This window comes from Limimaricola cinnabarinus LL-001 (assembly GCF_000466965.1).
Classification (GTDB): Bacteria; Pseudomonadota; Alphaproteobacteria; order Rhodobacterales; family Rhodobacteraceae; genus Limimaricola; species Limimaricola cinnabarinus.
Genome location: NZ_BATB01000010.1, coordinates 1 through 56,280 on the forward strand (window position 1 = coordinate 1; position 56,280 = coordinate 56,280).

Here is a 56,280-nt window from a genome sequence, read left to right on the forward strand (position 1 = left end):
TAGCGGGTCGGGGAAGGCTTCGGTATGTCCCCGAGCTAACCCTCAGCGCGCGCCCAGTGAATCCCCATCACCGATATGTGCAACAGCGCCGTCCTGACCCTAAAAAAAAACGGTGTGAGCTTCAAAACCTCGCAAGGTTTCAATGCTCACACCGCGAAGTCCGGCTTTGACCCTGCCAAGGGTAAATAACTTCACTCCTTGGACGACCACTCACCTCCGTCCTCGGTAAAACAGTAACGCTCGTCACCTGAGACTTGAGCCCATGAGACGATAAATATCTCGCTTCAATACAAGCTTTATCGGAAATTTCTTGTTCTTGCGCCATACCTCGTTAGCAGTAGTTTCGACATTTAGCTTCATGTGCCCGCTGTAAGCCACATGACGATGACGTTGCCGCATCTTCAATCGCGCCTTGTTCCGATCTAGAACCGAAGCGGGGCGAGAGGTGGCATTGGACGATGACAGACAGCTCAAATCGGTCCGAAGGACGCCTGCGCGCCTCGGTCGGACGCGTCAGCGCAAGCTGGAGGGAGGTCTGGTCGCTCATCCGCAGCCACGGGCCGAGCCAAGTTCAGTTCTGGTTCATCGCCTTGATTCTGGGCAGCGCCGCGGGCATTGCCGCGATCGGATTCCGCGCCGGTGTCGAAACCTTGCAGGCCGCGCTCTACGGCACCGATGACGTCGCGATGTTGCATAGTTTCGCGGCCTCGCTGCCATGGTACTGGCTCCTGTGTTTGCCGGTGATAGGCGGTCTGACCGTCGGGCTGCTGCTCGACCGGTTCACCGAGGATGCGCGCGTGCGCTCCGTGGCCGAGGTGATCGAGGGCGCGGCGTTGCGCGAGGGCCGGGTGGAGCGCAAGCGGGGGCTGATCTCGGCTCTGGCCTCGATGATCACCCTCTCTACCGGGGGCTCCACGGGGCGCGAGGGGCCGGTGGTACATCTCGCTTCGGTGCTTGCGACCTATGTGTCGAGCTGGATCCGCGCCGATGGCATCACAGGGCGCGATCTTCTGGGCTGCGCCGTCGCCGCCGCGGTCTCGGCGAGCTTCAACGCGCCCATCGCGGGCGCTCTCTTCGCGCTCGAGGTGGTGCTGCGGCACTTCGCGGTGCATGCCTTCGCGCCCATCGCCATCGCCAGCGTCGCGGGCACGGTTCTGGGCCGGCTCGTCTGGGGCGACGTGACCGAGTTCACGCTTCCCGACAAGAACGCGCTGGCCTTCTATGTCGAGCTGCCCGCTTTCGTGCTTCTGGGACTGTTATGCGGTCTTGTCGCGGTGGCGTTGATGCGGTCGATCTTCTGGGCCGACGATCTGGCCAATGCGGTGCAGGCCCGATTGTCGCTGCCGCGCTGGCTGCGTCCGATGGCAACGGGACTGATCCTCGGGATGATCGCGATCTTCTTTCCGCACATTATCGGCGTCGGTTATGAGACGACCTCCGCCGCCTTGCAGGGCAGCCTCGCCTTCGATCTCGCGGTGATCTTCGTGGTGATCAAGGTGGCGGCGGTGGCGATCACCATGGCCGGACGCATGGGGGGCGGGATCTTTTCGCCCTCGCTGATGATCGGGGCGCTGACGGGTTTGGCTTTCGGCACCGTTGCAACCGCCATCGCGCCCGAATTCTCGGGCGAGGGCACGCTCTATGCGCTGGCGGGGATGGCGCGGTTGCCGCCGCCGTGCTCGGCGCGCCGATCTCGACCACGCTGATCGTTTTCGAACTGACGGGCGACTGGCAGACCGGGCTCGCGGTGATGGTTGCGGTTTCACTGGCCTCGGCGGTGGCCTCGCGGCTGGTGCAGCGCTCGTTTTTCCTGACACAGCTGGCGCGGCGCGGCGTGCATCTGGCGGCAGGGCCGCAGGCATGGCTTCTGGGCACGATCCGGGTCGAGACGGTGATGCGGGCCACCGGCGCGCCGCGCGCGGCCCCCGAAGACGCCTGCCGGGAAATGATCGCCGAAGGGGTCTTCGTGCAGTCGGGGGCGACGCTGGAACAGGCGATGCCGTTGTTCGAGACGGTGCAGCGCCCCTTCGTGCCGGTGGTCCGCTTCGGCCCCGAAGACGAGGCGCCGGAACTGTGGGGGGCGCTGTTTCAGGTCGATGCGCTGCGGGCCGTGAACCGGGCGCTGACGCGCATGGCGGCCGAGGAACATTCCTGACGGCCGCCATACGAGGGACGGGTCAGACCTGCTCGACCGCGACCTTGTTCTTGTAAAAGGCGAGACAGTCCTTGATCTGCTCCATGCCTGCTTTGGGATCCTCGTAGGACCAGACCGCATCTTCGATCGCGCCGCTCTTGGCGATGATGTTGTAGTATCGCGCGTCGCCTTTCCAGGGGCAGTGCGAGCGGGTCTTGGAGGGCTCGAGGAAGGCCATGGCGATGTCCTCGCGCGGGAAGTAGATGACCGCCGGGTAGTCGCCCTCGACCAGTTCCAGCGCGCGGCTGCTTTCGCCCAGCACCGCGCCACCCGCGCGCACCACCCAAGTGCCCTCGGCGGGACGGATCGTGATGTGATCGCTCATGTATTCGTGCTCCCTGTGGGTTGAGCCCTGCCGTCAGAGCGGCGCGCAGGCGGCCTTGAGCCAGTCCAACGCCGCGCCGTCGAGGCGCGGGGCGATCTTGTCGAGTGTAGTCGCGTGATAGGCGTCGATCCAGTCCCGCTCGGCAGGCGAAAGCATCTCCGCGACGATCAGCCGCCGTTCCAGCGGCACAAAGGTCAGGGTCTCGAAGTCGTACATCTCGCGGTCGTCGGCGCCAAACAGGGCCGGGGCCTCGCGGGTGACGATCAGGTTCTCGATGCGGATGCCGAAATGCCCCTCGCGGTAATAGCCCGGCTCGTTCGACAGGATCATGCCCGGCTCGATCTTGCTCTCCGAACCCTTGGAAATCCGTTGCGGTCCCTCATGCACCGAGAGATAGGCGCCGACCCCGTGGCCGGTGCCGTGATCATAGTCGAGACCGGCAGTCCACAGCGGGAAGCGCGCCAGCGCGTCGAGGTCGCGTCCCGCGAGCCCCTTGGGAAACCGTGCCCGGCTGAGCGCGATCATGCCCTGCAGCACGCGGGTGTAGCAGTCGGCGGCATCCGCAGGCGGCGCACCGATGGCGATGGTGCGGGTGATGTCAGTGGTCCCGTCGAGATACTGCCCGCCCGAATCCACCAACAGGAGCTCGCCCATCCGCACGTCGCGGTCGGTGTCTTCGGTCACGCGGTAATGCGTGATCGCGCCGTGCTCGCCCGCGCCTGAGATGGTTTCGAAGCTGATGCCACGCAGCTCGTTCGTCTCGTGGCGAAAGCCTTCGAGGGCGGTGACGACGCCGATCTCGGTGAGCTTGTGGCTCGGCTCGTCCGCCAGCCGCGACGCCTCGGCGTCGAGCCAGTGCAGGAAACGGCAGACAGCGGCGCCGTCGCGCAGATGCGCTTGCCTCGCGCCCTCGATCTCGGCGGCGTTCTTGCGGGCCTTGGGCAGGATGCAGGGGTCCTCGGCCTCGGCGATCTCGGTCTCCCAGCCCTTGAGGGTGGTCTCGATGATCGACGGCGCGGATTTGGGATCGACGCGCACCGGGCCGACAAGCTGGCCCAGCGCTCCAAGAAAGGCGTCGATGTCGAGCACATCGACATCCGGCCCCAGATGGTCGCGCAGGCCGTCGGCCTTGCCCCTGGGGCAGAACAGTTCGCAGCGTCCGGTCTCATCGAGGATCGCGAAGCTCAGGGGCACCGGAGTGCAGGGCACGTCGTCGCCACGAATGTTCAAAAGCCACGCGATCGAGTCGGGCAGGGTGAGCACGGCACAGCGCTGCCCCTCGCGCTTCAGCATGGCGGCGATCTCGGCGCGCTTCTCGGCATGGCTCTTGCCCGCGAACTCCTTGGGCCATGCGATGAAGGGCGCGGGCGGCGGGGCCGGGCGGTCCTCCCAGATCGCGTCCACGAGGTTGTCGCAGGGTTTCAGGCCGATCCCCTTGGGGTGCAGCCTGTCATGCAGCTCGCGGATCTCCTCGGGCGTGTGCAGCCACGCGTCATAGCCCACGGTGCCGCCCTCGGGCAGCTCCGAGATCAGCCAATCGGCGAGCTTGGTGGCGGGCCAGTCCACGGGGGTGAATTCGGGTGCCACTTGGCTCTTGATCTGGATCTTGTAGCGCCCGTCGATGAAGACGCCCGCTTTATCGGCGAGGATCGCCGCGAACCCGGCCGATCCGGTAAAGCCGGTGAGCCAAGCGAGCCGCTCGTCTCGCGCGCGCACGTTCTCGCCGCGCCAGGTGTCGCCGCGCGGCACGATCCAGCCGTTTAGGCCTTCGGCAGCCATGCGTTCGCGCAGCTTGGCGAGACGCGGCGGGCCCTGTTCGGGGCGGGCGGTGGTGGCGAAGTTCTGGTACATCAGGCGACCCTGTTCATTCCGAGGACGCGGGCCCGCTTGCGCGGATCGTTGTCGAAGAGCGAGGCGAGCTGCTCGGTCATGGCCCCCGCGAGCTGGTCCACGTCGGTGATCGTCACCGCGCGGTCATAATAGCGCGTCACGTCATGGCCGATGCCGATGGCGGTCAGCTCCACCGCCTTGCGCTTCTCGACCATGGCGATCACGTCGCGCAGGTGCTTTTCGAGGTAGTTGGCCGGGTTCACCGACAGCGTGCTGTCATCGACTGGTGCGCCGTCCGAGATCACCATCAGCACCTTGCGAGCCTCGCGCCGCGCCAGCAGCCGCCGATGCGCCCATTCGAGCGCCTCGCCGTCGATGTTCTCCTTCAGCAGGCCTTCCTTCATCATCAGCCCGAGATTGTCGCGGGTGCGCCGCCACGGCGCATCGGCGCGTTTGTAGACGATGTGGCGCAGATCGTTGAGACGGCCGGGTCCGGCGGGACGACCGGCGGCGAGCCATGCCTCGCGCGCCTGACCGCCCTTCCATGCGCGGGTGGTGAAGCCCAAGATCTCGACCTTGACCTGACAGCGCTCGAGCGTACGGGCCAGCACGTCGGCGCAGATCGCGGCGATCGAGATCGGCCGTCCGCGCATCGAGCCCGAATTGTCGATCAGCAGCGTCACCACGGTATCGCGGAACTCGGTGTCCTTCTCGACCTTGAACGACAGGGGCGTCGTGGGGTTGGCGATGACCCGGGCAAGGCGGCCCGCATCGAGGATGCCTTCCTCGCGATCGAACTCCCAAGACCGGTTCTGCTGCGCTTGAAGCCTGCGCTGCAGCTTGTTGGCGAGGCGGCTGACCGCGCCCTTGAGGGGGTCGAGCTGCTGGTCGAGATAGGCGCGCAGCCGCTCCAGCTCGGCGGCTTCGGCCAGATCCTCGGCGCGATCTCCTCATCGTGCTTCGTCTCGAAGACGAGGTAGTTGGGATCGGCATCCGAAGCGGCCGGGGGCGAAGGGTCCTGAGGGGCTTCGCCCTCGGGCATCTCCTGCTCCTCGGCATCCTCGGCCTCGGCCTGATCATCCATCGAGACCTGCGCCTGGCTCTGGTCCTGCTGCTGGTCCTGACTCTGCTCGGGGGACGCCTCGTCCTCCTGATCGTCCTCGTCGTCCTCGCCGGTGGAATCGGGGTCCTGGTCGTCCTCCTCCTCGGAGGCTTCGTCCTCCTGATCGGGGTCTTCCATGTCCGGATCGTCACCGAGCTGGTCGCCATAGCCGAGATCGCGGATCAGCTCGCGTGCGAAGCGGGCAAAGCTCTTCTGGTCGTGCAGCGCCTCGGCGAGATCCTCGAGCCGCGCGCCACCCTGATCCTCGATGAAGCCGCGCCATAACTCCATCACGTTGTCCGCGCCGCCGGGCAGGTCGCGGCCCGTGGCAAGGTGGCGGATCAGGTATCCGGCCGCGACGGCGAGCGGCGCGTCGGCCTTGTCGCGGATCTGGTCATAACCTTTGCGGCGGGCATCCGATCCGATCTTGGCGTCGATGTTTCCGGCGGTGCCAGGCATGTATCTGGCGCCCACCGCCTCGACGCGCGCGCCCTCCATCGCGTCGTAAAGATCGCGCGCGATTCCCGACTGCGGCTGGTAGCGGGCGTTGACGGCAGCGTCGTGATAGCGGTGGCGAAGCGCCAGCGCATCGGCGGTGCCGCGCGCCAGCAGCACCTCGTCGCGGGTCATGCGGCGGCTGACCTGCGGCAGGCGCACGCTGTCATGCGTGAGGCCGGGCGGGTCGACCGAGAAGCTCACGGTCAGCTCGCGGTCGTCGGCCATGACCTTGGTGGCTTCGGTCAGGGCCTTCTTGAACGGATCGGCGGGGTTGTCGGACGGGGGGCTCATGGCAAATGTATCCCACTGGCGGCAGGGGGCGGCAAGGCGGCACGCTCCCATGATAACGAAAGGCCCGGCTCTTTCGATCCGGGCCTCTGCACAGCGTCGAAAGGGCTCAGCGCCCGGCGGTGCTCACCGCGCTCTCGGGAAGCTCCTCGTCGAAGCAGCGCTGGTAGAACTCGGCTACAGTCTGGCGCTCCAGCTCGTCGCACTTGTTGAGGAACGACAGCCGGAAGGAATAGCCCACGTCGCGGAAGATCTCGGCGTTCTGGGCCCAGTTGATCACTGTGCGCGGGCTCATCACGGTCGAAAGGTCGCCATTCATGAAGGCGGTGCGGGTGAGATCGGCCACCGTGACCATCTGGGAGATGATCTGGCGTCCCTCGGCGGTGTTGTAATGCGGCGCCTTCGACAACACGATCGCGGCCTCGGCGTCGTGGCTGAGATAATTCAGCGTCGCGACGAGGGACCAGCGGTCCATTTGCGCCTGGTTGATCTGCTGGGTGCCGTGATAGAGGCCGGTGGTGTCGCCCAAGCCCACGGTGTTGGCCGTAGCGAAGAGCCGGAAGTAAGGGTTCGGCGTCAGAACCTGGTTCTGGTCCATCAGCGTCAGCTTGCCGTCGGTCTCGAGCACCCGCTGTATCACGAACATCACGTCGGCGCGGCCGGCGTCGTATTCGTCGAACACGATGGCACAGGGGTGGCGCAGCGCCCAAGGGAGAATTCCTTCGGCGAATTCGGTCACCTGCTTGCCGTCGCGCAGCTTGATCGCGTCCTTGCCGATCAGGTCGATACGGGAGATGTGGCTGTCGAGGTTGACGCGCACGCAGGGCCAGTTGAGCCGGGCCGCGACCTGCTCGATATGGGTCGACTTGCCGGTGCCGTGATAGCCCTGCACCATGACGCGGCGGTTGTTGCCGAAGCCCGCGAGGATGGCCCGGGTGGTGTCGGGATCGAACTTGTAGGTCGGGTCGATGTCGGGCACCCGGTCCGAGCGCTCGGCGAAGCCCTTGACCTTCATGGCGCTGTCGAAGCCGAAGGTCTCGCGGATGTCGATCTCCTCGGTCGGGCGGGCATTGGGGTCGGTCTGGGCGTCGGCCATGATGATCCTTTCGCGTGCGGGCAGGGGCCCTCATTTGCGGTCGCGCAAGTGATGTAGCATCGCGCGTTGGGGTTCAAGGCCCCCGGGAGCACGGGCCCGGCCGCTTGCCTTTTCGGCGGGACACGCCATTGTCTGGCTTCGCAGGAAGAGTCCGAGGACCCGCATCATCATGTCGCGCCTGACCGAGATCGAAGCGATGATCGCCCGCATCGCGCTGGGCGATCGCGACGCGTTCGGGGCCCTCTACGACGCCACCAGCGCGAAACTCTTCGGGATTTGCCTGCGTGTGTTGAGCAACAGGGCCGAGGCCGAGGACGCTCTACAGGAGATCTACGTGAAGGTGTGGCACAACGCGGGGCGCTATCAGGTAAACGGGCTGAGCCCGATGACCTGGCTCATCACCATCGCGCGCAACCACGCCATCGATCGGCTGCGGATGCGCCGCAAGGCCGAGAGCCGAGGTGGCGACATGGACGCGGTGACCGCGATGGCCGATACCGCGCCGGGGCCGGAGGCGCTCGCGGTCGCGGCCTCGGACAGCGCGCAGATCGAGCGCTGTCTGACCGAGCTTGAGCCCGACCGGGCCGGTGCGGTGCGCGGGGCCTATCTCGCGGGCGATAGTTATGCCGATCTGGCCGCGCGCTACGACGTGCCGCTCAATACGATGCGAACCTGGCTGCGTCGCAGTCTCATGCGGCTCAAGGAGTGCCTGACGCGATGACCGGGGCCGGGGATCATCATGAGGACGACACCGTTCTGGCCGCCGAACACGTGCTGGGACTGCTGGAGGGCGAGGATCTCGCGCGCGCCGAGAGGCGGCTCGAGAGCAACGCGGAGTACCGCGCGCTCCATGCGCTCTGGACCGAGGATTTTACCTCGCTCACCGACGAAATCGCGCCCGTGACGCCGCCGTTGCGGGTCAGGCGCGCCATCGACGAGCGGCTTTTCGGGGCACGCCGCGAGGGCCTGTTGCGGCGGTTGGGGCTGTGGCCCGCGCTGTCGGCGGCGGCCTTGGCGGCGGGCACATATCTGGTGGTGACCAACCTCGACCTGATGCGCTCCGAACCCGTAGGCCCGGGTCTGCGCGCGGAAATCGCGGCGGAGGATGGGAGCCTCGTGGTACAGGTGGCCTACGACCCCGCCGATCCGGACGCGCTGCAGATCTCGCGCCCAAGCGGTGCGGCCGCGCCCGGTCGGGCGCTGGAGCTTTGGTTGATCGCGGGCGAAGCGGCCCCGGTCTCGCTCGGCGTGCTGCCCGAGGACCGCGATGGCCGGGTGGCGGTTCCCGAGGCGTTGCGTCCGCTGCTGGCTCAGGCCGTGCTCGCCGTTTCGGACGAGCCCGAGGGCGGATCGCCCACCGGGGCGCCCACGGGCGCGGTGTTGGGCGCGGGGCCGGTCACGACGCTCTGATCGCCTGACCGTCGGAGTGCGACCCGCACCCCGAGGCAAGTCAGCTTCCCCGGCACTGCCCGATGCATGCCGGGGGACTATCCGATCAATCCTTGTCGCGGAACGACTTGCTTTCCTTGATCTGGTCCCAAGCCCATACGACTTCGCCGAGCTGCTCTTCCTGGCTGCGGTCACCGCCGTTCATGTCGGGGTGCAGCACCTTGATCAGCGCTTTGTAGGATTTGCGGATCTCGGCCTTGGACCAACTGTCCTTGGCATCGAGCACCTCCAGCGCGCGGCGTTCGGTCGCGGGCAGGCGGCGGGTATGTCCGCCCTGCTGGGCCGCGTTCTTGCCGGGATTGCGGGTGGCGTTCTCGCCCAGCACCTGATGCGGGTCGTCGACGCCCAGCCGCGCCCAGGCGCGCTGCTCCTCGCTGCGCTTGCCGAAGGGCTTGGTCGAGCGGCCCCAGACGCGGTCGTTCTCGACCTGCTCGGAGAACTCGGCCTCGGTGGTGCCGTCGAAGAAATTCCATTTGAGATTGTATTCGCGCACGTGGTCTTTGCAGAACCAGAAGTAATCGTCGAGAATATCAGGAGATTTCGGGGCGCGGTACTTGCCCGCCTCTTCGCAACCCGGATGGTCGCAGACCCGTGTCGAGGTCTCGAAGGCGCCGGACATCCCACGTCTGCCGCGCGGGTTTTTCTTCTTCGATGCCGATACCGACATATCGAAACCGAAGGGGTCGTTCTTAGCCATGCTCTGCCTCATCCTTTCGAGTCGGACGCGGCAGTTTAGTCCAAAGAGCCGGAGATTGAAGGGGCGGAGGGCATTTTCCGCCCCTTCGGCACCGGAGTGCCGGTTCAGTCGTCGCGCGAGGCGGTGACCGCCGGAGCGGGACGATCCGGAATCTCCTGCGCCTCGCGCGCACCGGGCACGGCGCGGGTGGGGGCCGGGGCCGGGGTCTCGGCCCGGCTCGCGCTCAGCCCTTGGGGCTGGGGCTGCGCTGCGATCGGATCGGCGGCGACGGGCGTGACCTGCGCCGTGGCACGGCGGAACACCAGCACCGAATGATAGACCGTGCTGCGGCCCCGAAACCCTTGCCGCTCCTCGCAGGGCAGGGTCTCGGCGCGCTGATACTCCCAACCCTTGGCGGCCATCTCGTTGATCGTGGACTGCAACGCATGCGCATAGCGGTCCTCGGAGGTCTTCAGCCCGCGTTCCTTGACGCCGCGCTTGGGCGCGGGAACGACGCGGTAGTCATAGGCGGTCATGGCGCTCTCCTTGCGCGGGCTCAAAGCCCGAGCTTTTGCGTGACGATCTGGTTGACGGCAGCGGGGTTGGCCTTACCGCCGGTGGACTTCATCACCTGGCCCACGAACCAGCCCGCGAGCTTGGGGTTCTGCTTGGCCTTTTCTACCTGCGCGGGATTGGCGGCGATGATCTCGTCGACCGCCGCCTCGATGGCACCGGTGTCCGTGACCTGCTTCATGCCGCGATCCTCGACGATCTGCGCCGGGTCGCCGCCCTCGGTGTAGACGATTTCGAACAGGTCCTTGGCTATCTTGCCCGAGATGTCCCCCTTGGCGATCAGCGCCACGATATCACCGAGCTGCGCAGGGCTGACCGGGCTCTGCTCGATGCCCAGATCGTCCTTCTTTAGGCGACCGAACAGCTCGTTGATGACCCAATTCGCGGCAAGCTTGCCGTCCTTGGCGCTGTCGATGTGGTTCACCACCGCCTCGAAATACACGGCGTTGGCCAACTCCGCGGTCAGCACGCCCGCGTCATACTCCGACAGCCCCATGTCGCCCATGAAGCGCGCCTTCTTGGCATCGGGCAGCTCGGGCAGATGCGCCGCGATGTCGTCGACCCAGGCCTGCTCGATCTCGAGTGGCAGCAGGTCGGGGTCGGGGAAGTAGCGGTAGTCATGCGCCTCTTCCTTGGAGCGCATCGAGCGGGTCTCGTTCTTGTCGGGATCGTAGAGGCGCGTCTCCTGCACGACGCTGCCGCCATCTTCGAGAATGGCGATCTGACGCCGCGCCTCGAAGTCGATCGCGGCTTGGATGAAGCGCATCGAGTTCATGTTCTTGATCTCGCAGCGGGTGCCCAGATGCGAGAAGTCCTGCGTTTCCTGATAGTGCTCGTAATCGCCGGGACGGCAGACCGAGACGTTCACGTCGGCGCGCAGGTTGCCGTTTTGCATGTTGCCGTCGCAGGTCCCGAGATAGCGCAGGATCTGGCGCAGCTTGCCGACATAGGCCGCCGCTTCCTCGGGGCCGCGAATGTCGGGACGGCTGACGATCTCCATCAGCGCCACCCCGGTGCGGTTGAGGTCGACGAAGGACATGTTGGGGTCCATGTCGTGGATCGACTTGCCCGCGTCCTGTTCGAGATGGATGCGCTCAATCCGCACCAGCCGCGCCTGACCGTTGCCCATTTCGACCAGCACTTCGCCTTCGCCGACGATCGGGTGGTAGAGCTGGCTGATCTGGTAGCCCTGCGGCAGGTCCGGATAGAAGTAGTTCTTGCGATCGAAGGCCGAGCGCAGGTTGATCTCGGCCTTGAGGCCGAGGCCGGTGCGCACCGCCTGCGCCACGCAGCCCTCGTTGATGACGGGCAGCATGCCGGGCATGCCCGCGTCGATGAACGAGACGTTGGAGTTGGGTTCCGCGCCGAAGGCCGTCGACGCGCCCGAGAACAGCTTGGCGCGGGTGGCGACCTGCGCATGCACCTCAAGGCCGATCACCAGCTCCCAATCCCCGGTCGCGCCCGCGATCACCTTGGGGGCGGGGGCCTCGTATGTCAGGTCCAGCATGGGAGCCTCTCCTTGCACCGTTGTCGCGGGTCTGATTAGGCGCGAACGCCCCGCGCTTCAAGGGTAGGGAGAGGATGTCGGGGATCGGCGGACCGGCGCGACGATTGGGCGGTATCTCGCCGAAAATATGGTAGGATTGCCTGCGCGCTCGACTCAAGGCGACGGTCTGGGACAGATCGCTCTCAGTTGCTGCCACAACGGACAAGATCAGAAAATGTTCCCGACGAGTGTCTCTGCGCGTCTGCGCCGCCTCATGCCGATCGCTCTTCTCAGTCTCGGCGCCGCCTGCGCTCAGATCCCTGAGCCGGAGGCACCTGTCGCTCCCGCCCCCACACCCGCCGCCATGCCGGTGATGGCATGGGATCATCGCCCCGAAAGTGCGCAGTGGACCGACGCCACGCTGGCGGCCCTCAAGGCGCATGGTGCGCCGCTTTTGAGCCAAGTGCCCGGCGATATCGCGACATGGTGCCCCGGCTATGCCGAGGCCTCACGGGATGAGCGCGCGGCCTTCTGGGCGGGGATGCTCTCGGCCCTGGCCAAGCATGAAAGCACCTGGAATCCCGGCGCCGTCGGCGGAGGCGGCAAATGGTTCGGGCTCGTGCAGATCGCCCCGGCCACCGCGCGCAGCTATGGCTGCGCGGCGGGCAGCGGCTCGGCGCTCAAGGACGGCGTGTCCAACCTCTCCTGCGCCGTGCGCATCGCTGCGCGCACGGTGCGGCGCGATGGCGTGGTCTCAGCGGGAATGCGCGGCCTCGCCGCCGACTGGGGCCCGTTCCATTCGTCTCGCAAGCGCAGCGATATGGCCAACTGGACCCGCAACCAGAGCTACTGTCAGCCACGCCAAGCCGCTGTCGCCGACAAGACTGGCAAGGCCGGCTGAGCGTGAGGGCTGTCGCCTCCGCGACACAGGCCTCGCGCCGTCGCGGAGCCGCGCGCGTCCTGAGATCACTTTCGCGTTGCATCGTGTCGCGGCGACAGTGCAGTTATCCCCACATGCTCGTGGCACTGACGATCCTGGGGGGATCGACGGCCGTGTCGTCGGGTTCGACGGTCCATGCCGAGCCGTCGGACCCGGCGGAATTACATATACCCATCAGACGCTTGCAGGTTGACGTTCAGGCAACGCCTGCGCCGCCTACACCCGGTCCCACTGCACCGCGCCTCGACCCACCCGTCCTTGATGCCTCCGATCTTCGGATCGACCAAGCACCCCCTGCCACCTTGCGTCCGATGCTGCGCCCCGCCTCGTTGGCCGCAAGCTCGATCCTGCCCGTGCCGGGACTGCGCCCGCAAGCTCGCGATCCGTTCCTGCCCGAGGCTCGCTGGGACGGCAAGCCGGGTACCGGGCTATGGACGCGGGGGCTCATGGCGGCGCTGCGCGGCCCGGCGTCGGACCTCGCCGACGTCGTGCCTAACGATATCGCGACATGGTGTCCGGCCTATGCCGACAATCCGCCCCGGCTGCGCCGGGCCTTCTGGGTTGGTGTCATGTCCGCGCTGGCCCGGTTCGAAAGCAGGCACCGCGCCGATGCGGTGGGCGGCGGCGGGCTTTATCACGGGTTATTGCAGATCCTGCCCGGCACGGCGCGCGGCTATGGCTGCGTGGCGCGCGACGGGGCAATGTTGCGCGATCCGGTGCGCAATCTCAGCTGCGCAGCACGGATTATGGCGCGCACCGTCACTCGTGACCGGGCCGTGGCGCTCAAGGATGGCAGGCGAGCCGGGATCGCCGCCGACTGGGGGCCGATGACCAAGCCGTCCATGCGCGCCGAAATGGCGGCGTGGACCCGAGAGCAGAGCTATTGCAAGCGCAAGGCGCTTCTCAGTGTGCCACGTCCCCAAGCGCGGCCCGAAACCTGACCCGGGCTCAGGGGCTCAGGCCCGAGTGCGAAGGATCGGACGGGTCGAACGCACGAGGCTTACCGTCGGCGCATCGCGCCCGCCCAGACCCAGTGTTGCCCGCCGCAGCATCTCGATGCCGCCTTCGGCCTTGATGGGCAGTGAGGCGGGCGAGATTTCCTCACCCACGGTGATGACATAGGGCTGGCGATCCTTGTTCAGCATCTCGTGGAACAGGGTGATGTCGCGTAGCGTCGGGTGGACCATGTCGAAAAGATAAAACAGCGCCGAATTGCGGGCGCGGATGTTCACCGGGATCACCGGCAGATCGAATTTGCGCGCAAGCATCGCCGCCGATGGCATCCATGGCCGCTCGTGCAGTCGCAGACCCCGCCGCTTGGCAAGGCGACCCGACGGGAAGATCACGCCAAGCCGCCCCTCCGCGACCGCCTGCCGGGTCAGGTCCATGGTGACCTTGGTCTTGGCGTGGCTGCGTTTGTCCTTGCGCCATTCGACCGGAAGGATGAGGTCCTGCATCTGCGGCAGCACCCTCAGGATGTCGCCATTGGCATAGATGAACAGGTCGGGCCGGATCGTCTTGAGCGCGTGGTAAAGCATGATCCCGTCGGCGATGCCGGTGGGATGATTGGCCACGATAAGCGCCGGGCCGTGGCGCGGCACGTTGTCGAGGCCAGTCACCGTAAGGTGCTTGGCGAGCATGTCGCCCATGTCACCCATGATCCGCGCCGTCGGCTCGTCGCGAAGCTTTGTACCGATCGAGACGGTGCGGTCGTAAGACAGAGCAAGGTGCAAAAGACCGCGCAACGGCTTCACCAAGGGTGATTGCCGGAACATCCACGGGGCACGCTCGGCAATCAGCGGGTCAATGCGGTCTTTCATGAAGCTTTAATAACCATCAGCACAAGGCAGTTCCGTGACATTTGCGGGATTGTCGTGCTTTTGGCAATGGAGTTGCCCGAGGCAGGGGCAGAGCGGCAAGCGAGCGCCGCTTTGAGATACGGGGCGGCGACCGGTCACCGCCCCGCAAAAGATGCGTCAGGCCGCGTCACGTTCGTGACGGCCTTCGCGCACTTCCTCGATGATCTTTGCTACGAAAGCGTCGAGATCGTCGGGGTTGCGGCTGGTGATGATGCCCTGATCGGTGACGACCTCGCGGTCGACCACTTTGGCGCCCGCATTTCTGAGATCCGTGCGAAGCGAGGGATAGGAGGTCATTTCGCGCCCCCCGACCACCTCGGCTTCGATGAGCACCCACGGCCCGTGGCAGATCGCCGCGACGATTTTGCCCGCTGTGGTGAAGTCCTTCACGAGCTGTACCGCCTCGAGCTTGGTGCGCAGCACATCGGGGTTGATCTGGCCGCCGGGCAGCACGATGGCGTGGTAATCATCCATCTTCGCATCCGAGATGGCGAGGTCGACATCGGCCTTCGGGCCCCAGTCGGTCTCGTCCCAGCTCTTGATCGCCTCGCCGTCCGGGCTGGCCACGTGAACGGTCGCACCCGCGGCACGCAGTTTGTCTCGCGGCACTTCCAGTTCGACCTTCTCGAAGCCGTCGGTGGCGATGATGAGGATCTTGGCGTCGGTAATGTCGGTCATGTCCGTCTCCTTGCGGTTCGGGGGTATCGGGGTCCAAACGGCAAGGGGTGAGGGGGCGTTCCATGCGCCCCCTCACGCTTGGGTCAATCGGCGAGCATTCGCCCGATCATCTCGGAAGTATCGCGGCTGAGGCCCTCTGTGCTTGCGATCCGCTCCAGCTCGGCCCGGATCAGCGTCTTGCGATCCGCATCATAGCGCTTCCAGGTCGAGAAGGCCTGCGTCATCCGCGCCGTGGTCTGCGGATTCAGCGGGTCGAGCTTAAGCAGCCAGTCGGCGAGCAGCCGGTAGCTCGCACCAGAGGGGGCATGAAAGCCCGCCGCGTTGCCCGAGAGCGCGCCGAACACGGCCCGGAAGCGGTTGGGGTTCTTCCAGTCGAAGGCCGGATGCGCGGTGAGCGCCTCAGCCGTGGCGGCGGCGTCCCGCGGTGCGGAGGCCGCAACCTGCAAGCCGAACCACTTGTTCATCACCAACCGCTCGTGGCTCCATTGATCCTCGAACGCCTTCAGTTCGGCCTCGCCTTCACCAATCCTGAGCAGCCCGCCCAGCGCCGCGATCTGCTGGGTCATGTTGTCGGCGGCACGGTACTGCGCCCGCGCCCGGTCGCCGCCCTGCGTGAGCGACAGCAGCGACAGCGCCGCGTTGGTGAGCGACCGGCGGCCCGCGTCGGCGGCTTCGGGGCTGTAGGGGCCGGTGATCTGATGCGTGTCGTAAAGCCGGGACAGCACGTCGCCCAGCCTGTCGGCGATCCCATGGCGCAGCGCCTCGCGGGCCTCATGGATCGCGGTCGGGTCGGGGGCGTGGCCCGTCTCGAAGATCGCCTGCGCCAGCTCGTCCTCGCCCGGCAGGGCCAGAAGCTGTGCGCGAAACGCCGGATCGAGGGTTTCGTCGGCGATGCCGCGGCCCAGCGCGTCGATATAGCCCGCATCGGGGCCCGTGCCGTCTTGGATCATCGCCATGAGGTTGGTACGCGCCAGATCGCGCCCCGCTTCCCATTTGTTGAACGGGTCGGTGTCATGCGCGAGCAGGAAGGCGCGAGTCTCGTCGGATTGCTCCTGCCGCAGGATCACCGGCGCCGAAAAGCCGCGCAGGATCGACGGGACGGGCCGGGCCGACAGACCGTCGAAGGCAAAGCTCTGCTCGGCCTCGTTCAGTTCAAGCACCTGCGTCGGCACCACCTCGTCGCCATTCGGATTCAGCAGGCCCACCGCGACAGGGATCACCACCGGCTGCTTGTCGGGCTGGCCGGGGGTCGGGGGGGTCTCCTGCCTGAGCGTCAGCGTATAACGCCCCTCCGACCAGTCCTCGGCCACATGGACGCGCGGTGTGCCGGCCTGGGAATACCAGCGGGCGAACTGCGACAGGTCGCGGCCCGTGGCATCCTCGAAGGCGCGGAGCCAGTCCTCGATGGTCACCGCCTGACCGTCATGGCGCTCGAAATAGAGGTCGAGCGCCTTGCCGTAGCCTTCATCTCCCACCAGCCGCCGGAGCATGCCAACGATCTCGGCGCCCTTCTCATAAACGGTAACGGTGTAGAAATTGTTGATCTCGACGAAGCTCTCGGGCCGCACCGGGTGGGCGAGCGGGCCATTGTCCTCGCGGAACTGCGCCGCGCGCAAGAGCATCGCATCGTCGATCCGCTTGACCGCATGGGAGCGCATGTCGCCGGTGAACTGCTGGTCGCGGAACACCGTGAGACCTTCCTTGAGGCACAGCTGGAACCAGTCGCGGCAGGTGACGCGGTTGCCGGTCCAGTTGTGGAAGTATTCATGCGCGATGATCGCCTCGATCCGTTCGAAATCGGCGTCGGTCGCGGTGGCGGGAGAGGCGAGTACGGCGGAGGAGTTGAAGATGTTCAGCCCCTTGTTTTCCATCGCGCCCATGTTGAAGTCATCGACCGCGACGATGTTGAACACGTCGAGGTCGTATTCGCGCCCGTAAACCTCTTCGTCCCATGTCATCGACTTCTTCAGCGCCTCCATCCCGAAGGCGCATTTGTCGATATCGGCCTCGCGGACCCAGAGGTTCAGCGCGACATCGCGGCCCGACATGGTGGTGAAGCTGCCCGAATGCGCGACGAGATCGCCTGCGACCAGCGCGAAGAGATAAGCGGGCTTGGGCCAGGGGTCGGACCATTCGGCAAAGCCTTCGCCCGAAGCGCCGGGATTGCCGTTCGACAGCAACACCGGCAGATCGCTTTCGATGCGCACATGAAACGGGGCCATCACGTCGGGGCGGTCGGGATAGAAGGTGATCTTGCGAAAGCCCTCGGCCTCGCATTGCGTGCAATACATGCCGTTCGAGCGGTAGAGCCCTTCGAGCGCGGTGTTGTTCTCGGGGTCGATCTCGACCTCGGCCTCGAAGGTGAAGGACGCATCGGGCGCATCGAGCGTCAGCCCGCCCTCGATCAGTTCGGGCGTGACCTGCGCCCCGTTGATATGCGCGGAAATCAGCTTGAGCCCCTCGCCATGCAGGAAGAAGTCGCGCCCGGTGGCATCGGGGTTGGGGCGGAACCGGATTTCGGAGAGCACGCGCGTCGCATGCGGCGCGAGCCGGAAGGTCAGGCGCACCTCGTCCACGAGATAGGCGGGGGGCGTGTAATCCCTCAGATAGACGGTGCGGGGATCGTGCTGTGTCATGTCCGGGAACCTTTCGCTGAACCTTCGAGCTTGCGGGACGTTAGGGCTGAGACAGGTGGGCTTCAAGCGCGCCCCCGACCGCGACCGTGATTGGCGGCGCGGCAACCTTTCGAGGAGAATACCCATGTCCGCCCCCCATACTGATGTCGAAAAACAGGAAAAGCGCCATAAGGGCCCGCTTACCGGCATGGCGATCGTCGCCATCTTCGGTGTGCTGCTGATCCTGTTTCTCGTGTTCATGGGCTTTGGCCAGGGCAATGAGCCCGAGGCCGAGGCCACCGTCGAGGCCGTGGGCAGCGGCGAGGTCGAGACCGCCGACGATGCCGATATCGTCGGCGCGCCCGAGCAGCTTGCCGACGAGACACCGGCGCAGCCGCAGCAGTGAAGCCCCCGAAGGGGAAAACGAAAAGGCGCGGGCCATGGGGCTCGCGCCTTTTCGCGTGACGGCGGCATCTAGTTGCCGGTCCCCTCGGGATGGATTAGCCAATGCACAACCGTATGCGAGGAGGAGAGGCAGATGGCCGAGAGGATCGACAAGCACGGATTGATGGTGGCCCCCGAATTGGCGGCCTTCATCAAGGATGAGGCGCTTCCGGGGACGGGGATCGACGCCGACGAGTTCTGGAAAGGGTTTGCAGCACTCGCGCAGGAGTTCGGCCCGCGCATCCGCGATGCGCTTTCGGATCGCAGCAAGCTACAGGCCGAGATCGACGCTTGGCACCTGTCGCGCAAGGGTCAGCAGATCGACGCGGAGGAGTATCGCCGGATGCTGGAGGGCATCGGCTATCTGGTGCCGGAGGGCGGCGACTTCGAGATTGGCACCAAGGGGACCGACCCCGAGATCGCACATACTCCGGGCCCGCAGCTCGTGGTGCCGATCACCAATGCGCGCTTCGCGCTCAACGCCGCCAATGCGCGCTGGGGCAGCCTTTACGACGCGCTCTACGGCACCGACGCGCTGGGCAGCCTGCCGCAGGGCAAGGGCTATGACGAGGAGCGTGGCGCGCAGGTCATCGCATGGGGCCGCCGTCACCTCGACGAGGTCGCCCCGCTCGACGGCACGTCCTGGGCCGAGATCGACCAGCTCGAAATCAAGGGCGGCACGCTCGTCGCCTCCAAGGGCGATGCCGAACACGGTCTGAAGGAGCCCGAGCAGTTCGCGGGCTCTGCCACGGATGGCAAGGCCGACCTGCAGGTGCTCTTGGAAAAGAACGGCCTGCTGATCGAGATCGTCGTCGATCCGTCGAGCCAGATCGGCGGCTCCGACCGGGCCGGGATCTCCGACATCCGGCTCGAAAGTGCCGTCTCGACCATCATGGATTGCGAGGATTCGGTCGCGGCGGTCGATGCCGAGGACAAGGTCCTGGCCTATCGCAACTGGCTCGGGCTGATGCAGGGCACGCTGCAGGCCAGCTTCATGAAGGGCGGCGAGGAGATGACCCGCCGCATGGAGGGCGACCGGGAATTCACCGCGCCCGACGGCTCGACCCGCACGGTCAAGGGCCGCTCCTTGATGCTGATCCGCAATGTCGGTCACCTGATGACCAACCCCGCGATCATCGGCAAGGATGACGAGCGCGAGATCTCCGAAGGGCTGATGGACGCGGTGATCACCGTTCTCATCGCCATGCACGACCTCAGGAAAGAGGACGGCCCGCGCAACTCGACCCATGGTTCGGTCTATGTCGTGAAGCCCAAGATGCACGGGCCGCAGGAGGTCGCGCTCTCGAACGACATGTTCTCGGCCGTCGAGAAGATGCTCGGCCTGCCGCAAGACACCGTCAAGCTCGGCATCATGGACGAGGAGCGCCGCACTTCGGCCAACCTCAAGGAATGCATCCGCGCCGCCAGGAACCGCGTGGCCTTCATCAACACCGGCTTCCTCGATCGCACCGGCGACGAGATCCACACCTCGATGGAAGCGGCCCGATGATCCCCAAGGGCGAGATGAAATCCTCGGCCTGGATCCAGTCCTACGAGGACCGCAACGTCGATATCGGCCTTGCCTGCGGCCTCAAGGGGAAGGCCCAGATCGGCAAGGGCATGTGGGCCATGCCCGACCGAATGGCCGACATGCTCGACCAGAAGATCGGCCACCCCAAGGCGGGTGCCACCTGCGCCTGGGTGCCGTCGCCCACCGCTGCGACGCTGCACGCGGCGCATTACCACCATGTCGACGTTATGGCCCGTCAGGACGAGATTGCCCAAGGCGGCGCGCGCGGCACGCTCGCGGACCTGCTGACGATCCCGCTGGCGACGGGCCGCAACTTCGATGACGCCGAGGTCACGCGCGAAATCGAGAACAACGCGCAGGGCATCCTTGGCTACGTGGTGCGCTGGATCGATCAGGGGGTGGGCTGCTCCAAGGTGCCCGACATCAACGATGTCGGCCTGATGGAGGACCGCGCGACCTGCCGGATTTCGTCCCAGGCGCTGGCCAACTGGCTGCATCATGGCGTCGTCTCCGAGGACCAGGTGATGAAGGCCATGAAGAAGATGGCCGAAGTGGTGGACCGCCAGAACGAGGGTGACGCCTCCTACAAGCCGATGGCGCCGCATTTCGACAGCCTCGCCTTTCAGGCGGCCTGCGACCTCGTCTTCGAGGGACGCAAACAGCCCTCGGGCTACACCGAGCCGGTGCTGCACCGCCGTCGCCTCGAACTGAAGAATCTGGAGACCCGCTGATGACCAAGCTGACCATCGACGCCGCCCGCACCATCATCCGCGAGGCTCTCGCCAAGTCGCACGAGATGGGTCTCAAGCCCATGTCGGTGATCGTGCTCGACGCGGGCGGCACCCGCTCGCCTTCGAACGCGAGGACGGCGCGGCACCGGGCCGCTATGCCATTGCCGAGGGCAAGGCTTACGGCGCCGTGATGCTGGGCATGCCCGGCTCGGCGCAGATGGCCCGTGCCGAGGCGCAGCACTACTTCATGACCGCGGCCAACGGTGCCTTCGGCGGCAAGGTCGTGCCGGTCCCCGGCGGCGTCATCGTGCGCGGCGAGGACGGCTCCGTGCTCGGAGCCGTCGGTGTCACGGGCGACACCTCCGACAACGATGCTACGGCGGCCCTTGCCGGGATCGAGGCGGCGGGGTTGAAGGGCGACGCCTGACGCCTTTCATGTGCCTTTATTGACGGCAGATGTGCGCGCGGTCCGGATCTCTCGGGCCGCGCGATGCTTTTCAGGGGGCGTCGGGCTGTATATCTGTAAGGGGAAGCAACCGGAGCGATCATGACCCGTCCTGTCATTGGCATCATCGGCAACAACCACGTCATCGACGGCCATTACGTCACTCATGGGGGCGGCGCGATGAACTCTTCGGCCGTGGCGCAGGTGGCAAAGGGCCTGCCGCTGGTGATCCCCGCCGACCCCAAGCTCGTCTCGGTCGAGGACCTTCTGGAGACCTGCGACGGCTTCCTGCTCACCGGCGGGCGGCCTAATGTGCATCCGGATGAATATGGCGAGGAAGAGACGCCCGCGCACGGGGCCTTCGACCGTTCGCGCGATGCGATCACGCTGCCGCTCGTGCGGGCCTGCGTCGAGCGGGGGCAGCCGTTCATGGGCATCTGCCGCGGCTTTCAAGAGGTCAACGTGGCGATGGGTGGCTCTCTGCATCCCGAGATCCGCGACCTGCCGGGGCGGACCAATCACCGCATGCCCCCCGACGGCACGCTCGAGGAAAAATTCGCGCTGCGCCACGTGGTGACGTTGAGCGAAGACGGCCCGTTCCATCGGCTGTTCGGCGCGCGCGAGGTGATGACCAACACGCTGCACGGGCAGGGGGTGAACAAGCCCGGCCGCCGCATCGTCATCGACGGTCATGCGCCGGACGGCACGCCGGAGGCGCTTTATGTCGAGGGCGCGCCGGGCTTCACGCTTTCGGTGCAGTGGCACCCCGAATGGAACGCCGGGGCCGATCCGGTCTCTAGGCCGCTGTTCGAGGCTTTTGGCGCAGCGGCACGTGACTGGGCGGCGAAAAAGCAGCCCATGGAAGCGGCACGGCGCAGCGCCTGAGCGGTTCGGGGGGCTGCCCTGCCTCTCACCCATTCCCGACTACGCAAATCCCGCCGCGACCCGCGCGCCCTCTTAATGAAAATCCCGGCTCTTCGGGACGATTCGCGCATTGCGCGGATGCCCGTTGTCGGGCGCGCCGGTGCCGCGGGCCGAGCCCTGCACCGGGTTCTTCACCGCGTCGGCGTGGCTCAGCGGCGGCACGAAGCTCCCCGGCGCGAGACGCGTGAGCGCGTCCGAGCGGTCTTCCAGCCGCTGCGCCACGAAATGCACGATCTCCACGTCGCGCTGCACATAGCCTTCGGCCACCAGAAGCCCCGCCTGCATCACCACGCGGCGAAACTGCGCCATGACCTTGGGCCAGACCACGAGGTTGGCGGCCCCGGTCTCGTCCTCCAGCGTGATGAAGCACACCCCCTTGGCGCTGCCCGGCTTCTGGCGGATCAGCACCAGCCCGGCGAGTTTCAGGCGACGGCCCTGAGGCGCCCGGCTCAGATCGGCGGCGCTGGCATAACCCTGCGCGGTCAGGCTGCGGCGCAAAAACGCCATCGGATGCGCCTTCAACGACAGGCGCAGTGTCTGGTAGTCGGCCACCACCTGCTCGCAGACCGGCATGGCCGGAAGCGGCACCGGCACCTCCGCGCCCTCGTCGCGCGCCTCGCGAAACAGCGGCAGGTCTGGCGCGTCCCGGAGCCCGCGCGCTTCCCAGAGCGCCTGCCGCCGATCAAGGAACATCGAGCGCATCGCATCCGCCGCCGCCAGCCGCCGGATCGCCGCCGCGCTCACCCCGGCGCGGGACTGGAGATCCTCGGGCGTCTGATAGGGGGCGTCGCGCGCGGCCACGATGCGCGCCGCCATCTCGGCGGCCAGCCCGCCGATCATCCGCAGCCCCAACCGCATCGCGAAGCCACCCGAGGAGATCGGCTCGAGCGTGCAGTCCCATTCGGACATGTTCACATCGACAGGCCTGACCTCGACCCCGTGTTCGCGCATGTCGCGCACGATCTGCGCGGGCGCATAGAAGCCCATGGGCTGCGAGTTCAGCAGCGCCGCGCCGAAGGCGCCGGGAAAATGGCATTTCAGCCATGACGAGACATAGACCAGATGCGCAAAGCTCGCCGCGTGGCTTTCGGGAAACCCGTATTCGCCAAAGCCCTTGATCTGCTCGAAGCAGCGCGCCGCGAAGTCCTCGCCATAGCCGCGCGCCACCATTCGTCCGACCATCTTTTCCTGCAAGAGCGCGATGGTCCCGCGCGAACGGAAGGTGGCCATGGCCTTGCGCAGCTCGTTTGCCTCGGCAGGCGAAAACCGCGCCGCGTCGATGGCGATCTTCATCGCCTGTTCCTGAAAGATCGGCACGCCAAGCGTCCGGCCAAGGATCGACTTCAGCTCCGAAGGGTCGTGCGGATGGCCGGGCGAGGGGTATTCCACCGCCTCCTCGCCCGCGCGGCGGCGCAGATAGGGGTGCACCATGTCGCCCTGGATCGGGCCGGGGCGGACGATGGCGACCTGGATCACGAGGTCGTAGAACGAACGCGGGCGCAGCCGGGGCAACATGTTCATCTGCGCCCGGCTCTCGACCTGGAACACGCCGAGGCTGTCGGCGCGGCACAGCATGTCGAAGACGCGCGGGTCCTCGCGCGGGATCGAGGCGAGATCCTCGCGCCGCCCCCAATGCGCGGCGATCAGGTCAAGGCCCTTGCGGATGCAGGTCAGCATGCCAAGTGCCAGGATATCGACCTTGAGGATGCCCAGCGCGTCGATGTCGTCCTTGTCCCACTCGATGAAGCTGCGATCGGCCATGGCGCCGTTGCCGATCGGCACGGTCTCGGTCAGTAGGCGTTCGGTCAGGATGAAGCCGCCGACATGCTGGCTCAGGTGACGCGGCATCCCGACCATCTGTCCCGCGATCAGCAGCGCCTTGCGCAACAGCGGATCATGCGGGTCGAGTCCGGCCTCGCGCACGTTCTCCTCTTCGATGCCGCTGCCCCAATGGCCCCAGACCGTCTTGGCCAGCGCGCCGGTCACGTCTTCGGACAGGCCCATCACCTTGCCCACCTCGCGGATCGCGCTTCGCGGGCGGTAATGGATCACCGTGGCGCAGAGGCCGGCGCGCTCGCGGCCATACTTGGCATAGATGTGCTGGATCACCTCCTCGCGGCGCTCGTGTTCGAAATCCACGTCGATGTCGGGCGGCTCCTTTCGCTTCTCGGAGATGAAGCGCTCGAACAAAAGCTGGTGCTGCGCCGGGTCGACCGCCGTAATGCCCAGCACGAAGCACACCGCCGAGTTCGCCGCCGAACCGCGCCCCTGGCACAGGATCGGCGGGCTTGCCGTTTCGCGCGCGAAACGGATGATGTCGTGAATGGTGAGGAAATACCGCGCGATGTCGAGCCGCCCGATCATCGCCAGTTCCTTGTCGAGCACGGCGCGGGTCGCGGACGGAATGCCCTCGGGCCAGCGCGCCTGCGCTCCCTCCCATGTCAGCCGCTCCAGATAGTCCTGCGGGCTGCGTCCTTCGGGAACCACCTCGCGCGGGTACTCATAGGCCAGTTCCTCAAGGTCGAAACGGCAGGCATCGGCGATCTCACGCGTGGCGCGGATCGCGTGTGGCCATTCGGCAAAGAGCCTCTGCATGGTCTCGGGCGACTTCAGGTGCCGTTCGGCATTGGGCAATAGGCGCGGCCCGGCCTCTGCCAGCGCCACGCCCTCGCGGATGCAGGTCATCACGTCCTGCAGCGGGCGACGTTCTGGCGCGTGGTAGAGCACGTCGTTCGTGGCCATCAGCGACAGCCCGACGGCGCGGGCATGGCGGTCGAGCGCATTGATCCGGGCGCGGTCGTCGCCGCGGTAGAGATATGCGGCCGCGATATGGGTGAGGCCGGGCAGGCGCCGCAACAGGCGGGGTAGGGCAGCCTCAAGCGCGCTTGGGTCCTCGGGCGGCACGAGGGTCAGGCGCAACCCCTCGGCATGATCCGCGAGATCGTTCAGGGTGATGTCGCAGATGCCCTTCTTCTGCCAGCGCCCCTCGGGATCGCGCATCTTGCCCTTGGACAGCAGCATCGAAAGTCGCCCATAGGCGGCGCGATCGGTCGGGTAGGCGAGGAAGACCTCGCCCGAGACCAGCGCGAGCCGCGCGCCGATCACCGGCCTCACATTGACGCGCTTGGCCGCGACATGCATCCGCACCACCCCGGCCAGCGTGTTGAGATCGGCGATGCCCAGCGCGTCGTAGCCTTGGCTCCAGCCCTGCACCGCGAGGTCCACCGCGTCGGAGGCCCCGCGCAGGAAGGAAAAGCACGAGGCGAGGCCCAGTTCGACATAGGCCGATGCCGTGTTGGGCGGAAACTCCGCCTCGGGGGCGACGTTGCGGCGGGGATGTTTCTCGATCTCGGGCATGGCGTCACGCAAAGGCGCCGTGGACGAACCAGCGCGGCTCGGCCCCGCGCCCGTCGCCCAAGAGCCCTTCGCGGTAGAGCCAGAACCGCCGCCCGGTGTGATCCTCGATGCGGAAGTAGTCGCGTAGCCGCGTGCCGGGCCTGTCGCGCCACCATTCGGGCGCGATCCGCTCGGGTCCGGCAAAGCGCGCGACGCGCAACCGCTGGCGGCGCCAGACGAATTGCGCGGGCGGGCCTTCGGGCACGGCATAGAGCACGCGCACCTCCTCTGGCGGCTCGAACAGCCGCAGGGGGCGATCGGGACGCGGCACGAAGCGGTGCGGCGTCACATGCAGCGCCGGAAGCCAGAGCACCTGACGCTCGGGGATATGGCTCGGCGCGGGCAGGGGGCGGGTCAGGGCGCGCACCCCGAAACGGGCCGAGAGCCGGTCGATCAGCCGCGCGAGATCGTCGGCGTCGTCGGCGGCGCCATCGAGGCGGCGCTGCCGGGTGGGCAGGGCCTCGGCCACCAAGGCAGCCAGTGTGATCAGGTCGAAACCGAAGCCCGGATCGAGCCCGTCGAGGCGCCCCTCGAAGAGCCGCACCATGTGCGCGGGATCGTGGGTCGGCTGCGATGTCGCGGCCTGCGCCTGCGCCACCTCTCCATCGATGCGGTAGAGCGCCAGCGCGAGGCGGCGCGCGCCGAAGCCCGCCGCCACCAACCCGGCACAAAGCTCCTCGGCCAAGGCCGGCAGATGCGGCACCGGGTCGATTACGGGTTCGGGCAGGCGGGCCTGCACGGCAAAGCGCGGCGGATCGTCGGGGCTGTCGATCGGTTCGGGTGTGCGGCCCGAAAGTTGATCGAGCCGCAAGAGAGGGTCGGCCTCGGGCAACCCCGCGCGAAACCGCCGCGCAAGCGAAAGGCGCGGCACGGCGCGCAGCGCGCCGATGGTCGAGAGGCCCAGCCTGTCGAGCGTCTGCACCGTCGCCGCGCCGAGCCGCAGGGCCGCGGCGGGCAGGGGATCGGTGTGCGCCGTCAACTCCTCGGGGCCACAGATCGCGGGCGCGAAGCGCGCCAGAGCCCAAGCCGCGCCGCGCGTCGGCGCGATGGCCATGCGGGTGGTGAGGCCAAGGCCTGCGAGCCGGGCTTCGATCTCCGCCCGCATCGCCGCTTCGCCGCCCCAAAGGTGGTCCGAGCCGGTGACATCCATGACCAGCGCGTCCGCCCCGTCCACCGCCGTCCACGGACACCAGCGCCGCGCCCAGAGCATCAGCCGGGCGAGCGCCGCCGCATCGGCGCGCGGATCGGCGAAACGGGTTTGCAGTTCGGGGCAGATCGCGCGCATGTCGACGACCCGAGCGCCGGGGGCGAGCCCCAGTGCCTGGGCGACGTCATTCACCGCGTGGATCACCGGGCCATGCGGCCCTTCGAGGGCCAGAGCCAGCGGCGTGCCCTCGGGCAGGACCTCGCCGCGATGCGCGGCCTGTGCCTGCCAGCGTTCGATGGCAAAGCGCGGCAGGTGCAGCGACAGGATGCGCCGGGCCACTGCCGCGTCGCCCGTCGCGTCGATGCCGCCGCCGGGCAACGCCGTCACCGCCGCACCGCGTACCTGCTCGTGCGGCGCACGAGACCCGGCCCGCCGGCTCGGGATGCCGACGGGGGTGAAGATCTCCTCGTGCACCGGTTGGTCGCTCGCGGACTTGTCGGGCGCGGGCGGTGCCGTGTCGATCCGCCCGGCTGCCGGGCCGCCCTGCACGGCCTGCCGCAAGGCCTCGGTCGCCTGTGCGAGCTGGCGCGGGTCGGCGGCGCGGGGCCGGGGCAGGGATGCCGAAGGCGCGGGAAAGGCGAGGACGGGCAGCTTGTCCCCGCCGCTCATCGTCGTCCGCCCGGGGCGAAAGGGCCGAGGCCCCCTTGGGGGCATGGCGGTGCCTCCGGCCGTTCCCCCCAAGGGACCCCTAGGGCCATATCCATGCGCTTGGTCTCACCGATCCTCGAAGACGCATGATGCGGCGCTGGCGACCGGGTACCCGGCTCAGGCCATGGCGCGCGCTGCCTCTGCCGCTTCCATGCCGACGGCGTGGCCGAAGACCAGATCCTTGCCCTGCGGGTCATGGCCGGCCACCCAACGCCCCGGCGCGCGCCAGCGCGCGCGAAACAGCTCGGCGCTCCATAGCGGGGCACCCGGCGCGCGGGTGTCGTCCGGCATGGGGCGCGCAGGCAGCGCCCCCAGACGCCATCTTTCGCGCGCGGCGCTCAGCTCGGGCAATGCGCCGCGACGAATGAGCCATGCGGGCACAGCATGCGCCTCCGAGCGTAGCGCCAGACGCTTGGTCGCGGTGAAATCGACCGCCGGTGCCGTGCCCCAAACCTCGCCGATCACCCCGCCAAGGCCCGGACACCCCAAGCCCTGTTCCATGGCCCAGAGCACGTCGATGGCGCGCGAGACCTGAAGATGCAGGACCTCGCAGGTCCCGAGACCGGGCGGAAAGGGCCGCCCCGCCTCGCGCAGCGACAGCCGATCCTGTATCCACAACACCGGCCCCTTGGCGGCCTCGAGATGCGCCAGCGCGAAGGCGGGAGCTGCGGCATCGACCGCCGTCTCTGGAAATATCTCCGACAGGGTGGGCTGGCGCAGCGTTGCGGGGCGGCGCGACAGTGTTTCCACAGATGTGGCAGGAACGGCAGGGCATGAAGCGGGGGGCGACCACGTCACGGGTTCTCTCTACAAATCAATGTTCTTACTTTGTTCTAGTGCGCGTTCCTGCCTGCGTCAAATGCTGTCTGCGTCATTGCGCCGCGTCCGCGCTTTGTGATGCCTCTGCGCCGCCTGAAACGTGGGGACGCCATTGCGCGGCCTGCGGCGCTGCGGCAACTTCGCCCGCGGGAGAGGGAGACTTCATGAGACAGATGACAACGCGTCTTGCTGCGCTGACGGCCTTGTTCTGGACCGGCGCGGCCCTCGCGCAGGAGCTGCCCGCGCCGCTCGACGACGCCGCATGGCCCGCAGTGAACCAGGATGAGGCGGCGCTGGGGCGGTTGCTCTTCTACGACCCGATCCTGTCAGGCAACCGCGAGGTGTCCTGCGCCACCTGTCATCACCCGGCCTTCGGCACCTCGGACGGGCTGTCGCTGCCCTTGGGCGACGGCGGGCACGGCATCGGGCCCGCCCGCGCGATCGACCTCGAAAACCCGCCAGAGCAGCGGGTGCCGCGCAACAGTCAGGCGCTGTGGAATGTCGGTGCGCGGGACTACGTCTCGATGTTTCACGATGGCCGGGTCGAACTGGACCCTTCGGCCCCGGGCGGCATGCGCACGCCGCTCGATGCGGACATGGTCGAGGGATTCGCCTCGATGCTGTCGGCGCAGACTATGTTTCCAGTGCTGAGCCCCGACGAGATGGCCGGGCATTACAGCGAGAACGAGGTGGCGCAGGCGGTGCGGCAGGGACGGCTCACCGGGAAGGGCGGAGCGTGGGATCTGATCGCGCGGCGCGTGGCGGCACATCCGGATTATGCCAGGCGCTTCGACGCGGTCTACGGCCTTGCGCCCGACGAGATCGGCTTCACGGACATCTCCGACGCCATTGCCGCCTTCATCACCTTCGAGTTCCGCTCCGACACCAGCCCCTTCGACGCACGGCTGCGCGAGGGGGTGCCGCTGCCGCCCGAGGCCGAGGCGGGGCTCGCGCTGTTCTACGGCCCGGCAGGCTGCGCCGAGTGTCATGCGGGTCCGTTCCAGACCGATCACGGCTTTCACGCGATGGGCGCGCCGCAGGTCGGTCCGGGCAAGGGCGCGCGGTTCGAGACCCATGCGCGCGACGAGGGGCGGTTCCGGGTGACGGGCCGGGCCGGGGATCTCTACGCCTTTCGCACGCCGAGCTTGCGCAACGTGGCCCTGACGGCCCCTTACGGCCATGCCGGGAGCCACGCGACGCTGCGCGGTTTCGTGGCCGATCATGCCGATCCGGTGACCGCGCTGGGCCGCTATGACCGGGCGCAGGCGGTGCTGCTGCGCATGGAGGTGACAGATTGGCGCATCCTTGACGACAAGGCGGAACGCGAGGCGATCGCGGCAGCGGTGACGCGCCCTGCGGTGACGCTTGATGCAGGCGAGATCGACGCGCTGGTGGCATTTCTGGGCGCGCTGACCGATCCGGTGGCCACCGAGGGTCGGCTGGGCGTGCCAAAGGAGCTGCCCAGCGGCCTGCCGGTCGCGATGCCCTGATCCATCGCCGCTGCGATGCCGAACTCTCCGCCGGGGAGTATGCGCCTTCGCGGAGGGATGACCTCAGGTCATGGCGGCGCGGGCGTGGAATTCGGGGCGGTCCCAGGACCCGTTGCGCAGGATCGCGGCCAGCACCTCGACCGCCCGGTCGATGTCGTTCTCGTCGAGATAAAGCGGCGTGATGCCGAAACGCAGGATGTCGGGCGCGCGGAAATCGCCGATCACGTCTTGGGCGATCAGAGCCTGCATTACCGCATAGCCCTGTGGGTGGCGAAACGAGACCTGGCTGCCGCGCGCGGCATGATCGCGCGGGGTGGCGAGGGCGAGGTCGGGGCAGGCGGCCTCGACGCCCGCGATGAAACGGTCCGAGAGCGCCAGCGAGGCGGAGCGCAGATCGGCCATCTCGACCCCGTCCCAGATGTCGAGCGCCGCCTCCAGCGCCGCCATGGCCAGCACGGGGGGCGTGCCGACGCGCATCCGCGCGATCGCCGCGCCGGGACGGTAGCCCGGCTCGAAGGCGAAGGGATCGGCATGGCCGAGCCAGCCCGAGAGCGCCGGTTGCACCTGATTGATCAGGCGTGGGGCGACATGGATGAAGGCGGGCGCGCCGGGACCGCCATTGAGGAACTTGTAGGTGCAGCCCACTGCGAAATCAGTGTCGGCCGCGGCCACGTCGACATCGACCGCCCCCGCCGAATGGGCGAGATCCCAGATCGCCAGCGCGCCTACCTCGTGCGCTCGGGCGATGAGCGCGGGCATGTCGTGACGCCGTCCGGTGCGGTAGTCGACCTCGGTGATCATCATCACCGCGACATCCTCGTCGATCGCGGCCTCGACTTCTTCGGGGGCCACGGCGCGCAGCTCATGGCCGCGCCCGAGCTGCTCGATCAGTCCTTGGGCCATGTAGAGGTCCGACGGGAAGTTGCCGCTGTCGGTGAGGATCACGCGGCGGTCGGGGCGCAGCGCAAGCGAGGCGGCAAGCGCCTGATGCACCTTGATCGACAGCGTGTCGCCGAGCACGGTGCTGCCCTCGGGCGCGCCGATCAACCGGCCGATCCGGTCGCCGAGCTTGGCTGGCTGGTCCATCCATCCCGCCTTGTTCCAGCCGGTGATCAGCATCTCGCCCCATTCGCCGGTCATCGCGCGCGCCATGCGCGCAGGCGCGGCGGCGGGCAGGGGGCCAAGCGAGTTGCCGTCGAGATAGGTGACGTCCGGAGGCAGGTCGAACAGCGCCTTGGTGGCTTGGAAGTCGGTCATCTCGGCGCTCCTCCTCTTGTCGGCCCGAGAAGTTGTGGCAGCACGGCTGCACTGGTGCAACAGCGCGTGACAGCGCCCCGACGGCAGGGCAGAAGAGGCGGCATGTACTGGATCGATTTTCCCCCCGCCTGGACCGCTTACGGAGTGCTCTCCGCGTGGGGCCTGTCGCGGGTGGAGCCGGGCTGGCTCGGCTTCGGGCCGTATCACGTGGCGCTGGGCGCGGTCGTCATCGCGACGGGGCTCGGTCTGATGCTCTGGGCGAGCGTCACGATGCTGCGCCACCGTACGCAACTCATGCCGCGCCGCGACGCGGCGGCGCTGGTCACGACCGGGCCGTTCCGCATCTCGCGCAACCCGATCTATCTCGGCGACCTGTTGCTGCTGGCAGGCGGTGCGATGATCTTCGACGCGCCCTTGGCGCTCGTGCTGGTGCCGGTACTGGCCGCGATCCTGCAAAGCCGTTTCATCGAGCCTGAGGAAGCGATGCTGCGCAGGACTTTCGGTGCGGACTTCGAAAGCTGGGCCACGCGCACTCGCCGTTGGCTGTAGCCGAGGCATGACGCGGCGGCAGCAAAGTCTGCCGCTGCCCTTGTGCAACATTCTTTCCCCCGCTACTCCTCTCGCAACCGCAGAATGACCGGAGGGGACGGGGCGTGAGGATCGGGGCACCGAGGGAAATCCATGACGGCGAGGCACGGGTCGCGATGACCCCGGCTTCGGCGAAAGATCTGCAGAAACTGGGGCATGAGTGCCTGATCGAGGCCGGGGCCGGCGTGGCCGCGGGCTTTACCGACGCGGCCTATGAGGCGGCGGGGGTCACCGTCGTCGCGGATGCCGAGGCGCTGTGGCGCGAGGCCGAGATCGTCACCAAGGTGCGGCCGCCGCTCGACGAGGAAATGGCAAGACTGCGCGAGGGGCAGACGCTGATCTCGTTCTTCTATCCGGCCAGAACGCCGAAAGTTTGGGCCGTGCCAAGGATGCGGGCGCCACCGTCGTCGCGATGGACATGGTGCCGCGCATCTCCCGCGCGCAGAAGATGGACGCGCTGTCATCGATGGCCAATATCGCAGGCTACCGCGCGGTGATCGAGGCGGGCTCCAACTTTGGCCGCTTCTTCACCGGCCAGGTAACCGCCGCCGGCAAGGTACCGCCCGCCCGCGTGCTGGTGATCGGCGCGGGCGTCGCCGGCCTCGCCGCGATCGGCACCGCGACCTCGCTGGGCGCGGTGACGCTGGCTTTCGACGTGCGCCCCGAAGTGGCCGAACAGATCGAGAGCATGGGCGCCGAGTTCGTCTATCTTGATTTCGAGGACACGCAGGACAGCTCCGCGACGGGGGGCTACGCCGCCCCCTCCAGCCCCGAATTCCGTGAAAAGCAGCTTGCCAAGTTCCGCGAGCTCGCCCCGAATGTCGACATCGTCATCTCGACCGCGCTGATCCCGGGCCGCGACGCGCCGGTCTTGTGGACGGCTGACATGGTCGAGGCGATGAAGCCCGGCTCGGTGATCGTGGACCTCGCCGCCGAGCGCGGCGGCAACTGCGAGCTCACCGTGCCCGAGGAGAAGTTCGTCACCGACAATGGCGTGACCATCGTCGGCTACACCGACTTCCCCAGCCGCATGGCGGCGCAGGCTTCGACGCTCTATGCCACCAACATCCGCCACATGCTGTCGGACCTGACCCCGGCCAAGGACGGCGTCGTCAACCACAACATGGAAGACGACGTGATCCGCGGCGCGACCGCGACGCATGGCGGCGAGATCACCTTCCCGCCGCCCAAGCCCAAGACCGCCGCCATCGCAGCCGCCCCCAAGAAGGACAAGCCGCGCGAGTTGACGGTCGAGGAAAAGCGCGCCAACGAGGTTACGGCCTTCAAGAAGCAGACCAAGGACCAGATCGGCCTGCTCGCGGGCGGGGCGCTTGTCATGCTGCTGATCGGTGCTGTCGCGCCCGAAAGCTTCATGAGCCACTTCATCGTCTTCGCGCTGGCCTGCTTCGTCGGCTTCCAGGTGATCTGGGGCGTGGCGCATTCGCTGCACACGCCGCTGATGGCTGTGACCAACGCGATCTCGGGGATCGTCATCCTCGGCGCGCTGCTTCAGATCGGCTCGGGCAACTGGCTGGTGGTGTTTTTGTCGTTCATCGCGGTGCTGATCGCCTCGATCAACATCGTCGGCGGTTTTCTGGTCACGCGCCGGATGCTCGCCATGTTCCGCAAGTCGTAAGGGGGCCGGATCATGAGCATCGGCATCGTCTCGGCCGCCTATATCGTCGCGGCCATTCTCTTCATTCTCTCGCTCGGGGGGCTGTCGAACCAGGAAAGCGCCAAGCGTGCGGTCTGGTACGGCATCGCGGGCATGGCGGTGGCGGTCTTCGTCACCGTGTTCGGCCCCGGCGTCCACAACCTCTTTCTGATCCTGATCGCCATCGCGGCGGGCGGCTTTGCGGGCTGGATGGTCGCGGGCCGGGTGCAGATGACGGAAATGCCGCAGCTTGTCGCGGCACTCCACAGCTTCGTCGGTCTGGCCGCGGTTTTCATCGGCCTCAACGCCGACATCATGCTGCACGATATCAACACGCTTCTGGCGATCAACGGCCTCGATCGCGCGGCGCTGGCGCTGCTCGATCCGAACGAGCTTCTGGAAGCGGGGGGCGGCTTCTTCGGCGACCTCACCGGCTTCGGCAAAAAGCTGGCGCTGAAGGATGCGACCGAGATCGGCATCCTCAAGGTCGAGGTGTTCTTGGGCATCTTCATCGGTGCCGTGACCTTCACCGGTTCGGTCGTGGCTTTCGGCAAGCTCGCCGGCAAGGTCGACGGCAAGCCCAAGAAACTGCCGGGCGGCCACATGCTCAACGCCGCGGCGCTGGCGCTGTGCCTCGCCCTGGGGCTTCTCTACCTCACGGGCGCGGGCATCTGGACCATGGTGCTGGTGACGCTCATCGCGGGCTTCATCGGCTGGCACCTGATCATGGGCATCGGCGGCGCCGACATGCCGGTGGTGGTGTCGATGCTCAACTCCTATTCGGGCTGGGCCGCGGCGGCGATCGGCTTTACGCTGGGCAACGACCTGTTGATCGTCACCGGCGCGCTGGTCGGTTCCTCGGGCGCGATCCTCAGCTACATCATGTGCAAGGCCATGAACCGCCGGTTCGTCTCCGTGATCCTGGGCGGCTTCGGCGGCACGTCGGGCCCGGCAATGGAGGTCGAGGGCGAACAGATCGCGATCGATTCCGACGGCGTGGCCCAAGCGCTCGAAGATGCCGACAGCGTGGTGATCATCCCCGGCTATGGCATGGCGGTGGCGCAGGCGCAGCAGTCGGTCTCGGAACTGACCCGCCGCCTGCGTGCGCAGGGCAAGACCGTGCGTTTCGCGATCCACCCGGTCGCGGGGCGTCTGCCCGGCCACATGAACGTGCTGCTGGCCGAGGCCCGCGTGCCCTACGACATCGTCATGGAGATGGACGAGATCAACGACGACTTCCCGCAGACGGACGTCGCCATCGTCATCGGCTCGAACGACATCGTGAACCCGGCGGCGCAGGACGACCCCAACTCGCCCATCGCCGGGATGCCGGTTCTGGAAGTCTGGAAGGCCAAGCAGGTCTTCGTGTCCAAGCGCGGCCAGGGCACCGGATATTCCGGCATCGAGAACCCGCTCTTCTTCAAGGACAACACCCGCATGTTCTATGGCGACGCCAAGAAGTCGCTCGACGAGCTGCTCACCAAGATCGCCTGATCCAGGTCACATCGAAGAAAGGCCCCGCCCTGTGCGGGGCCTTTCGCGTTGTAGCGGGTCCCCATCCGGGGAATGATCGCGTCATGGCTGAACATTCCCCCCTGAACGGCATCGGCCTGCGCCTGCTGGCCGCGTTTCTCGTCACCGCGATGTCGGCAATGGTGGCGGTAGCGACGCGCGAGGTGGGGCTGGGGCAGATCGTGTTCTGGCGCTCCGCCGTCGCCCTGATCCCGATCTGCGCCTACATGGCGCTCTGCCGCGAGTTTCCATCCGCCATCGCCACGCGCCGCCCCGGCCTGCACCTGACGCGCAGCCTGTTCGGGGCGCTGTCGATGGCGCTGTCCTTCGTCTCGCTCGCCTACCTGCCGGTCGCCAACGCGCAGGCGTTGGGCTATCTCGCGCCGGTCCTGACGCTGCCTCTGGCGGCACTTGTGCTGGGCGAGAGGATCGGGCCGGGCGTCTGGGTCGCGGCTGCTCTGGGCTTTGGGGGTGTTCTGGCGATGCTGGGATCGGCGCTTGAGGCACCGGGGCAGGGCGCGCTGATCGGGGTCGCGGCGGGCTTGGGCTATGCGGTGACGATGGCTTTCGTGCGGGTGCATATCAAGTCGATGACCGCGAGCGAGCGGCCTTCGACCATCGCCTTCTGGTTCGCGGCCGTCTCGGCGCTGGCCGGGCTGGCGACATGGCCCTTTGGCTGGGAGATGCCTTCGGCACAGATGCTGGGATGGCTGATCGGTGCGGGGCTGACCGGCGGGCTGGCGCATGTCGCGGCGACCGAGGCGGTGGCGCGCGCGCCTGTCGGCGTACTGGCACCGTTCGACTTTACCGGGCTGGTCTGGGCGTTGATGTTCGACGCGGTGCTGTTCGGCGTGATGCCCGACGGGCTGGGCATGCTGGGCGTGGCCGCGATCACCGGCGCGGCGGTGATGGTGACCTTGGCCACTTGGCGGCCAGGGGCCGGTTCGGCGCGCCGCGCAAAGTGAGCTAGGCTCCGATCTCGCGCCATTCCCCCGGCGCCAGCCCATCAAGCGCCCAGCCGCCGATGCGCCATCGCACCAGCCGCAGCGTCGGGAACCCGGCGGCGGCGGTCATGCGGCGGACCTGCCGGTTGCGCCCTTCGCGGATCGCAATCTCGATCCACCTGTCGGGAATCGACTTGCGCATCCGCACCGGCGGGTCGCGTTCCCATAATTCCGGCGTCTCGATCAGGCGCGCGCGGGCGGGTAGCGTCGGCCCGTCCTTGAGCGGCAGCCCCCGGCGCAGCGGTTCCAGATCGGCCTCGGTTGGTGCGCCCTCGACCTGCACGAGATAGGTCTTTTCCATCTTGTGTTTCGGGTCCGAGATCAGCGCCTGCAGCCGCCCGTCATCGGTGAGCAGCAACAGCCCCTCGCTGTCGCGGTCGAGACGCCCCGCGGGATAGACGCCGGGGCGGTCGATGAACCGAGACAGCGTCGCACGCGGCGAGGGGCTCTTGGCATCGGTGAACTGCGACAGCACGTTCATCGGCTTGTTGAACAAAACGAGACGCGGCATGGGGGTCCTTGGGCTAGTGCCAAAGCCCTATAGAACAAGGGGAAGGCGCATGCAAAACCGATCGCGAAAAAATCGGGCGCTATGCAAGATTACCCCTTGATCCGACTCGGGCTTTGCCCCAAATGCCCCCTCAAGACGCCAACGCACGCGCCTCTGGCCACGCCTGGACGCAAGTCTCCGATCCGGAGGCCTACGCACAGACCAGCACGCGTTTATGCAGCGACGGTAACGTCTCCCTTGGAACCGCCGGCCTCACGGGGCCCCCGTCTGTCTATCGGAGATGCACATGACTGCATATTACGCGGGCGCCAGCGCCCCCTCTTTCGCCGTCGCCAACCGCCTGGAGGCCTATGCCGCCACCGCCGAGTTCGACCGGCCGACTCTGGTCATCGACGTGGACCGCGTGGAAACCCAGTTCGAGGCGCTCAAGGCCGGTCTCGGTCGCGCCGACATCCATTATGCCGTGAAGGCAACCCGCATCCCGCGATCATCGAGCGCCTCGTGCGGCTCGGCTCGCATTTCGATGCGGCCTCGCGCGGTGAGATCGAGCTGTGCCTGTCCCAAGCGCGCGCCCTGAGCATGTCTCCTTCGGCAACACCATCAAGCGCGTCTCCGACATCGCCTTCGCCTACAATGCGGGCATCCGCATGTTCGCGGTCGATGCCGAGGAAGAGCTGGAGAAGATCGCCGAGCATGCTCCAGGCGCGCAGGTCTATGTCCGCCTGATCGTCGAGACCTCCTCGGCTGACTGGCCGCTGACCCGCAAGTTCGGCTGCGACCGCGACACCGCTCTGAAGCTGCTCGACCGCGCGACCGAACTGGGCCTCGAGCCGCTGGGCTTCTCGTTCCATGTCGGGTCGCAGACCCGTCACGCCGAAATGTGGGTCCCGGTGCTCGACGAGCTGTCGCGCATCTGGACCGCCGCGCAGGAGGCGGGCCACCGGCTGCAGCTTCTCAACATCGGCGGCGGTTTCCCGGCCTTCTACGGCGAGGAGATCCAGGCCCCGACCGATTACGCCGCCGCCGTGATGGAGCTGGTCGAGGCCCGTTTTCCGGGCGCCGAGCGGGTGATGGCCGAGCCGGGCCGCGGCATGGTCGCCGAAGCCGGCGTCATCGCCTGTGAAGTGATGCTCACCTCGCGCAAGTCGGACCGCGACATGCACCGCTGGGTCTATCTCTCGATCGGCCGCTTCTCGGGGCTGGCCGAAACCGAGGGCGAGGCGATCCGCTACCAGTTCGTGACCCCGCATGACGGCGAAGCCACCAGCCCGTGTATCCTTGCCGGTCCGTCCTGCGACAGTGCCGATGTGCTCTATGAAAAGCGGCCGATGAACCTGCCGCTCAACCTCAAATCCGGCGACCGGGTGCTGATCCGCAACACCGGGGCCTACACCTCGACCTATTCCTCGGTCTGCTTCAACGGCTTCCCGCCGCTGGATGTCGTGATCCTCTGAAGGATACCGGGCGGCCTCGCGCCGCCCGGCTGACGACCCCCGGGGCTGCATTCCCACACGAGGTCACCGCCCGTCATGGCTTCAGGTCATGGTGGGCGTTTTCATGTCCGACAGGATCTGCGCACCGATCTCGAAGCTGCGCTTGCGGGCCCCGGGCTCAAACATCATGCCGGTGAGCATCAGCTCGTCGGGCTGGTAGCGGTCGATCATCTCGCGCAACTGGCGGCGCACCGTGTCGGGGCTGCCGGTGGCCGAAACCGACAGCGCGGCTTCGGCGCCCGCGATGGCGGAGGCGGGCACGTGATCGGCGACATTCTCGACTGGGCGGGACAGGCGGCCCGGCGTGCCGGTGCGCAGACGTGCGAATGACAGGATCTGCGAAGAACGATGATACCGCGCCTCTTCGTCCGTGTCGGCGGCATGCAGCCCGGCCGCCATCATGAAATGGGGCTTGTCCAGCCGCTCCGAAGGGCGGAACCCCTCGCGATAGGCCTCGATGGCGGGCTCCAGCATCTGCGGCGCGAAATGCGAGGCGAAGGCATAGGGAAGGCCGAGATAGGCCGCAAGCTGCGCGCCGAAGGTCGAGGAGCCCAGAATCCAGACCGGCAGGTGCGATCCCATGCCGGGCACAGCTCGGACCGGGCCGCGCCCTTCGTCGTCATCGAGATAGCCCATCAGCTCCACCACATCCTGCGGGAAGGCGTCGGCCGACTGGTGGTAGCGCCTGAGCGCCTGCGCCGTCGCCCCGTCGGTGCCCGGCGCGCGCCCAAGCCCGAGATCGATCCGGCCGGGATGCAGCGCGTCGAGCGTGCCGAACTGTTCGGCCACGACCAGCGGCGCGTGATTGGGCAGCATGATGCCGCCCGCGCCCACGCGAATGGTCGAGGTGGCCTGTGCCACGTGCCCGATCACCACCGCGGTGGCGGCCGAAGCGATGCCGGGCATGTTGTGATGCTCGGCCAGCCAGTAGCGGTGATAGCCCAAGGCTTCGGCATGACGGGCAAGGTCGGCAGCATGGGCAAGCGCCTGTGCCGGGGTCTCGTCCTCGGTCACCGGGGCGAGATCGAGTAGGGAAAAGTTCTGCATGTCGTGCTCCTGCGTCGGCAACCGATATGGGGCGCAGGGATGCGAGCGAAAAGCACCCCTGCTGCACAACTTGGGCGCGGTATGCGAACGCATGCCCTAAAGCCCTGTGACTGCGACCTTTTCAGCGGTTTACAGGGGGGGCGCCGCCGGTCATCCTCCCGCGACGTCAGCCACCGGAGCCGCCATGACCCTTGCCGATCACCCGCTGCGCCAGGAACTAGCCAACGAGCTGCATGCACGGCCTTTCCCGAGCCTCGTGGCGCCGGGGCAGGCGGCGTTTTTGGCCATCGGTCCGACCGAGGGCGCGCCGCGTGATCTCGAGGCCGAGCGCGCGCATCTGCTGGCGCTGCTCGATTGGTTCGGCGCGGCGCATCCGCAACCCGGCGCGACGCATTGGTCGGGCCAGATCGGGCGGCACCGGCTGAAATGGGAGAGCCACACCGAGTTCTCCACCTACATGATCCTGAGCGACGGCCCCTCCGAGCCGCCCTTCCGCGAGGGGCTCGCCGGGTTTCCGGCCGACTGGCTCGCCGCCGCGCCGGGCCAGCGGCTGACCTCGGCGCTGATCCGGGTAGAGCTGGCGGCAGGCGAGGACGAGATCGCGCGGCGCGCGGAATCGTGGTTCGTGGCCGAAAGCATGGCCCTGAGCCGGGTGCTCGACGACCAGCTCATCGTCGCGGGCGATTTTCGCATCGATGCGGCGGGGCACATGCGCTTTGCCGTCTTTGCCCGTCCCGGCACCGGTGAGCGGCGGATCGGCCGGGTGGTGCAACGCCTGTGCGAGATCGAGACCTACAAGACCATGGCGATGCTGGGCCTCGCGCAGGCCCGCGCCATGGGGCCGCGCATCGGCGCGCTTGAATCCCGCCTATCGGATCTCGTCACCGAAATGGCCGCCGGGCCGGGCGATCCGGCTGCGACCCTCGCCGTGCTTCTGGAGGTGTCGGCGGAACTGGAGAAGCTGCGCGCTCAATCCGGCTTTCGCTCCGGCGCGACGCGGGCCTACGAGACGCTGGTGAACCAGCGCATCGGCGTGTTGCGCGAGGCGCGGTTCGGCGGACGGCAGACCTTCACGGAATTCATGATGCGACGCTTCGATCCGGCGATGCGGACGGTCGAATCGACCGACCGCCGGCTTGCCGCCATGTCCGAGCGCGCGGCGCGGGCGGGCGACCTGCTGCGCACCCGGGTTGATGTGGAGCGGTCGGCCCAGAATCAGGATCTGCTGTCATCGATGGATCGCCGCGCAGACGCGCAGCTTCGGCTGCAGCATACGGTCGAGGGGCTCAGCGTCGTGGCGATCAGCTATTATGCAGTGAGCCTTGCCACGTATCTGCTCGCGCCACTGGCCTATCCGATGGGCATCGACAAGACAGCCCTGACGGCGGCGCTGGTGCTGCCGGTGGTGGCGCTGGTCTGGCTGATGCTGCAACGCATTCGAAAGCGGCTGCACTAGGCCGCGCCGCCGGCGGCTGGTCGCCCGCCGCGCCACGCGCTAGACAGGCCGCGGATGCGAAAGGAACGGGCGATGATCAAGCAGGTGATCTGCATCAACTGGGGCACGAAATACGGCGCGCCCTTCATCAACCGGCTCTACGGCATGGTGGCGCGCAATATCACGCCGCCTTTCAGCTTCACCTGCTTCACCGACAACCGCGACGGCATCCGCCCTGAGGTGGATTGTCAGGACCTGCCGCCGATCGATGTGGAGATGCCGAAGAACTCCAAGGGCATCTGGCCCAAGTCGCGGCTCTGGGGGCCGAGGTTGGGAGATCTGACTGGGCCGGTGCTGTTCATGGATCTCGATCTGGTCGTCACCGGATCGCTCGACGACTTCTTCAGCCATGGCGATGCGGATGACGTGATCCTGTCGCGCAACCCCAACACGCCGCTTGAAAAGCTGGGCCAGACTTCGGTGTTCCGCTTCCCGGTGGGCAAGCTGGTGCCGCTGCAGGAGCGGTTCCGCGCCGATCCGCAGGGCATCGCCGACGAGTTCCGCTTCGAGCAGCGTTTCGTGACCCGCAACGCGCCGGGCGGAGCGAAGCTCTTTCCCAAGGCATGGGTCCGGCATTTCCGCATGCATTGCCGCAGGCCGTTTCCGCTCAACTACCTTGCCGCGCCAAAGCTGCCCGATGACGCCCGCATCGTGATCTTTCCGGGTGGGCTGCATCCGACCCATGCGATCGAGGGTCATTATCCGCCCTATGCACCCGAAAGCGCGGGCGCGCATCTGCGCGGGCTGTTCACAAACAACCGGCCGGACAAGCCGTTGCGCTATCTGCGCCATTACATCCGTCCCACGCCATGGGTGGAGGAGCACTGGCGTCCCTGACGGCGCGGCAGGCGGGCACCATCTTGCGCCCGGCCACGCATGGGCGCAGTCTCGCATCGCTGCCGAGATTCCGCTCCGAAGGACGCCCCATGCCGATCAAGAACCGTTTCGCCGAACTCCTCCCCGAGATCACCGAGTGGCGGCGCGACCTGCACGAGAATCCCGAGATCCTCTACGACACGCACCGTACCTCCGGTGTCGTGGCCGAAAAGCTGCGCGCCTTCGGTTGCGACGATGTGGTCGAGGGGCTGGGCCGCACCGGCGTGGTTGGCGTGATCCGTGGCAAACAGACCGCCTCGGGCAAGGTGATCGGCCTGCGCGCGGATATGGACGCGCTGCCGATCCATGAACAGACCGGCAAGCCCTATGCCTCCAAGACCTCCGGCGCGATGCATGCCTGCGGCCATGACGGCCACACCGCGATGCTGCTAGGGGCGGTGAAATATCTTTCCGAGACGCGTAATTTCGATGGCACGGTCGTCGTGATCTTCCAGCCCGCCGAGGAGGGCGGCGGAGGTGGCCGCGAGATGTGCGAAGACGGGCTGATGGAGCGCTTCGGCATCCAGGAGGTCTATGGCATGCACAACTGGCCCGGCATTCCGTTGGGGCAGTTCGCGATCCGGCCCGGCGCGTTCTTCGCCTCGACCGACCAGTTCGAGATCACCGTCGAAGGCCGTGGCGGCCACGCGGCCAAACCGCATGAGACGGTGGATTCCACGCTGGTCGCGTCGCATGTCGTTCTCGCCCTGCAGTCGATCGCCAGTCGCAACGCCGACCCGACCGAGCAGATCGTGGTCTCCGTCACCTCCTTCGAGACCTCGTCCAAAGCCTTCAACGTGATCGCCCAGCGGGTGCAGATGAAGGGCACCGTGCGCACCATGTCGCCGGAACTGCGCAAGCTCGGGCAGGAGCGGCTGACCGCCATCGCCGAGACCACGGCGCGGGCCTACGGCGCCGAGGCCAAGGTTAACTACATCAAGGGCTACCCGGTGATGATCAACCATGAGGCTGAGACAGATTTCGCGATACAAGTGGCGCGCGAGGTTTCGGGCGACTGCGCCGAGGCGCCGCTTGTCATGGGGGGAGAGGATTTCGCCTACATGCTCGAAGAACGCCCCGGTGCCTATATCCTCGTCGGCAACGGCGACACGGCTTCGGTGCACCATCCCGAGTACGACTTCTCCGACGACGCGATCCCGGCGGGCTGTTCGTGGTGGTCGGGCATCGTCGAGCGCCGGATGCCGGCGGCCTGACCTCAGGCCAGTGAAAAGCGCGGGTCGGTGGCCATAAGTCCTGCGACCCGGTCGTGCTCTGCTGCAAAGTCATGCGGCACATCAGTGGCGGCGCGACCACCCGACAGCGATTTCGACGCAAAGAAATCGAATCCGTAGAGCCTTGCCGAAGCGAGATCCGAGCGCGTGAGCAGATCGATAGCGAGCATGCCCGTGGTGGGGCGTGCCCCCAGTTCTCGACGCAGGATTGCCGCACGGGCCGCAGGTAGCAGCGCGAAGCCCGGGATGCAGGCCACCCGCCATGGCAGGCGCTTTCGCTTGGGTGTCATCCACAAGAGCAGTTCGGGCGCCAGAGCCGAAATCACGGGGGCGGGAACCGCGATCGACATGGCAAGCCAATCGGTGCGGCGTCCGTGCGAGACCGGGCTCGGCATTGGTGCGGCGTTGAGCCTTATGACGATCTCGGCGGCGTCGATCTCTGCGCCCTGCGTCTTGTCTGTCAGCGAGCGCGCATTGCCGACCAAAGCCACATGGCGTCCCGCGAGCCGCGACAAGAGGTCCGGTTCAGGCAGACCAAGCTGTGACAATCGAGCTTCGTCGCCGCGCCGCTTAGCGATCTCGAAGGCGATCCTGTTCATGGCTCCCTCCGGGCAAGTGCCGCGATATCTGCGAACAGCGCCTCGGCTTGGCGCTGAGCCCGCTCTCGGAAGCTTCGGATCGCATCCAGTTCTCCGGTACTGAACGGGGCCGCTTCGGGAGGGTGGGCCAGTGCCTCGGCTCCGAGCAGCCGCGCCTGACCAAGCCCGGCATCCGCCAGCAGCCGTTCGATCTTCGACGCGTTGGAGCCCAGCGCCAGAAACGGCGTCTCGGTCAGCATCGACAGGCACACCGCATGGAACCGTCCCGTGAGATGCAGGTCGGCGCGAGCGATCCGGTCGAGATAGGCGGCCTCGTCGCCGGGCATGTCCAGTGGCGGCAGTCCAAGCCCGCCGAACCAAGCCGCCGCCAGCGCGGCACGGGTCGGGGCGAACCGCCAGAGCCGACTGCTCAGCGTCTTGGTCGGCACCAGCCTTGCGTCGCGATACCGTCGCGCGGCGCGGCCCAGCACCCGGCGCGGGCCGGGCTTCACGCTGTCGCCGATGATGACGCCCCGGCGCGGACCGGGCGTGATCTCGGCAGGGGCGGAGAGCGACAGGTCGGGTAGCCAGCGTACCTCAGCCCTCGTGGCATGAGCCATGTCCTCGGCGCTGACGCTGTCTCGTGCGGCGATCAGGTCGAATCTGGCCAGAGGCTTCGACCAGTCTTCCGGGTTGTCCTGCCAGAGCGCGTTGACGAGCGCGAGCGGTGTGTCTGCGCGCGCCGCATGCTGCGCCACGGCAAGGAGCCGCGCCCCCGCCGGGCGGCCATGATGCAGCGTGCCTTCGCCATTGACGACAATGACGTCCGCGGCGCGCATAGCGCTCAGGAGCCCGTCATCCCCGGCCCAGTCGTGCCGCGCCGGGCTGCGGGCGGTGATGGTGAGCCCGTGACGTTCCAATCCCGCCACCAGCAGCCGCATCACCCGCGAACAGCCATGATGGTAACGCGAAGAGGTGTCGTTGAGGATCACGGCGCGCAGGGTCATGGCGCTATCTCGGGTATCGCGCGTTCAGGCGCAAGCCTCGCTCCGATCAGCCCGCGCAACGCGGCCAGCGTGCGGGGTCGGGCCTGTCCGCGATCCGCCATGACCTGCGCCGCCGCCGCACCCATCAGCGCAAGTTCTTCCGAGTCGATCAGGTCGCCCACCGCCGCGCCGAGCGACGATGCCTCCGGCACCGCGCGCGCGGCCCCTGCCGCGTCGAGCGTGGCGTGGGCCTGCGCGGCGTTGGACACGCGCGGGCCGTGCAACAGTGCCACGCCCAGCACGGCTGCCTCCCAAGGGTTGTGACCGCCCTGCGGACCAAGGGAGCCCCCCAAGAACACCAGCGGCACCAGACGATAGACCAGCCCGGTTTCGCCAAGTCGGTCGACGAGCCAGACCTCGGCCTGACCGGGCGTGCCGCCTCGGGCGAATGTCAGCCCCGCCTCTGCCAAGGACTTCGCCACCGCCTCGGCCCGATCGGGGTGGCGCGGCGCGAGGATCAGCCGCAGCCCGGGATGCCGCACCCTCGCCGCCAGGTGCGCCGCGATTACCGCGGCCTCGTCCTCGGCATGGGTCGATACGGCGGCCCAGAGCGGCGCGCCCTCGAACTCGGAGCGCAGATCCGCAAGGCGCTGCGGGTCGGCGGGGAGGGGGGCTGCGGCGGATTTCAGATCGCCGGGGACGAGCACGCGGTCGGCGAGCACGCCGAGGCTCGTGATCTCGGACCGCACCGCGTCGGTCTGCGCCGTCACAAGGTCGAAGCGCGACAACAGCGCCGCGCTGAGCCTGGGGGCACGGCTGCGCGAGCGCGAGGGGCGGGCGTTGAGCAATGCGAGCGGGACATGGCGCCTTGAGGCTTCGGCCAGAAGGCGGGGCCAGAGATCACCCTCGACGAAACAGGCCAGATCGGGACGCCAGTGATCGAGGAAGCGCCGCACCGCGCGGGCCGTATCGAGCGGCTGGTATTGATGGAGCGCCCCCTCGATCTGTCGCGCCCGCGATCCGCCCGTGGTCGTGGTGGTGGTGACAAGAACGCGATGCCCTTCGGTCATCAGGTCACGCGCCAGATCCGCGATCGAGGCCACTTCGCCGACCGACGCCGCGTTGATCCAGACAAGAGTGCCTTCGGGCCGCTCGATCATGGCGCGACCCAAACGTTCGCCAAGGCGGGCGGGGACAGAGTTCTGAGCGCGATGCACACGGCGTGCGAGGGTGATTTCGGCGATGCGGGGCAGCGCCCGAGATCCGCAGAGCCAGAGCCGGAGCGCCCAAGGGGCGTCGCTCATCCCCCGGTGTGGCTCATGTGACGGCTGACCCGGCCCGAGACCTCCTGCCGGTCATAATCGAAATCATGCCCCTTGGGCTTGAGCGCGATCGCGGCGCGGATTGCGCGCTCCAGCCCCGCGTCGCCTTCGCTGGCGCGCAGTGGCCCACGCAGGTCCGAATGACCCTCCTGCCCGAGACAGGTGTAGATCTCGCCGGTGCAGGTGACACGCACCCGGTTACAGCTTTCGCAGAAATTATGGCTCATCGGGGTGATGAAGCCCACGCGCTGGCGTGTCTCGCCAAGCATGACATAGCGCGCGGGGCCACCGGTGCGGTCTGGCAGATCGTGCAGTGAATAGCGCTCGCCCAGCACGTCGCGCAACTCGCGCAGGTTCCAGTACTGGCCGATTCGGTCCTCGTTGCCGATGTCGCCCATCGGCATGACCTCGATGAACGTCAGGTCCATGTCGCGCGCGGCGCAGAACTCGGTCAGGGTAAACAGCTCGTCCTCGTTGAAGCCCTTGAGCGCCACCGTGTTGATCTTGACCTTGAGCCCGGCGGCCAGCGCCGCGTCGATGCCATCAAGCACCTGCGGCAGGCGGCCCCAGCGGGTGACGCGGGCGAACTTGTCCTCGTCGAGCGTGTCGAGCGAGACGTTGATCCGACGCACTCCTGCCGCGAAAAGCTCCTCGGCATACTTGCCGAGTTGGCTGCCATTGGTGGTCAGCGTCAGCTCCTTGAGCGCGCCGCTCTCGAGATGCCGCGTCATGGCCCGGAAAAATTCCATGATGTTGCGCCGCACCAAGGGCTCGCCCCCGGTGATGCGCAGTTTTTCGACGCCAAGTCGGATGAAGGCCGAGCAGAGCCGGTCCAACTCCTCGAGCGTCAGCAGCTCCTTCTTGGGGAGGAACTGCATCTTTTCCGACATGCAGTAGACGCAGCGAAAGTCGCAGCGATCCGTGACCGAGACCCGCAGGTAGCGGATCGCCCGTGCAAAGGGGTCGATCAGAGGGGCTGCGGGGGGCGGAACGGGTGCGATTGTCATGGCCGCAAGGTAGGTGCGAGGGGGGGCGTTGGCAAGCAAACTGCAGGTGATCGCGCTTGTGCGCGCCCTTGTCCGGACGGAAGGTGCCGCTATCCTTGCGAGCATGAAACGCCTCATGCTCCCCTCCGCCCTTACCGCGCTCGGCCTTCTGGCCGCCTGCGCCGAGCTGCAACCCGCCAGTGCTCCGGTCGAAGCACCGGCTGCCGCCGCGCCGACGCCCGCCCCGCAGCCGGTGGCGCAGCCCGCACCGCCGCCGCCCTCGGGTGCGGCCAGCGCCGAGGCGCTCGACACCACCACGCCCGAACAGCGCGCCGCCGCCACCGCGGCACCCGAACCCGTGGGCGAGCAAAGGCTCGGCACGACCGTCGCATCGCTGGGCTCTCCCGCCGATCCGGGGCTGTGGATCGAGACGCCGCTGGTGAGCAGCGTGGCCCAAGGCCGGGTCGAGGCCACGAACGGCAAATCGGTGAAGCTGGAACTGCGGCCCTCGGGCGGGGCGTCCGGGTCCGGCAGCGAGATCAGCCTGCCCGCGATGCGCCTTCTCGAAGTGCCGTTGACCGATCTGCCGGAGCTGACGGTCTATCGCGGCTAAGAGGGCGGCGTCGGAGTCTCGCAACTTGCAGAAAAAGGGGGCCTTGCGCCCCCTTTTTCATGTCACTCGACGGTGACGGATTTGGCGAGGTTACGGGGCTGGTCGACATCGGTGCCCTTGGCCACCGCCGTATGATAGGCGAGCAGTTGCGCGGGGACTGCGTAGAGGATCGGCGCCCAGAGCGGGTCGATCTCGGGCAGGGTGATCACTTCCCATGCCCCTTCTCCAGCGATCCGCGCGCCCTTGCTGTCGGTGATCAGCAGAACCTTTCCACCACGCGCCATCACTTCCTGCATGTTCGACACGGTCTTGTCGAACAGCTCGTCATGCGGCGCCATGACGATCACTGGCACATGCTCGTCCACCAGTGCGATGGGGCCATGCTTGAGCTCGCCTGAGGCATAAGCTTCGGCGTGGATGTAACTGATTTCCTTGAGCTTCAGCGCTCCTTCAAGGGCAAGGGGATACATCCGCCCCCGGCCCAGAAATAGGATGTCGCGTGCCTCCGCGAGACCGCGCGCGACGCGCTGGCATTCGGCCTCGATGGTGAGGCCCTGATGGATCAGGCCGGGCAGCTCGCGCAGGCCCCGCACATGGGCGGCCAGGGTCGCGTCATCGAGCGTGCCGCGCTGCCGTGCCGCCTCGAGCGCCAGCGCGCCGAGCACCAGCAGCTGGCAGGTGAAGGCCTTGGTCGAAGCCACGCCGATCTCGGCGCCGGCGAGGATCGGCAGCGCGAGATCGCTGTCACGCGCGATCGAGCTTTCGGTAACGTTCACCACCGACAGGATGCTGGAGGCCTTGCCCTTGGCATAGCGCAGCGCCGCCAACGTGTCGGCGGTTTCGCCCGACTGGCTGACGAAAAGCGCCGCCGTGCGCGCCGGGACCGGGGGCTCGCGGTAGCGATACTCCGAGGCAACGTCGATCTCGACGGGCAGGCGCGCGACCTGTTCGAACCAGTATTTCGCGACATTGCAGGCGTAGAAGGCCGTGCCGCAGGCCACTAGCGTCAGCCGGTCGATGGCAGTGAAATCGATGCCAGGCTCCGGCAGGGTGATCGCGTCCTCTGGCGTCAGGTAGTGCTTCAGCGCCTCGGCCAGCACACGCGGCTGCTCGGCGATCTCCTTGGCCATGAAGTGCTTGTGTCCGGCCTTATCGACCTGCGCGGCCGCCTGCGCGATGCGCTTTTCGGCGCGCGACACCTCGCGGCCCTCGGCGTCGAAGATCATAATGCCGGCGCGGGTCACCTCGGCGCGGTCACCCTCGTCAAGATAGGTGATCCGGTCGGTCAGGTTGCCAAGCGCGATCGCGTCCGAGCCGACGAACATCTCGCCCTCGCCATGGCCGATGGCCAGCGGGCTGCCCTTGCGCGCCGCGATGAGCAGGTCGGGCTCTTTCTCGAACAGGAAGCACAGCGCATAGGCGCCTTCCAGCCGCGCGATCGTGGCGGCGGCCGCCTCGCGCGGCGGCATGCCGCGATCGAGATGCAGTTGGCAGATCAGCGCCACGGTCTCGGTGTCGGTGTCGGTGCGGGTGCCGATGCCTTCGGCGGCCAACTCCGTGCGCAGCTCGCGGAAGTTCTCGATGATGCCATTGTGAACCACGGCGACGCGCGCGCCGGCATGGGGATGGGCGTTGGCCTCGGTCGGCGCACCATGGGTGGCCCAGCGGGTGTGGCCGATGCCCGAAAGACCGCGCAGCGGCTCATGCACCAGTCGGTCCGAGAGGTTCACCAGCTTGCCCACCGCGCGGCGGCGGTCGAGGCGGCCCTCGCTTACCGTGGCGATGCCAGCGCTGTCATAGCCGCGATATTCGAGCCGTCCCAGCGCTTCGACGAGAAGCGGCGCAGCCTCGTGTGTTCCTAATACGCCTACGATTCCGCACATCTCAGTTGTCCTTAGTCTTGGCGGCCTTGGCGGCGCGCAGCTTGTCGAAGAAACGGGTCGCGAAGCCCGGCTTGTTGGTCTGTTTCGCACGCCCTACGGCCATGTCGCCCGACGGGACGTTATGCGTCACCACCGTGCCGGTTGCGGTCATGGCGTTGTCGCCAAGCGTTACCGGCGCCACCAGCATGGTGTTCGAGCCGATGAAAACATCACGCCCCACGGTGGTGCGATGTTTGAACACGCCGTCGTAATTGCAGGTGATGGTGCCCGCGCCGACATTGGTGCCCGCGCCGATATCGGCATCGCCCAGATATGTCAGGTGGTTGACCTTGGCCCCGGTGCCGATCTGCGCGTTCTTGATCTCGACGAAGTTACCGACATGCACGTCTTCGGCCAGCTCGGCACCGGGGCGAAGCCGGGCGAAGGGGCCGACGGTGGCCCCGCGCGAGACGTGACAGCCCTCCAGATGTGAAAAGGCGCGGATCCTTGCGCCGCTCTCCACCGTCACGCCGGGGCCGAACACCACGTTGGGTTCGATCACCGTGTCGCGGCCCACCACCGTATCGCGGGCGAAGGTCACGGTCTCGGGTGCGAGCAGGGTCACCCCGTCCTCCATCGCCTCGGCGCGAACGCGCCTTTGAAACGCGGCCTCGGCGGCGGCTAGCTCGGCGCGGGTGTTGATGCCGAGCGTTTCGGCCTCGTCGCAGCGCACGACCTCCGCGCTCAGCCCGGCGTCGCGGGCGAGGCCGACGATGTCCGTGAGGTAGTATTCCGCAGAGGCGTTGTCGTTGGTCACGCGGTCCAGAAGGGTGAACAGCGTCTCGCAATCGGCTGCGATCACGCCGGAATTGCATAGGGTGACGCCGCGTGTGGCTTCATCGGCATCCTTGAACTCAACGATCCGCTCAAGGCTGTCGCCCGTTGTCACCAATCGGCCATAGCGGCCCGGATCGGCAGCCTCGAAGCCCAGAACGACGACATCGGCGCGGGCGCGTGCGGCCAGCATCGCCTCGAGCGTGTCGGGCCGGATGAAGGGGGTGTCGCCATAGAGCACGATCGCGTCGCCCGAGAAGCCGTCGAGCGCCGGGCGGGCTTGTTGCACGGCGTGGCTGGTGCCCTCCTGCGTCGCCTGCCGGACCGTGACGATGCCCTCGTCATACGCCGTCGCCGCGCGTTCCACCGCTTCGGCGCCGTGCCCCGCAACGACGATCATACGCTCAGGTTCGAGCGCCATGCCCACCGCCATCGCATGATGCAAAAGCGGCGACTGGCCGATTTCGTGCAGGACCTTCGGCAGGTCCGAATTCATCCGCGTGCCCCGGCCTGCGGCCAGGACGATCAATGCCGTGCCCATTGCTGCCCCTCTTGTTGCTTGATCCGACTTCTACTAGCCGCATCTAGAGGCACAAGCCCGACCGCCCGCTGGCGGCATCACTTCCCGCTTCGCTTCGTTACAGGAGAACTGCCCATGCGCGCCGTGATCTTCGACCTCGACGGTACCTTGGCCGAGACCAGCGGCGATCTAATCGCCGCAGCCAACCGCTGTTTCAGGGATATCGAGCTTGGGGCGCTGCTCGACCCGCAAGAGGACGCGGCCACGGCCATGCATGGTGCGCGCGCCATGCTGCGCCTCGGGCTGAGCCGGGTGGGGGAGGTTGATGAGGCGGAGGTCGATCGGCAATACCCGCGCTTACTTGCCTATTACGAAGAAGAAATCGACCGGCATTCGACGCTGTTCCCCGGTGCGATGAAGGCGATCGCCGAGTTGAAGCGGCTTGGCCATCCGGTGGCCATTTGTACCAACAAGCCCGAGGCGTTGGCCGAAAAGCTGCTTTCGCGTCTCGGCGTGCGGGAGCACTTCGTGTGTCTGATCGGGGCGGACACGCTCAGGATGCGCAAGCCCGATCCCGAATGCCTGCGCGAGACAGTGCGCCGGGCAGGGGGCGATCCGGCCTATTGCGTGTTGGTAGGCGACACCGAGACCGACAGGATCACCGCGCGGGCGGCGGGCGTGCCGTCGATCCTCGTGCGGTTCGGTCCCAACGGACATCGCACGGCCGATCTGCATCCCGAAGCGCTGATCGGCCATTACGACGAACTGGTGGCAGCGGTGCAGGCGTTGGACTGACCGCCCCCCAGCCCGCCCGTGTCGAGCACTCAAACCAATGGGCAAGGTGTGCCACTCAGTCCTGACGGCTGTGCGACTTTTCACTGCAAATACTCTGTGGCCCGCAGAACTCGACGTATCCTTATTCCGCTGCGCCGGTATCGTAGAGTGGAATCGTCGAGAGGGACATCTTGGCCGAGCCTTGCGTCAGTTCGCTGCCATGGGCGAGGTAGATCAGCACTTGGTTCTGCTCATCGTAGATCCGGGTGATCCGGAGCGATTTGAGGATGATCGAACGGCTTTCGCGGAACACGGATTCGCCATCGCGCGAGCGGTCGATGTTGCCCAGGGCGATCGGGCCGGTCTGACGACAATCGATCGAGGCGTTGGACGGGTCCTCGAACCAGTTGCCTTGGCTCAGACGGTCGATCACCGACCGCTCGAAATAGGCGATGTGGCAGGTCACCCCTTCGACTTTGGGGTCGGGAATCGCCTCGACGAGGACGTCGTTGCCGACCCAGTCGACCCCGACCTTGCCGACGACTTCGGCATGCAAGGTGGCAGGTAAGAGGGCGAGAGCGAGCGCGGCAAGGCGGAGGGCAAGGCGGAGGGCAAGGCGGAGGGGATGTGTCATGCGCCGCCAACGCGCTCGTGCCTTGAGGGTTCCCACCGGTTGACCTATGGCCCGGACGGCCCAGATGAAGGCCCCGACGCAACAGGAGGCCATGATGGGATCGATCTGGGAATTCGGGGCGGAAGCCGGCGTTCTGCACGAGCATCTCGGCTGGCTGGTCGGGGGGCTCGAATGGGTCGCGGCGCTGATCGATCTTTTCGCCATCGCGTTGCTTCTGGTCGGGGCTCTGCGCTTCATCGCGGGTGTGGTGCATGCCGAGACGCGCCGCAATGCCAAGGCGCGCGTGCGCGGCACCAATACCGAGCGGATCGAACTGGGGCGCTACATCCTTGCCGGGCTCGAACTCTTCATCGTGTCGGACATCATCCATACGGCCCTCAGCCTCGCATTCGCCGATCTGGTGTTCCTTGGCCTTCTGGTCGTCATCCGCTCGCTGATCTCGTTCTTCCTCGACCGCGAGCTCGAGCAGGTGAAGCATGAGTTGCGCGAGGATCCGGTCGGAGATTGACGCCGTTGCGCGCATCCGACGCATCCCGAGGGCACTGGGCTCGGTTGACCCTTCCCTGACCGGGGTTTATGGATCGCGCAACGACCGACAGCTCCCGCGTGAAAGGACCCGACGTGGAACTGCTTCTTGCGGAATACCTTCCGATCCTGATCTTTCTCGGCCTTGCCATCGCGCTGGGCGCAATCCTGATCCTCGCGGCCGTCGTGCTTGCCGTGCGCAGGCCCGATCCCGAGAAGGTCTCGGCCTATGAATGTGGCTTCAACGCCTTCGACGATGCGCGGATGAAGTTCGACGTCCGGTTCTACCTCGTGTCGATCCTGTTCATCATCTTCGACCTCGAAGTGGCGTTCCTCTTTCCGTGGGCCGTGGCCTTCGGCGAGGTGTCGATGATGGCCTTCTGGTCGATGATGGTGTTCCTCGGCGTGCTGACCATCGGTTTCGCCTACGAATGGAAGAAGGGAGCTCTCGAATGGGAGTGATGACCGGCGCCAACACCGCGGGGGCCGACCGCGAGGTCGCCACGCAGAACCTTAACCGCGAACTGAGCGACAAGGGCTTTCTCGTCACCTCGACCGCGGACATGATCAACTGGGCGCGCACTGGCAGCCTGCACTGGATGACTTTCGGTCTGGCCTGCTGCGCCGTGGAGATGATGCACTCCTCGATGCCGCGCTACGACCTTGAGCGGTTCGGCACCGCGCCGCGCGCCTCTCCGCGCCAGTCCGACCTGATGATCGTCGCCGGCACGCTGACCAACAAGATGGCGCCGGCGCTGCGCAAGGTTTACGACCAGATGCCTGAGCCACGCTACGTGATCTCGATGGGCTCCTGCGCCAATGGCGGTGGCTACTACCACTACAGCTACTCGGTGGTGCGCGGCTGCGACCGGATCGTGCCCGTGGACGTCTATGTCCCGGGCTGCCCGCCGACCGCCGAGGCGCTGCTCTACGGAATCCTGCAGCTCCAGCGCAAGATCCGCCGCACCGGCACGATCGTCCGCTGAGGCCCCGGCGGGCCAGACCGGACCGCCAAGAGACATCTTTTTCGGGGGAATCGCCATGAGCGAGGCACTGAACGACCTGGGCGCGCATCTCGAAGCCAAGCGCCCCGACTGCGTGACCGGCTGGGAGATCGCCTTCGGCGAACTCACCGTCACCGTCACGCCCGAGGCGATCCCCGGCTTCGTCGAGCTTCTCAAGACCGATCCGACCTGCCGTTTCTCGACTTTGATCGACATCACCGCGGTCGACTACCCGGGCCGCGACAAGCGCTTCGACGTGGTCTACCACTTCCTGTCGATGTACCAGAACCACCGCATCCGCATCCGTGCCGAGGTCCGCGAGGACGAGATGGTGCCCTCGATCATTGAGATCCACCCCTCGTCCAACTGGTTCGAACGCGAGGTGTTCGACATGTTCGGCATCATCTTCACCGGACACCCGGACTTGCGCCGTATTCTCACCGATTACGGCTTTCGCGGCTTTCCGCTGCGCAAGGACTTCCCGACCACGGGCTATACCGAGGTGCGCTTCGACGAGGTGCAGAAGCGGGTGGTCTACGAGCCCGTGAAGCTCGTGCAGGAATACCGGCAGTTCGATTTCATGAGCCCCTGGGAAGGGGCGCAATACGTGCTTCCCGGCGACGACAAGGCCGGCGACGCGGGCGCGAAGGGGTAAGTCATGGACGGCTCGACCATCAACGCCAAGGGCTTCGAGGATACGAAGACCGGCGAGCAGAAGATCCGCAACTTCAACATCAACTTCGGACCGCAGCACCCGGCGGCGCACGGCGTGCTGCGTCTCGTGCTCGAGCTCGACGGCGAGATCGTCGAGCGCTGCGATCCGCATATCGGCTTGCTGCATCGTGGCACCGAGAAGCTGATGGAAAGCCGCACCTACCTGCAGAACCTGCCCTATTTCGATCGTCTCGATTACGTGGCGCCGATGAATCAGGAGCATGCCTGGTGCCTCGCTATCGAGCGTCTTACCGGCACCCCGGTGCCGCGCCGCGCTTCGCTGATCCGGGTGCTCTTCTCCGAAATCGGCCGCATCCTGTCGCACCTGCTGAACGTCACCACACAGGCGATGGACGTCGGCGCGCTTACCCCGCCGCTTTGGGGCTTCGAGCAGCGCGAAAAGCTCATGGTGTTCTACGAGCGGGCCTCCGGCGCGCGTCTGCACGCGGCCTATTTCCGGCCCGGCGGCGTGCATCAGGACCTGCCCCCCGAGCTGATCGAGGACATCGACGCCTGGGCCGAGAGCTTCCCGGCCTTTCTCGAGGATATCGACGGGCTGCTGACCGAGAATCGCATCTTCAAGCAGCGCAATGCCGATATCGGCGTGGTGAGCGAGCAGGAAATTCAGGACTGGGGTTTCTCCGGCGTCATGGTGCGCGGCTCGGGCCTTGCCTGGGATCTGCGTCGCGCACAGCCCTACGAATGCTATGACGAGTTCGACTTCCAGATCCCGGTCGGCAAGAACGGCGACTGCTACGACCGCTATCTCGTCCGCATGGCCGAGATGCGCGAAAGCACCAAGATCATCCGTCAGGCCTGCGAGAAGCTGCGCGTCGAAAAGGGCGACGTCCTCGCCCGCGGCAAGGTCACGCCGCCGACGCGATCCGACATGAAGACCTCGATGGAAGCGCTTATCCATCACTTCAAGCTCTACACCGAGGGCTTCCACGTGCCCGCGGGCGAAGTCTATGCCGCCGTCGAGGCGCCCAAGGGCGAGTTCGGCGTCTATCTCGTGGCCGACGGGTCGAACAAACCCTACCGCGCCAAGCTGCGCGCGCCGGGCTATCTGCACCTGCAGGCGATGGACCACGTCGCCTCGGGCCACCAGCTTGCGGACGTGGCGGCGATCATCGGCACGATGGACATCGTGTTTGGTGAGGTCGACCGCTGAGGCGGGCAATACGGACAACAGGCCGGTGCCGCGTGCCCCGGTGACACACAAGGCGGGAACGATCGAGATGACGGCGATGCGGATGACGATGGCTCTTGTGGCGCTCGGCGCGCTCGGGGCCTGCACGGCGGGCGCACAGATCGGCGGCGTCGGCGCGCAGGGGCGGGTCGGCAGCGTCGGGGCGACCTCTGTCGCCGCCCGCGCGCCGCAGGCGGCCCCGGCCGACCGGCTGGTCGCTGCGATCGAGGCGCAGGGCTGCGCGATCACCGCGGACAATGTGGGCCAAGTCCTTCTCAGCGCGAACCTGACCCAGCAGCAGCTTCTGGAGCTGGGGCCACAGCTCACTGCTCAGGGCCGTGCCGAGGTCACCGATGACGGCACCATCCGGGTGCTGACCAACAACTGCATCTGAGGGCCCGCGCCCTTCCTGACATGACACGCGCCGCCCGCAGAATGGGGGGCGCCCAGAACACCGGATCGAGCGAATGCTGCGCAGACTTCACCCCGACCAGCCCGAGAGCTTCGCCTTCACCCCGGCCAACCAGGCTTGGGCCGAGGCGCAGATCACGAAGTACCCCGAGGGGCGTCAGGCCAGCGCGATCATCCCGCTGCTGTGGCGTGCCCAGGAGCAGGAAGGCTGGCTCTCGCGTCCCGCGATCGAGGAGGTCGCGAGAATGCTCGATCTTGCCTATATCCGGGCGCTTGAGGTCGCGACCTTCTACTTCATGTTCCAGTTGCAGCCCGTGGGCTCAGTGGCCCACATCCAGGTCTGCGGCACGCTGTCGTGCATGCTGTGCGGCTCCGAGGACCTGATGAAGGTTTGTCAGGAGAAGATTGCCAAGAAGCCGCACGAGATCTCGGCGGATGGCAAGTTCTCGTGGGAGGAGGTCGAGTGCCTCGGCGCCTGCGCCAACGCGCCGATGGCCCAGATCGGCAAGGACTACTACGAGGATCTGACCACCGAACGGCTGTCCGAGATCATCGACGAGATGGCGGCGGGCCGTGTGCCGACCCCGGGTCCGCAGAACGGCCGCTATGCCGCCGAGCCGATCGACAACCTGACCTCGCTCGCCGACGGCGCGCAGGACCGCGATCCGCACAACGCTGCCGTGGCGCTGGCGGTGAAGATCGGTGACACTATCAAGCGGATCGACGGCACCGAGGTGCCGCTGACCACGCCGTGGCAGCGTCAGGACGATCACGTGGCCGAGGGCAAGGCCGATCCTGATGAGCCCACCCCCGCCAAGGGTCGCAGCGCCGACGCGTCCGGCGTGACCGAGCAGGAGGCCCCGGCCTCGAGTGCGGCCAAGCCCGTCTCGGCCGACTTCCCGGCCGATGAACCGCAGGACGCGACGGTCGGCAACGAGGCCCCCGAAGGTGGCAGGCCGATAGCGCCCGATACCGATGCGGATGACAGCACGGAAGACCGTGTCGGCACCGCCGATCCGGCCGCCCCGGGTGGCGTTTACAACGCTCCCAAGACCCAGAAACCGGGCGGCACCGCCGAAAGCGGCAAGACCCCGAAGAAGCCGACCGACACGTGATGGCGACTGCGGCCTCGACAGGCACGCAAGGGATGCGCGGACCCGCCCGGTCCGCGCATCCGTTTGATTCGGCGGCGATCCGTCCTAATAAGAAGGGCGGGGCGCATTGCTTGGGCTATTCGGAGGACACGGCATGAACGGCATCGGCGGAAATTGTCGGATGATGAGCATCGGCGGCGCGATCGCCGGTGGGGTCGTGTTGTGGATCCTGCTGGCGCTCGGCGACCGCGGCTGGTTCTCCTCGCTGCTGATCGCGGCGCTGCTGGCGGTGGCCTCGGCATTGCTGCTTCTGGCACTGGT

Annotated in this window: 45 protein-coding genes and 6 pseudogenes (1 of these 51 only partly in view); 28 read left to right on the forward strand and 23 right to left on the reverse strand. The window is 67.1% G+C overall.

Translation table 11 applies throughout. The features are described 5' to 3' along the window. Positions 1-458: 458 nt before the first annotated feature. Positions 459-2,155: pseudogene (locus MBELCI_RS05725) on the forward strand (chloride channel protein). 22 nt (positions 2,156-2,177) lie between these two features. On the opposite strand, the gene MBELCI_RS05730 reads toward MBELCI_RS05725, so the two are convergent. The 4 genes and pseudogenes from MBELCI_RS05730 to cobS all read right to left on the reverse strand — a co-directional run bounded on the left by MBELCI_RS05730 (position 2,178) and on the right by cobS (position 7,333). Then, complete coding sequence (locus MBELCI_RS05730) at positions 2,178-2,519, reverse strand: DUF427 domain-containing protein (protein ID WP_021693214.1); 342 nt, start codon at positions 2,517-2,519, stop codon at positions 2,178-2,180. A 33-nt stretch (positions 2,520-2,552) separates the two neighbouring features. Next, the gene (locus MBELCI_RS05735; RefSeq protein WP_021693215.1) at positions 2,553-4,370 is read right to left on the reverse strand and encodes an aminopeptidase P family protein; all 1,818 of its coding nucleotides are present in this window, start codon (positions 4,368-4,370) and stop codon (positions 2,553-2,555) included. Then, positions 4,370-6,240, reverse strand: a pseudogene (gene cobT, locus MBELCI_RS05740) (cobaltochelatase subunit CobT). Before cobT ends, MBELCI_RS05735 begins: the two are co-directional and overlap by 1 nt. A 106-nt stretch (positions 6,241-6,346) precedes the next feature. Next, positions 6,347-7,333, reverse strand: a complete 987-nt coding sequence (cobS, locus tag MBELCI_RS05745) for a cobaltochelatase subunit CobS (protein ID WP_021693217.1) — start codon at positions 7,331-7,333, stop codon at positions 6,347-6,349. Positions 7,334-7,502: 169 nt separating this feature from the next. On the opposite strand from cobS, the gene MBELCI_RS05750 reads away from it, so the two are divergent. Further along, positions 7,503-8,054, forward strand: a complete 552-nt coding sequence (locus MBELCI_RS05750; protein ID WP_021693218.1) for a sigma-70 family RNA polymerase sigma factor — start codon at positions 7,503-7,505, stop codon at positions 8,052-8,054. Further along, complete coding sequence (locus tag MBELCI_RS05755; protein ID WP_021693219.1) at positions 8,051-8,743, forward strand: anti-sigma factor; 693 nt, start codon at positions 8,051-8,053, stop codon at positions 8,741-8,743. The genes MBELCI_RS05750 and MBELCI_RS05755 overlap by 4 nt, the downstream gene beginning before the upstream one ends. Positions 8,744-8,828: 85 nt before the next feature. Here the strand turns inward: MBELCI_RS05755 and MBELCI_RS05760 are convergent, their stop codons facing one another. From MBELCI_RS05760 to gatB, 3 genes are all read right to left on the reverse strand, one after another. Then, positions 8,829-9,479: a DnaJ domain-containing protein gene (locus MBELCI_RS05760; RefSeq protein WP_021693220.1), complete on the reverse strand. Its 651-nt coding sequence runs from the start codon at positions 9,477-9,479 to the stop codon at positions 8,829-8,831. A gap of 104 nt (positions 9,480-9,583) precedes the next feature. After that, positions 9,584-9,994, reverse strand: a complete 411-nt coding sequence (locus MBELCI_RS05765; RefSeq protein WP_021693221.1) for a DUF4177 domain-containing protein — start codon at positions 9,992-9,994, stop codon at positions 9,584-9,586. A 20-nt stretch (positions 9,995-10,014) separates the two neighbouring features. Next, the gene (gatB, locus tag MBELCI_RS05770; RefSeq protein WP_021693222.1) at positions 10,015-11,538 is read right to left on the reverse strand and encodes an Asp-tRNA(Asn)/Glu-tRNA(Gln) amidotransferase subunit GatB; all 1,524 of its coding nucleotides are present in this window, start codon (positions 11,536-11,538) and stop codon (positions 10,015-10,017) included. Between the two features lie 214 nt (positions 11,539-11,752). Here gatB and MBELCI_RS05775 point away from each other — a divergent pair, with 214 nt between their 5' ends. Together MBELCI_RS05775 and MBELCI_RS05780 are read left to right on the forward strand one after the other, a co-directional pair. Then, complete coding sequence (locus MBELCI_RS05775) at positions 11,753-12,418, forward strand: transglycosylase SLT domain-containing protein (protein WP_021693223.1); 666 nt, start codon at positions 11,753-11,755, stop codon at positions 12,416-12,418. Positions 12,419-12,768: 350 nt separating this feature from the next. Beyond that, on the forward strand, positions 12,769-13,398 hold the full coding sequence (locus MBELCI_RS05780; RefSeq protein ID WP_021693224.1) for a transglycosylase SLT domain-containing protein: 630 nt from the start codon (positions 12,769-12,771) through the stop codon (positions 13,396-13,398). 15 nt (positions 13,399-13,413) lie between these two features. Here the strand turns inward: MBELCI_RS05780 and MBELCI_RS05785 are convergent, their stop codons facing one another. The 3 genes from MBELCI_RS05785 to pepN form a co-directional block, all read right to left on the reverse strand. Beyond that, complete coding sequence (locus MBELCI_RS05785) at positions 13,414-14,277, reverse strand: lysophospholipid acyltransferase family protein (RefSeq protein ID WP_021693225.1); 864 nt, start codon at positions 14,275-14,277, stop codon at positions 13,414-13,416. A 156-nt stretch (positions 14,278-14,433) separates the two neighbouring features. After that, complete coding sequence (locus tag MBELCI_RS05790; RefSeq protein WP_021693226.1) at positions 14,434-14,994, reverse strand: type 1 glutamine amidotransferase domain-containing protein; 561 nt, start codon at positions 14,992-14,994, stop codon at positions 14,434-14,436. 83 nt (positions 14,995-15,077) lie between these two features. Beyond that, entirely contained in the window at positions 15,078-17,630 is a 2,553-nt protein-coding gene (gene pepN / locus MBELCI_RS05795; RefSeq protein WP_021693227.1) for an aminopeptidase N, read from the reverse strand. 124 nt (positions 17,631-17,754) lie between these two features. Between pepN and MBELCI_RS05800 the strand changes: the two genes are divergently transcribed. The 4 genes and pseudogenes from MBELCI_RS05800 (at position 17,755) to MBELCI_RS05815 (ending at position 21,645) form a co-directional block, all read left to right on the forward strand. Beyond that, complete coding sequence (locus MBELCI_RS05800) at positions 17,755-18,015, forward strand: hypothetical protein (protein WP_021693228.1); 261 nt, start codon at positions 17,755-17,757, stop codon at positions 18,013-18,015. 132 nt (positions 18,016-18,147) lie between these two features. Then, positions 18,148-20,315 (forward strand): annotated as a pseudogene (locus MBELCI_RS05805) (malate synthase G). Continuing rightward, positions 20,315-20,742 (forward strand): annotated as a pseudogene (locus MBELCI_RS05810) (GlcG/HbpS family heme-binding protein). The pseudogenes MBELCI_RS05805 and MBELCI_RS05810 overlap by 1 nt, the downstream one beginning before the upstream one ends. Before the next feature lie 120 nt (positions 20,743-20,862). Then, positions 20,863-21,645, forward strand: a complete 783-nt coding sequence (locus tag MBELCI_RS05815; protein ID WP_021693231.1) for a gamma-glutamyl-gamma-aminobutyrate hydrolase family protein — start codon at positions 20,863-20,865, stop codon at positions 21,643-21,645. A 72-nt stretch (positions 21,646-21,717) separates the two neighbouring features. Here MBELCI_RS05815 and MBELCI_RS05820 read toward each other — a convergent pair whose 3' ends face one another. The 3 genes from MBELCI_RS05820 to MBELCI_RS05830 form a co-directional block, all read right to left on the reverse strand. Beyond that, positions 21,718-25,041 carry an error-prone DNA polymerase gene (locus tag MBELCI_RS05820; protein WP_021693232.1) on the reverse strand — a complete coding sequence of 1,108 codons (3,324 nt, stop codon included), beginning with the start codon at positions 25,039-25,041 and terminating at the stop codon, positions 21,718-21,720. Between the two features lie 4 nt (positions 25,042-25,045). Next, complete coding sequence (locus MBELCI_RS05825) at positions 25,046-26,896, reverse strand: Y-family DNA polymerase (RefSeq protein WP_021693233.1); 1,851 nt, start codon at positions 26,894-26,896, stop codon at positions 25,046-25,048. Between the two features lie 156 nt (positions 26,897-27,052). Beyond that, positions 27,053-27,685, reverse strand: a complete 633-nt coding sequence (locus MBELCI_RS05830) for an error-prone repair protein ImuA (protein WP_021693234.1) — start codon at positions 27,683-27,685, stop codon at positions 27,053-27,055. A gap of 233 nt (positions 27,686-27,918) precedes the next feature. Here MBELCI_RS05830 and MBELCI_RS05835 point away from each other — a divergent pair, with 233 nt between their 5' ends. After that, entirely contained in the window at positions 27,919-29,244 is a 1,326-nt protein-coding gene (locus MBELCI_RS05835; protein WP_021693235.1) for a cytochrome-c peroxidase, read from the forward strand. Between the two features lie 63 nt (positions 29,245-29,307). On the opposite strand, the gene kynU is transcribed toward MBELCI_RS05835, so the two are convergent. Continuing rightward, positions 29,308-30,501, reverse strand: coding sequence for a kynureninase (gene kynU / locus MBELCI_RS05840; RefSeq protein ID WP_021693236.1), 1,194 nt, complete (start codon positions 30,499-30,501; stop codon positions 29,308-29,310). A gap of 102 nt (positions 30,502-30,603) precedes the next feature. On the opposite strand from kynU, the gene MBELCI_RS05845 reads away from it, so the two are divergent. From MBELCI_RS05845 to MBELCI_RS05860, 4 genes and pseudogenes are all read left to right on the forward strand, one after another. Further along, positions 30,604-31,050, forward strand: a complete 447-nt coding sequence (locus tag MBELCI_RS05845; protein WP_021693237.1) for a methyltransferase family protein — start codon at positions 30,604-30,606, stop codon at positions 31,048-31,050. A gap of 104 nt (positions 31,051-31,154) precedes the next feature. Then, positions 31,155-32,725 (forward strand): annotated as a pseudogene (locus MBELCI_RS05850) (Re/Si-specific NAD(P)(+) transhydrogenase subunit alpha). A gap of 12 nt (positions 32,726-32,737) precedes the next feature. After that, entirely contained in the window at positions 32,738-34,237 is a 1,500-nt protein-coding gene (locus MBELCI_RS05855) for an NAD(P)(+) transhydrogenase (Re/Si-specific) subunit beta (RefSeq protein WP_021693239.1), read from the forward strand. Positions 34,238-34,320: 83 nt separating this feature from the next. Beyond that, on the forward strand, positions 34,321-35,220 hold the full coding sequence (locus MBELCI_RS05860) for a DMT family transporter (RefSeq protein ID WP_021693240.1): 900 nt from the start codon (positions 34,321-34,323) through the stop codon (positions 35,218-35,220). A 1-nt stretch (position 35,221) separates the two neighbouring features. Here MBELCI_RS05860 and MBELCI_RS05865 read toward each other — a convergent pair whose 3' ends face one another. Next, positions 35,222-35,770, reverse strand: a complete 549-nt coding sequence (locus MBELCI_RS05865) for a pseudouridine synthase (RefSeq protein ID WP_021693241.1) — start codon at positions 35,768-35,770, stop codon at positions 35,222-35,224. A 286-nt stretch (positions 35,771-36,056) separates the two neighbouring features. Between MBELCI_RS05865 and MBELCI_RS05870 the strand changes: the two are divergent. Further along, a pseudogene (locus MBELCI_RS05870) lies at positions 36,057-37,224 on the forward strand (type III PLP-dependent enzyme). Between the two features lie 81 nt (positions 37,225-37,305). On the opposite strand, the gene MBELCI_RS05875 reads toward MBELCI_RS05870, so the two are convergent. Then, positions 37,306-38,310 (reverse strand): LLM class flavin-dependent oxidoreductase, encoded by a 1,005-nt coding sequence (locus MBELCI_RS05875; protein WP_021693243.1) that lies wholly within the window; start codon positions 38,308-38,310, stop codon positions 37,306-37,308. A gap of 184 nt (positions 38,311-38,494) precedes the next feature. On the opposite strand from MBELCI_RS05875, the gene MBELCI_RS05880 reads away from it, so the two are divergent. The 3 genes from MBELCI_RS05880 to MBELCI_RS05890 all read left to right on the forward strand — a co-directional run bounded on the left by MBELCI_RS05880 (position 38,495) and on the right by MBELCI_RS05890 (position 41,895). Next, a complete protein-coding gene (locus tag MBELCI_RS05880; RefSeq protein ID WP_021693244.1) occupies positions 38,495-39,766 on the forward strand; it encodes a DUF3422 family protein in 1,272 nt (423 codons plus the stop codon). A gap of 72 nt (positions 39,767-39,838) precedes the next feature. After that, entirely contained in the window at positions 39,839-40,642 is an 804-nt protein-coding gene (locus MBELCI_RS05885; RefSeq protein WP_021693245.1) for a hypothetical protein, read from the forward strand. A gap of 89 nt (positions 40,643-40,731) precedes the next feature. Continuing rightward, entirely contained in the window at positions 40,732-41,895 is a 1,164-nt protein-coding gene (locus tag MBELCI_RS05890; RefSeq protein WP_021693246.1) for a M20 aminoacylase family protein, read from the forward strand. A 2-nt stretch (positions 41,896-41,897) separates the two neighbouring features. On the opposite strand, the gene MBELCI_RS05895 is transcribed toward MBELCI_RS05890, so the two are convergent. The 4 genes from MBELCI_RS05895 to moaA are packed head-to-tail and all read right to left on the reverse strand — an operon-like array spanning position 41,898 to position 45,806. Continuing rightward, a complete protein-coding gene (locus MBELCI_RS05895; RefSeq protein ID WP_021693247.1) occupies positions 41,898-42,512 on the reverse strand; it encodes a glycosyltransferase family 29 protein in 615 nt (204 codons plus the stop codon). Continuing rightward, positions 42,509-43,498, reverse strand: coding sequence for a polysaccharide pyruvyl transferase family protein (locus MBELCI_RS05900; RefSeq protein WP_021693248.1), 990 nt, complete (start codon positions 43,496-43,498; stop codon positions 42,509-42,511). The genes MBELCI_RS05895 and MBELCI_RS05900 overlap by 4 nt, the downstream gene beginning before the upstream one ends. Next, complete coding sequence (locus MBELCI_RS05905; protein ID WP_021693249.1) at positions 43,495-44,781, reverse strand: 3-deoxy-D-manno-octulosonic acid transferase; 1,287 nt, start codon at positions 44,779-44,781, stop codon at positions 43,495-43,497. Before MBELCI_RS05905 ends, MBELCI_RS05900 begins: the two co-directional genes overlap by 4 nt. Continuing rightward, the gene (moaA, locus tag MBELCI_RS05910; protein ID WP_021693250.1) at positions 44,778-45,806 is read right to left on the reverse strand and encodes a GTP 3',8-cyclase MoaA; all 1,029 of its coding nucleotides are present in this window, start codon (positions 45,804-45,806) and stop codon (positions 44,778-44,780) included. The genes MBELCI_RS05905 and moaA overlap by 4 nt, the downstream gene beginning before the upstream one ends. 115 nt (positions 45,807-45,921) lie before the next feature. Between moaA and MBELCI_RS05915 the strand changes: the two genes are divergently transcribed. Then, the gene (locus MBELCI_RS05915; protein WP_021693251.1) at positions 45,922-46,398 is read left to right on the forward strand and encodes a hypothetical protein; all 477 of its coding nucleotides are present in this window, start codon (positions 45,922-45,924) and stop codon (positions 46,396-46,398) included. A 62-nt stretch (positions 46,399-46,460) separates the two neighbouring features. Here the strand turns inward: MBELCI_RS05915 and glmS are convergent, their stop codons facing one another. Then, entirely contained in the window at positions 46,461-48,281 is a 1,821-nt protein-coding gene (gene glmS / locus MBELCI_RS05920) for a glutamine--fructose-6-phosphate transaminase (isomerizing) (RefSeq protein ID WP_021693252.1), read from the reverse strand. A gap of 1 nt (position 48,282) precedes the next feature. Further along, positions 48,283-49,635 (reverse strand): bifunctional UDP-N-acetylglucosamine diphosphorylase/glucosamine-1-phosphate N-acetyltransferase GlmU, encoded by a 1,353-nt coding sequence (gene glmU / locus MBELCI_RS05925; RefSeq protein WP_021693253.1) that lies wholly within the window; start codon positions 49,633-49,635, stop codon positions 48,283-48,285. A gap of 114 nt (positions 49,636-49,749) precedes the next feature. On the opposite strand from glmU, the gene MBELCI_RS05930 reads away from it, so the two are divergent. Continuing rightward, the gene (locus MBELCI_RS05930; RefSeq protein WP_021693254.1) at positions 49,750-50,409 is read left to right on the forward strand and encodes an HAD-IA family hydrolase; all 660 of its coding nucleotides are present in this window, start codon (positions 49,750-49,752) and stop codon (positions 50,407-50,409) included. Positions 50,410-50,530: 121 nt separating this feature from the next. On the opposite strand, the gene MBELCI_RS05935 is transcribed toward MBELCI_RS05930, so the two are convergent. Further along, on the reverse strand, positions 50,531-51,022 hold the full coding sequence (locus MBELCI_RS05935; protein ID WP_045319772.1) for a CreA family protein: 492 nt from the start codon (positions 51,020-51,022) through the stop codon (positions 50,531-50,533). 94 nt (positions 51,023-51,116) lie between these two features. Between MBELCI_RS05935 and MBELCI_RS05940 the strand changes: the two genes are divergently transcribed. From MBELCI_RS05940 to MBELCI_RS19175, 8 genes are all read left to right on the forward strand, one after another. Next, entirely contained in the window at positions 51,117-51,530 is a 414-nt protein-coding gene (locus MBELCI_RS05940) for a DUF1622 domain-containing protein (protein WP_045319778.1), read from the forward strand. Positions 51,531-51,643: 113 nt separating this feature from the next. After that, positions 51,644-52,009 carry an NADH-quinone oxidoreductase subunit A gene (locus MBELCI_RS05945; protein ID WP_017927374.1) on the forward strand — a complete coding sequence of 122 codons (366 nt, stop codon included), beginning with the start codon at positions 51,644-51,646 and terminating at the stop codon, positions 52,007-52,009. Beyond that, positions 52,009-52,533 (forward strand): NuoB/complex I 20 kDa subunit family protein, encoded by a 525-nt coding sequence (locus tag MBELCI_RS05950; RefSeq protein ID WP_045319773.1) that lies wholly within the window; start codon positions 52,009-52,011, stop codon positions 52,531-52,533. The genes MBELCI_RS05945 and MBELCI_RS05950 overlap by 1 nt, the downstream gene beginning before the upstream one ends. A gap of 55 nt (positions 52,534-52,588) precedes the next feature. After that, on the forward strand, positions 52,589-53,206 hold the full coding sequence (locus MBELCI_RS05955; protein WP_021693258.1) for an NADH-quinone oxidoreductase subunit C: 618 nt from the start codon (positions 52,589-52,591) through the stop codon (positions 53,204-53,206). Positions 53,207-53,209: 3 nt separating this feature from the next. Continuing rightward, complete coding sequence (locus MBELCI_RS05960; RefSeq protein ID WP_021693259.1) at positions 53,210-54,436, forward strand: NADH-quinone oxidoreductase subunit D; 1,227 nt, start codon at positions 53,210-53,212, stop codon at positions 54,434-54,436. Positions 54,437-54,518: 82 nt separating this feature from the next. Further along, positions 54,519-54,848, forward strand: a complete 330-nt coding sequence (locus MBELCI_RS05965) for a hypothetical protein (RefSeq protein ID WP_235047575.1) — start codon at positions 54,519-54,521, stop codon at positions 54,846-54,848. Positions 54,849-54,921: 73 nt separating this feature from the next. Continuing rightward, positions 54,922-55,980 carry an NADH-quinone oxidoreductase subunit NuoE gene (gene nuoE / locus MBELCI_RS05970; RefSeq protein ID WP_021693261.1) on the forward strand — a complete coding sequence of 353 codons (1,059 nt, stop codon included), beginning with the start codon at positions 54,922-54,924 and terminating at the stop codon, positions 55,978-55,980. Positions 55,981-56,113: 133 nt separating this feature from the next. Beyond that, positions 56,114-56,280, forward strand: partial view of a helix-hairpin-helix domain-containing protein gene (locus MBELCI_RS19175; protein ID WP_021693262.1) — the start only. The gene runs 628 nt beyond the window's last position; the window shows 167 of its 795 coding nt (coding positions 1-167); it begins with the start codon at positions 56,114-56,116; its stop codon lies beyond the right edge, outside the window.

What these genes read in the sequence shown, in the direction of transcription:
- MBELCI_RS05765 (WP_021693221.1), bottom strand. Translation starts at nt 9,994, where the DNA reads ATGACCGCCTATGACTACCGCGTCGTTCCCGCGCCCAAGCGCGGCGTC.
- MBELCI_RS05950 (WP_045319773.1), top strand. Translation starts at nt 52,009, where the DNA reads ATGACCGGCGCCAACACCGCGGGGGCCGACCGCGAGGTCGCCACGCAG.
- MBELCI_RS05940 (WP_045319778.1), top strand. Translation starts at nt 51,117, where the DNA reads ATGGGATCGATCTGGGAATTCGGGGCGGAAGCCGGCGTTCTGCACGAG.
- MBELCI_RS05855 (WP_021693239.1), top strand. Translation starts at nt 32,738, where the DNA reads ATGAGCATCGGCATCGTCTCGGCCGCCTATATCGTCGCGGCCATTCTC.
- MBELCI_RS05815 (WP_021693231.1), top strand. Translation starts at nt 20,863, where the DNA reads ATGACCCGTCCTGTCATTGGCATCATCGGCAACAACCACGTCATCGAC.
- MBELCI_RS05875 (WP_021693243.1), bottom strand. Translation starts at nt 38,310, where the DNA reads ATGCAGAACTTTTCCCTACTCGATCTCGCCCCGGTGACCGAGGACGAG.
- MBELCI_RS05825 (WP_021693233.1), bottom strand. Translation starts at nt 26,896, where the DNA reads ATGAGCGGCGGGGACAAGCTGCCCGTCCTCGCCTTTCCCGCGCCTTCG.
- MBELCI_RS05735 (WP_021693215.1), bottom strand. Translation starts at nt 4,370, where the DNA reads ATGTACCAGAACTTCGCCACCACCGCCCGCCCCGAACAGGGCCCGCCG.
- MBELCI_RS05790 (WP_021693226.1), bottom strand. Translation starts at nt 14,994, where the DNA reads ATGACCGACATTACCGACGCCAAGATCCTCATCATCGCCACCGACGGC.
- gatB (WP_021693222.1), bottom strand. Translation starts at nt 11,538, where the DNA reads ATGCTGGACCTGACATACGAGGCCCCCGCCCCCAAGGTGATCGCGGGC.
- cobS (WP_021693217.1), bottom strand. Translation starts at nt 7,333, where the DNA reads ATGGCCGACGCCCAGACCGACCCCAATGCCCGCCCGACCGAGGAGATC.
- MBELCI_RS05930 (WP_021693254.1), top strand. Translation starts at nt 49,750, where the DNA reads ATGCGCGCCGTGATCTTCGACCTCGACGGTACCTTGGCCGAGACCAGC.
- MBELCI_RS05780 (WP_021693224.1), top strand. Translation starts at nt 12,769, where the DNA reads ATGCTGCGCCCCGCCTCGTTGGCCGCAAGCTCGATCCTGCCCGTGCCG.
- MBELCI_RS05960 (WP_021693259.1), top strand. Translation starts at nt 53,210, where the DNA reads ATGGACGGCTCGACCATCAACGCCAAGGGCTTCGAGGATACGAAGACC.
- MBELCI_RS05865 (WP_021693241.1), bottom strand. Translation starts at nt 35,770, where the DNA reads ATGCCGCGTCTCGTTTTGTTCAACAAGCCGATGAACGTGCTGTCGCAG.
- MBELCI_RS05955 (WP_021693258.1), top strand. Translation starts at nt 52,589, where the DNA reads ATGAGCGAGGCACTGAACGACCTGGGCGCGCATCTCGAAGCCAAGCGC.
- MBELCI_RS05935 (WP_045319772.1), bottom strand. Translation starts at nt 51,022, where the DNA reads ATGACACATCCCCTCCGCCTTGCCCTCCGCCTTGCCCTCCGCCTTGCC.
- glmS (WP_021693252.1), bottom strand. Translation starts at nt 48,281, where the DNA reads ATGTGCGGAATCGTAGGCGTATTAGGAACACACGAGGCTGCGCCGCTT.
- moaA (WP_021693250.1), bottom strand. Translation starts at nt 45,806, where the DNA reads ATGACAATCGCACCCGTTCCGCCCCCCGCAGCCCCTCTGATCGACCCC.
- MBELCI_RS05905 (WP_021693249.1), bottom strand. Translation starts at nt 44,781, where the DNA reads ATGAGCGACGCCCCTTGGGCGCTCCGGCTCTGGCTCTGCGGATCTCGG.
- MBELCI_RS05760 (WP_021693220.1), bottom strand. Translation starts at nt 9,479, where the DNA reads ATGGCTAAGAACGACCCCTTCGGTTTCGATATGTCGGTATCGGCATCG.
- MBELCI_RS05890 (WP_021693246.1), top strand. Translation starts at nt 40,732, where the DNA reads ATGCCGATCAAGAACCGTTTCGCCGAACTCCTCCCCGAGATCACCGAG.
- MBELCI_RS05785 (WP_021693225.1), bottom strand. Translation starts at nt 14,277, where the DNA reads ATGAAAGACCGCATTGACCCGCTGATTGCCGAGCGTGCCCCGTGGATG.
- MBELCI_RS05860 (WP_021693240.1), top strand. Translation starts at nt 34,321, where the DNA reads ATGGCTGAACATTCCCCCCTGAACGGCATCGGCCTGCGCCTGCTGGCC.
- MBELCI_RS05775 (WP_021693223.1), top strand. Translation starts at nt 11,753, where the DNA reads ATGTTCCCGACGAGTGTCTCTGCGCGTCTGCGCCGCCTCATGCCGATC.
- MBELCI_RS05880 (WP_021693244.1), top strand. Translation starts at nt 38,495, where the DNA reads ATGACCCTTGCCGATCACCCGCTGCGCCAGGAACTAGCCAACGAGCTG.
- MBELCI_RS05900 (WP_021693248.1), bottom strand. Translation starts at nt 43,498, where the DNA reads ATGACCCTGCGCGCCGTGATCCTCAACGACACCTCTTCGCGTTACCAT.
- nuoE (WP_021693261.1), top strand. Translation starts at nt 54,922, where the DNA reads ATGCTGCGCAGACTTCACCCCGACCAGCCCGAGAGCTTCGCCTTCACC.
- glmU (WP_021693253.1), bottom strand. Translation starts at nt 49,635, where the DNA reads ATGGGCACGGCATTGATCGTCCTGGCCGCAGGCCGGGGCACGCGGATG.
- MBELCI_RS05820 (WP_021693232.1), bottom strand. Translation starts at nt 25,041, where the DNA reads ATGCCCGAGATCGAGAAACATCCCCGCCGCAACGTCGCCCCCGAGGCG.
- MBELCI_RS05915 (WP_021693251.1), top strand. Translation starts at nt 45,922, where the DNA reads ATGCTCCCCTCCGCCCTTACCGCGCTCGGCCTTCTGGCCGCCTGCGCC.
- MBELCI_RS05730 (WP_021693214.1), bottom strand. Translation starts at nt 2,519, where the DNA reads ATGAGCGATCACATCACGATCCGTCCCGCCGAGGGCACTTGGGTGGTG.
- kynU (WP_021693236.1), bottom strand. Translation starts at nt 30,501, where the DNA reads ATGACCGACTTCCAAGCCACCAAGGCGCTGTTCGACCTGCCTCCGGAC.
- pepN (WP_021693227.1), bottom strand. Translation starts at nt 17,630, where the DNA reads ATGACACAGCACGATCCCCGCACCGTCTATCTGAGGGATTACACGCCC.
- MBELCI_RS05835 (WP_021693235.1), top strand. Translation starts at nt 27,919, where the DNA reads ATGAGACAGATGACAACGCGTCTTGCTGCGCTGACGGCCTTGTTCTGG.
- MBELCI_RS05750 (WP_021693218.1), top strand. Translation starts at nt 7,503, where the DNA reads ATGTCGCGCCTGACCGAGATCGAAGCGATGATCGCCCGCATCGCGCTG.
- MBELCI_RS05965 (WP_235047575.1), top strand. Translation starts at nt 54,519, where the DNA reads ATGACGATGGCTCTTGTGGCGCTCGGCGCGCTCGGGGCCTGCACGGCG.
- MBELCI_RS05755 (WP_021693219.1), top strand. Translation starts at nt 8,051, where the DNA reads ATGACCGGGGCCGGGGATCATCATGAGGACGACACCGTTCTGGCCGCC.
- MBELCI_RS05800 (WP_021693228.1), top strand. Translation starts at nt 17,755, where the DNA reads ATGTCCGCCCCCCATACTGATGTCGAAAAACAGGAAAAGCGCCATAAG.
- MBELCI_RS05845 (WP_021693237.1), top strand. Translation starts at nt 30,604, where the DNA reads ATGTACTGGATCGATTTTCCCCCCGCCTGGACCGCTTACGGAGTGCTC.
- MBELCI_RS05895 (WP_021693247.1), bottom strand. Translation starts at nt 42,512, where the DNA reads ATGAACAGGATCGCCTTCGAGATCGCTAAGCGGCGCGGCGACGAAGCT.
- MBELCI_RS05885 (WP_021693245.1), top strand. Translation starts at nt 39,839, where the DNA reads ATGATCAAGCAGGTGATCTGCATCAACTGGGGCACGAAATACGGCGCG.